Source organism: Nitrospira sp. (genome assembly GCA_016873435.1).
Classification (GTDB): domain Bacteria; phylum Nitrospirota; class Nitrospiria; order Nitrospirales; family Nitrospiraceae; genus VGXF01.
In genome coordinates, this window is the sequence record VGXF01000007.1 from 57,672 (window position 1) to 113,773 (window position 56,102).

Annotated in this window: 46 protein-coding genes (1 of these 46 only partly in view); 42 read left to right on the plus strand and 4 right to left on the minus strand. The window is 60.2% G+C overall.

The annotated features are described in order from the left end of the window. Positions 1-844, plus strand: the 3' portion of a protein-coding gene (locus tag FJ248_05855) for a glutamate synthase subunit beta (GenBank protein ID MBM4120408.1). It extends 593 nt beyond the left edge of the window; only the last 844 of its 1,437 coding nucleotides appear in the window; the start codon falls outside the window, past its left edge; the stop codon is at positions 842-844. 133 nt (positions 845-977) lie between these two features. On the opposite strand, the gene FJ248_05860 is transcribed toward FJ248_05855, so the two are convergent. After that, the gene (locus FJ248_05860) at positions 978-1,874 is read right to left on the minus strand and encodes a formylglycine-generating enzyme family protein (GenBank protein ID MBM4120409.1); all 897 of its coding nucleotides are present in this window, start codon (positions 1,872-1,874) and stop codon (positions 978-980) included. A 55-nt stretch (positions 1,875-1,929) separates the two neighbouring features. On the opposite strand from FJ248_05860, the gene FJ248_05865 reads away from it, so the two are divergent. Together FJ248_05865 and FJ248_05870 are read left to right on the plus strand one after the other, a co-directional pair. Further along, positions 1,930-2,586 (plus strand): hypothetical protein, encoded by a 657-nt coding sequence (locus FJ248_05865; protein ID MBM4120410.1) that lies wholly within the window; start codon positions 1,930-1,932, stop codon positions 2,584-2,586. Between the two features lie 88 nt (positions 2,587-2,674). Beyond that, the gene (locus tag FJ248_05870) at positions 2,675-4,126 is read left to right on the plus strand and encodes a hypothetical protein (GenBank protein ID MBM4120411.1); all 1,452 of its coding nucleotides are present in this window, start codon (positions 2,675-2,677) and stop codon (positions 4,124-4,126) included. Here FJ248_05870 and FJ248_05875 read toward each other — a convergent pair. After that, positions 4,099-5,136: a hypothetical protein gene (locus tag FJ248_05875; protein MBM4120412.1), complete on the minus strand. Its 1,038-nt coding sequence runs from the start codon at positions 5,134-5,136 to the stop codon at positions 4,099-4,101. The genes FJ248_05870 and FJ248_05875 overlap by 28 nt on opposite strands. A 23-nt stretch (positions 5,137-5,159) precedes the next feature. Next, complete coding sequence (locus FJ248_05880; GenBank protein MBM4120413.1) at positions 5,160-6,980, minus strand: APC family permease; 1,821 nt, start codon at positions 6,978-6,980, stop codon at positions 5,160-5,162. Between the two features lie 275 nt (positions 6,981-7,255). Between FJ248_05880 and FJ248_05885 the strand changes: the two genes are divergently transcribed. From FJ248_05885 to FJ248_06010, 26 genes are all read left to right on the plus strand, one after another. Continuing rightward, complete coding sequence (locus FJ248_05885) at positions 7,256-12,094, plus strand: hypothetical protein (GenBank protein MBM4120414.1); 4,839 nt, start codon at positions 7,256-7,258, stop codon at positions 12,092-12,094. 126 nt (positions 12,095-12,220) lie between these two features. Next, entirely contained in the window at positions 12,221-13,138 is a 918-nt protein-coding gene (locus tag FJ248_05890) for a carboxypeptidase regulatory-like domain-containing protein (GenBank protein ID MBM4120415.1), read from the plus strand. Positions 13,139-13,169: 31 nt separating this feature from the next. Continuing rightward, entirely contained in the window at positions 13,170-14,513 is a 1,344-nt protein-coding gene (locus FJ248_05895; protein ID MBM4120416.1) for a HEAT repeat domain-containing protein, read from the plus strand. Positions 14,514-14,699: 186 nt separating this feature from the next. Next, positions 14,700-15,494 carry a carboxypeptidase-like regulatory domain-containing protein gene (locus tag FJ248_05900; protein ID MBM4120417.1) on the plus strand — a complete coding sequence of 265 codons (795 nt, stop codon included), beginning with the start codon at positions 14,700-14,702 and terminating at the stop codon, positions 15,492-15,494. A 162-nt stretch (positions 15,495-15,656) separates the two neighbouring features. Next, the gene (locus tag FJ248_05905; protein ID MBM4120418.1) at positions 15,657-16,637 is read left to right on the plus strand and encodes a methyltransferase; all 981 of its coding nucleotides are present in this window, start codon (positions 15,657-15,659) and stop codon (positions 16,635-16,637) included. After that, entirely contained in the window at positions 16,562-17,392 is an 831-nt protein-coding gene (locus FJ248_05910) for a DUF420 domain-containing protein (GenBank protein MBM4120419.1), read from the plus strand. Before FJ248_05905 ends, FJ248_05910 begins: the two co-directional genes overlap by 76 nt. A gap of 141 nt (positions 17,393-17,533) precedes the next feature. Beyond that, the gene (locus tag FJ248_05915) at positions 17,534-18,010 is read left to right on the plus strand and encodes a hypothetical protein (protein ID MBM4120420.1); all 477 of its coding nucleotides are present in this window, start codon (positions 17,534-17,536) and stop codon (positions 18,008-18,010) included. A gap of 1 nt (position 18,011) precedes the next feature. Next, complete coding sequence (locus FJ248_05920; protein ID MBM4120421.1) at positions 18,012-19,109, plus strand: hypothetical protein; 1,098 nt, start codon at positions 18,012-18,014, stop codon at positions 19,107-19,109. Next, a complete protein-coding gene (locus FJ248_05925) occupies positions 19,106-20,989 on the plus strand; it encodes a hypothetical protein (GenBank protein MBM4120422.1) in 1,884 nt (627 codons plus the stop codon). The genes FJ248_05920 and FJ248_05925 overlap by 4 nt, the downstream gene beginning before the upstream one ends. Then, positions 20,986-21,624 carry a DUF3047 domain-containing protein gene (locus tag FJ248_05930; GenBank protein ID MBM4120423.1) on the plus strand — a complete coding sequence of 213 codons (639 nt, stop codon included), beginning with the start codon at positions 20,986-20,988 and terminating at the stop codon, positions 21,622-21,624. The genes FJ248_05925 and FJ248_05930 overlap by 4 nt, the downstream gene beginning before the upstream one ends. Before the next feature lie 5 nt (positions 21,625-21,629). After that, complete coding sequence (locus tag FJ248_05935) at positions 21,630-22,031, plus strand: hypothetical protein (protein ID MBM4120424.1); 402 nt, start codon at positions 21,630-21,632, stop codon at positions 22,029-22,031. Between the two features lie 6 nt (positions 22,032-22,037). Beyond that, on the plus strand, positions 22,038-22,961 hold the full coding sequence (locus FJ248_05940; protein ID MBM4120425.1) for a formylglycine-generating enzyme family protein: 924 nt from the start codon (positions 22,038-22,040) through the stop codon (positions 22,959-22,961). Then, positions 22,918-23,925: a formylglycine-generating enzyme family protein gene (locus FJ248_05945; GenBank protein MBM4120426.1), complete on the plus strand. Its 1,008-nt coding sequence runs from the start codon at positions 22,918-22,920 to the stop codon at positions 23,923-23,925. Before FJ248_05940 ends, FJ248_05945 begins: the two co-directional genes overlap by 44 nt. A 350-nt stretch (positions 23,926-24,275) precedes the next feature. Beyond that, positions 24,276-24,482, plus strand: coding sequence for a hypothetical protein (locus FJ248_05950; protein MBM4120427.1), 207 nt, complete (start codon positions 24,276-24,278; stop codon positions 24,480-24,482). A gap of 48 nt (positions 24,483-24,530) precedes the next feature. Further along, positions 24,531-26,465 carry a cytochrome ubiquinol oxidase subunit I gene (locus FJ248_05955; protein ID MBM4120428.1) on the plus strand — a complete coding sequence of 645 codons (1,935 nt, stop codon included), beginning with the start codon at positions 24,531-24,533 and terminating at the stop codon, positions 26,463-26,465. Between the two features lie 70 nt (positions 26,466-26,535). Continuing rightward, the gene (locus FJ248_05960) at positions 26,536-27,834 is read left to right on the plus strand and encodes a c-type cytochrome (GenBank protein MBM4120429.1); all 1,299 of its coding nucleotides are present in this window, start codon (positions 26,536-26,538) and stop codon (positions 27,832-27,834) included. Positions 27,835-27,870: 36 nt separating this feature from the next. Continuing rightward, the gene (locus FJ248_05965) at positions 27,871-28,923 is read left to right on the plus strand and encodes a cytochrome c (GenBank protein ID MBM4120430.1); all 1,053 of its coding nucleotides are present in this window, start codon (positions 27,871-27,873) and stop codon (positions 28,921-28,923) included. Positions 28,924-28,952: 29 nt separating this feature from the next. Next, the gene (locus FJ248_05970) at positions 28,953-30,737 is read left to right on the plus strand and encodes a c-type cytochrome (protein ID MBM4120431.1); all 1,785 of its coding nucleotides are present in this window, start codon (positions 28,953-28,955) and stop codon (positions 30,735-30,737) included. 79 nt (positions 30,738-30,816) lie between these two features. Then, positions 30,817-31,440, plus strand: a complete 624-nt coding sequence (locus FJ248_05975; protein MBM4120432.1) for a molybdenum cofactor guanylyltransferase — start codon at positions 30,817-30,819, stop codon at positions 31,438-31,440. Positions 31,441-31,549: 109 nt separating this feature from the next. Beyond that, positions 31,550-33,298 (plus strand): arginine--tRNA ligase, encoded by a 1,749-nt coding sequence (locus tag FJ248_05980; protein MBM4120433.1) that lies wholly within the window; start codon positions 31,550-31,552, stop codon positions 33,296-33,298. Positions 33,299-33,300: 2 nt separating this feature from the next. Further along, positions 33,301-34,488: a tRNA guanosine(34) transglycosylase Tgt gene (gene tgt, locus FJ248_05985; GenBank protein ID MBM4120434.1), complete on the plus strand. Its 1,188-nt coding sequence runs from the start codon at positions 33,301-33,303 to the stop codon at positions 34,486-34,488. Positions 34,489-34,490: 2 nt separating this feature from the next. Next, a complete protein-coding gene (gene yajC / locus FJ248_05990) occupies positions 34,491-34,826 on the plus strand; it encodes a preprotein translocase subunit YajC (GenBank protein MBM4120435.1) in 336 nt (111 codons plus the stop codon). Beyond that, positions 34,823-36,466, plus strand: coding sequence for a protein translocase subunit SecD (gene secD / locus FJ248_05995; GenBank protein ID MBM4120436.1), 1,644 nt, complete (start codon positions 34,823-34,825; stop codon positions 36,464-36,466). Before yajC ends, secD begins: the two co-directional genes overlap by 4 nt. Before the next feature lie 22 nt (positions 36,467-36,488). Then, the gene (secF, locus tag FJ248_06000) at positions 36,489-37,406 is read left to right on the plus strand and encodes a protein translocase subunit SecF (protein MBM4120437.1); all 918 of its coding nucleotides are present in this window, start codon (positions 36,489-36,491) and stop codon (positions 37,404-37,406) included. A 264-nt stretch (positions 37,407-37,670) separates the two neighbouring features. Beyond that, a complete protein-coding gene (locus FJ248_06005; protein ID MBM4120438.1) occupies positions 37,671-39,989 on the plus strand; it encodes a PAS domain S-box protein in 2,319 nt (772 codons plus the stop codon). Then, positions 39,986-41,452: a sigma-54-dependent Fis family transcriptional regulator gene (locus tag FJ248_06010; protein ID MBM4120439.1), complete on the plus strand. Its 1,467-nt coding sequence runs from the start codon at positions 39,986-39,988 to the stop codon at positions 41,450-41,452. Before FJ248_06005 ends, FJ248_06010 begins: the two co-directional genes overlap by 4 nt. Positions 41,453-41,562: 110 nt before the next feature. Here the strand turns inward: FJ248_06010 and FJ248_06015 are convergent, their stop codons facing one another. After that, a complete protein-coding gene (locus tag FJ248_06015) occupies positions 41,563-42,642 on the minus strand; it encodes a WD40 repeat domain-containing protein (protein ID MBM4120440.1) in 1,080 nt (359 codons plus the stop codon). A gap of 157 nt (positions 42,643-42,799) precedes the next feature. On the opposite strand from FJ248_06015, the gene FJ248_06020 reads away from it, so the two are divergent. The 13 genes from FJ248_06020 to FJ248_06080 form a co-directional block, all read left to right on the plus strand. Next, positions 42,800-43,798: a hypothetical protein gene (locus tag FJ248_06020; GenBank protein MBM4120441.1), complete on the plus strand. Its 999-nt coding sequence runs from the start codon at positions 42,800-42,802 to the stop codon at positions 43,796-43,798. A gap of 17 nt (positions 43,799-43,815) precedes the next feature. After that, positions 43,816-44,421, plus strand: coding sequence for a 4Fe-4S ferredoxin (locus tag FJ248_06025; GenBank protein MBM4120442.1), 606 nt, complete (start codon positions 43,816-43,818; stop codon positions 44,419-44,421). Between the two features lie 148 nt (positions 44,422-44,569). Further along, complete coding sequence (locus FJ248_06030; protein MBM4120443.1) at positions 44,570-45,535, plus strand: molecular chaperone TorD family protein; 966 nt, start codon at positions 44,570-44,572, stop codon at positions 45,533-45,535. A 54-nt stretch (positions 45,536-45,589) separates the two neighbouring features. Further along, positions 45,590-46,561, plus strand: a complete 972-nt coding sequence (locus tag FJ248_06035; GenBank protein MBM4120444.1) for a nitrite oxidoreductase, gamma subunit — start codon at positions 45,590-45,592, stop codon at positions 46,559-46,561. A gap of 259 nt (positions 46,562-46,820) precedes the next feature. Continuing rightward, positions 46,821-48,599 (plus strand): radical SAM protein, encoded by a 1,779-nt coding sequence (locus FJ248_06040; protein ID MBM4120445.1) that lies wholly within the window; start codon positions 46,821-46,823, stop codon positions 48,597-48,599. Positions 48,600-48,636: 37 nt separating this feature from the next. Continuing rightward, on the plus strand, positions 48,637-49,746 hold the full coding sequence (locus tag FJ248_06045; GenBank protein ID MBM4120446.1) for a hypothetical protein: 1,110 nt from the start codon (positions 48,637-48,639) through the stop codon (positions 49,744-49,746). A gap of 23 nt (positions 49,747-49,769) precedes the next feature. After that, positions 49,770-50,567: a tetratricopeptide repeat protein gene (locus FJ248_06050; protein MBM4120447.1), complete on the plus strand. Its 798-nt coding sequence runs from the start codon at positions 49,770-49,772 to the stop codon at positions 50,565-50,567. A gap of 26 nt (positions 50,568-50,593) precedes the next feature. Then, positions 50,594-50,860 carry a twin-arginine translocase TatA/TatE family subunit gene (gene tatA, locus FJ248_06055; GenBank protein MBM4120448.1) on the plus strand — a complete coding sequence of 89 codons (267 nt, stop codon included), beginning with the start codon at positions 50,594-50,596 and terminating at the stop codon, positions 50,858-50,860. Between the two features lie 10 nt (positions 50,861-50,870). Next, the gene (locus tag FJ248_06060; GenBank protein MBM4120449.1) at positions 50,871-52,124 is read left to right on the plus strand and encodes a hypothetical protein; all 1,254 of its coding nucleotides are present in this window, start codon (positions 50,871-50,873) and stop codon (positions 52,122-52,124) included. Positions 52,125-52,204: 80 nt separating this feature from the next. Then, positions 52,205-53,107, plus strand: a complete 903-nt coding sequence (locus tag FJ248_06065) for a hypothetical protein (GenBank protein MBM4120450.1) — start codon at positions 52,205-52,207, stop codon at positions 53,105-53,107. Between the two features lie 62 nt (positions 53,108-53,169). Continuing rightward, positions 53,170-53,607 carry a hypothetical protein gene (locus FJ248_06070; GenBank protein MBM4120451.1) on the plus strand — a complete coding sequence of 146 codons (438 nt, stop codon included), beginning with the start codon at positions 53,170-53,172 and terminating at the stop codon, positions 53,605-53,607. Between the two features lie 4 nt (positions 53,608-53,611). Then, positions 53,612-54,910, plus strand: a complete 1,299-nt coding sequence (locus FJ248_06075) for a hypothetical protein (GenBank protein ID MBM4120452.1) — start codon at positions 53,612-53,614, stop codon at positions 54,908-54,910. 59 nt (positions 54,911-54,969) lie between these two features. Next, on the plus strand, positions 54,970-56,102 hold a 1,133-nt coding region (locus FJ248_06080; GenBank protein MBM4120453.1), incomplete at its 3' end, for a hypothetical protein.

Genomic DNA, 56,102 nt, shown 5'->3' on the forward strand with positions numbered 1-56,102 from the left:
CGACCGCCGGCTGGAGCAGATGACCGCTGAAGGCGTCGTCTTCAAAACTGGCGCGACCATTGGGAAAGATATCAGTGGCGAGGAGCTCCGGAAGAAATTCGACGCCGTGTGTCTCGCCATGGGCGCCGAGCAGCCGCGCGACCTGCCGGTGCCGGGGCGGGAGCTCAAGGGCGTCCATTTCGCGATGGACTATCTCGTGCAACAGAACAGGCGCAACGCTGGCCGCACGGTCACCACCGAGGCGATCATGGCCACGGGCAAGAACGTTGTCATCATCGGCGGCGGCGACACGGGCTCGGACTGTCTCGGTACGGTACACCGACAGGGCTGTGCGGAAGCGCATCAGTTTGAATTGTTGCCGGAGCCGCCGCTACAGCGTGCCGCTTCCACGCCCTGGCCGCTGTGGCCCATGCAGTTGCGCAGCTCGCACGCGCATGAAGAGGGCTGCGACCGCCAGTGGAGCGTTTCGACAACGAAATTCTCCGGTCCCAACGGGCAGGTGACGACCCTCCACGCGCATCGCGTGAAGTTCGAAGCTGGAAAGTTTGTGCCGATCCCTGGCACCGAGTTTGAGTTGCGCGCCGATCTTGTGCTCCTGGCCATGGGTTTCACGGGGCCGGTGAAGAACGGCCTGCTCGATAACCTCGGCGTCAAATATGACGCGCGCGGCAATGTCATGGCCGACGACAACTTCATGACCAACCTCGACGGCGTCTTCGCTGGCGGCGACACGCGGCGTGGGCAATCCCTTATCGTCTGGGCCATCGCGGAGGGCCGCAAGATGGCTGCTGGAGTGGACAAGTATCTTCGCGCTGGTAAATCCGCCAAGACCATTGCCGCCTAGACTCGAGACTCTTCCCTTCCCTGTAGTCCAACGTAATCCTCTGGAGTGACCGCAAGAGTCGCAAGAAGGCCGCCGGAAGGGACCAATACCTCCGCACGGGTAAATCCGCCCTAGCCGACGGAGGCCGCGCGGCTCAGCGGGGGGAGGACAAAGGTGCGGACGCAGCGCAGCGGAAGCCGACGGTTGCGGCGCGCTGATCTGGCGGCGCGCCGCTGCGCGTGGCCGCGCGTAGCATCATCGGCTTGCTTTTCCAGGAGCCGCCACGTACGCCCCGGTAGCGGCCGTCGCGCGGGCCGGCCGGATTTCGATTCGGCGTGATGGCATAGTAGTCGAACAGGAACCAGTCCTGCACCCACTCGGCCACGTTACCGGCCATGTGGCGTGCCCCGTAGGGGCTGGCGCCCGTCTCGCCGCTGCCGACGGGCTGCACGAGCGGAATTTCATGCACATGATACTGGCCAAACACCGCCAGCCTGTCTGCCGGTGCCTGCGTGCCCCAGGGAAACAGGTTCGCGGACTCGCCGCGTGCGGCCTTTTCCCATTCGGCTTCGGTCGGCAGCCGTTTACCGATGGATCGGCAGAAGTTGTCTGCGTCGGCCCAGGTGACGTAGAGGGCGGGCCAGCGGGCCAGGCTCTCGTCCGTTGCTGCATGCACCGTGATCATGTGCCAGATGAGTTTCCGCAATTCGTCTGGTGTCGGCCGCTGTTGTTTGCTGAGATGCGCGAGATATTCGCCGAGGCTGACTTCGTCGCGATCGATGGCATAGGCGTCGAGCCAAACTTTATGCTGCGGTAATTCCGTGTCGTCGTATTGGGTGTGCAATCCATAGGGATCGTCGTCCACGCGAGTCGACCCCATCAGAAACCAGCCGGCGGCAATGGGAAGGGCGGGCGAAGGCATCCCAAGATTTGCAATGCCGGCCAAGCGGGCGGACAGGTCTTTCGCTGCCGGCGGAGACGATTCGGCCGCTGCGGGCAGTGCGCAGACCACAACAAGCGCACCGGTGAGCAGCATCCATGCAGCACGCATGGGCGGATTGTAGCAGGATGTTGGAAAAGGCCGCCAGCCGCGTTATTCTGCGGCTATGCAATGCGTCTCACGCACCGTGCTCGTGCTGTCCATATTGTTGTCGATGGTGACGTCGGGTGTTGCGGCGACGGAACCGTCCGCCCCAAAGCCCGGCCCGGTGCCCGAGGAAGACTACCCCCTCTACGACCTTGTCGTGCGGACCAAGTACCTCCGGTCTGACACGGCGCTCGTGCTTGTGGAGCGGATGACGATGACGCGGCGTGAAAAAGACGAGCGCGAATATCTGCGCCGGGAATTTTTCGACGAGCAGGGCATCTTCGATGGCCGGCTGCCGGCCGAGCTTCTAGCTAGTTTCTTTGCCGGACTGAAAACGCAGGCCCGCTTGGAGAGCCGGTTCACGTTCGGCACGCAGGTGAAATTTTTCCATGACGGCGTGCCGGAGGAGGCGGAAGTCTCGCTGGCGCCGATTCTGGTGTCGTTCAAGCGTCCGGCCCAGCGTGCGCCGCATGCGATCGGCGTGCTGCGCTTTTCCCGCATCGGCTACACCGCGAAGGAGGACCAGGCGCTGCTCCTCGTGGAAGAAGACCGGCCGGACGGCAGCGGCGGCGGTCTGCTTATCTGGCTGCGGCGGCAGGGGCTAGTCTGGAGGATCGCTGAGACCGAGGTGCTCTGGACAGCGCGGACGACTGAACCCGGATTGCAAGGCCCCTAGCATTGATCGGGGTCCCGCGCTAGCATGGAGGCGCAATGATCATTTTCAAGATGCCCAGTCTCGTTGGGCGCAGGGCTGAAAGAGCAGGGTGGCGCTGAAACGCTGTAGCCTCTTCGACGATACTGCGCTCGCGGCACTTCAGGGTGAGTTCCGCTCGTCCATGCGCCGGCTGCTGTCCGATCTGTGCAGGGAACTCTCCGGGCGGTATCGCCGCCAGTCGCGCGCCCTACGCCTGACACCGGGTCATTTTCGTGAAGTTAGCCGTGCGCTCAGGCCTGAAGACTTCTCGAACTGGAAAGTCGTCGGCTGGGTCGAAGAGCTGAACGACCTCATCTATTTTCTAGACGTCCAGTGGCAATTGAGTAAAGAGCGGTTTCCCGCAGATTTTGCCGTATCCTTCCTCGTTGCCTGCGATAAGCAGTTCTACGAGCACACCTACCTCGACGAACTATTTCCAAACAGAAAGCCAGAGCCTGCGAAATTATCTGCACGCCTTGGCGCACTCTGTGCGCGGCTGGCGCGCAGCGTGAAGCGGGAGGCCCTGTTTCTCATCCCAGGTCTGTTGCCAAACCAGGCGGAGAGGGTTCGGGTGACGGAGCCTAATTTCGAGCGGGCCGAGCCGGCCGGTTTCGTAGCGGTCGGGCTGGACGGCGCGGGCGTCGAACTACGGCACGGTCGTGTCGCGCCCCCGCACTGGATCAGGCAGGGGGGACCGGATGGGCCAGGCAGGCTGACCCTTGGCCCTACCATTATATATAAGCGGGACAAGACGCCTGCCCGTATCAGCCCAACACGGGGCGATATCGCGGCTCGGATTCAGCGAGCCCTGGGCACGATCGAGTTGGCCTGGCCTAAGGGGGCACAGGGGCTGGCCCATCTCACCAATCGAATCGTACCGTTAAAAGCAAAAGGCGTTGTCAGCTTTAGCTATCGTCACAGGCCAGGCCTATCTTTTATTAATGTGTTTGATCGAGACGATCTTGATCTGATTGATGATCTGATTCACGAAAACAGCCACCATCATTTGAATCTCTTGTTGCGCGAAGCTGTGCTCTATCGCATGGACTGGAATCAGGAGATTTTTTATTCCCCTTGGCGCCGCAGCTTCCGCCCGCTGCGCGGTATCCTCCATGCGACGTTCACCTTCACGATGGGCGCGATTCTCTTTGAGCGGCTGTCGTCGTTCGAGGCGAGAGGCGAGGGGCGATCGGTTCGCGGAACGATAAGGCTCACGCCCAAGCAGATTCTCCGCGCGCGCTTTCGCTGTCTCGAAGAAGTCGCCTCCGTCCGCTACTCGCTCAAGGATCTGGCCTATGCCCGGACGCTCGGCTGGCTCACTTCAGCCGGATGGGGCGTAGTCTGTTCGCTGAAACGGGAGATTGATAAGGTCGCACGCCGCATTGCACCGTTCGAGCGGGCCGTCCTGCGATCAAAATATGGGCGAGAACTCTCACGCCATCGGAAGGCGCTCGCAACCGCACGGGCAAGGAACTCGATCAAAGACTATTCGCGCTACGGCTCCACCGTGACATCGACATAGGCCGGCATCGAATCTGCCCCTTTCCCATCCGTCACCCTCAGCCGAAACCGATACAATCGTTTTTCGGATACCTGCGGTGCTTGGAACGTCGCTTCCGGGCCGTTCGCATCGAGCAGTGAGACCTTACTCCCACGCACCTGGCTCCACTGATAGAACAGCGCCTCGCCTTCCAAGTCGTGGCTTTTTAAGCCTGAGAGTTTGACCTTGGCCCCAGCTTTCACGGTCTTGTTCGGTCCCGCGTTGGCAACGGGCAGCTCATTCGGTTCGGTGTTCACTTCAACGAAGACATCCAACGTTGCCTGCTTACCGCGGTTTGTCACCGTGACAACAGTCTTGCCGTTGCCGACAATCTGAAGCAAGCCGTCGGCGAGAATCCTGATGACGGTCTCATCGGAAGATTGATAGGTCGTTCCAGACGCAGGCGCGCTGATCTTCCGTTCAATGCCGTCTGTGAAGGAGCCAATGACCGGCAGCTCGAACGTCTTGCCCAGTGAGTCGATCTGCCCATAGGCGGCGGCCTGTCCGGCGCGGCCGAGTTTGAGCGGCTTATCGGTTTCAAAATCGATCGCGGTCAATTCTGAACCCGGGTCCACGCTCACGAGGATCTCATCGAAGACGGTCCGCGTGCCGAGTCGCCCGCGGGAAATTTCCGCGACGGCCAGTAGGCGCATGGGGCCAATGGCGTCTTTCGGTACGGTCAGCGCGCCGCCAAAGGGAGGATTTTGATGCGAGTCGGCGACGAGCGCAGCAACTTTGACAATGGCGCCAGCGGAAGTGTTGCCCTTCTGCTCGACGAGCGTTTCGTCCAATTCGCCGTACCAATAATAGCTGACCTGGACGCCGCCAGTGTCCTGTCCCAAATCCACGTTCGCGGTCATGGACTTGCCGGCCGTGACCGTGGCACCGTCCCTCGGTTCGACAATCTTAAAGGCAAGGGCCGTGTGTGTGTAGGCGAGGCCGATGGCGAGGGCAAGCAATCCTGACATGAAGCTCCAGTCCAAACGCTTCATGCAATACCGTTCGCGCGTCACGGTCACCTCTCGAGGTGAAATGGCACGTCAGTGAGAATCACCCGTTCTTTGAACAGCAGGGCGCCCTTGAGCAAGAGAGCGCGCTGGTTGTGGAGAACGTTCTGCCACCACTTGGCCGGAAGGATTTCTGGAATGACGACCGTGACCCAGCCTTGCGGGTCCTGCTCCAACTGTTCCTCCACATAATTGAGTAGGGTGGCCATGACCGAGCGGTAAGGCGAGGGCAGGACGACGAGCTGCACGCCGCAGCCCCACTGCGCCCACTGGATTTCGATCTTGGCGGTTTGCTCAGGGTCGATGTCTACGAGCACGGCGCGCAGATCTACGGACCGGCTGCGCGCATAGTCTACGGCACGAATCACCGCGCGATTCACACCGCTGATCGGGATAATGACGGTGTTCTTACGTGGCTGCGGGGGGCGGTGGTCGCGCGCGAGCGTGACCTGTTCGTCGACCGCCAGATAATGCGCGTGGATGGATCGGAACCAAAGCATGATCAGCGGCAGCAGTGCGACGACGATCCAGGCGCCGTGCATGAACTTGGTGCTACCGATGATGAGCGTGGCGATGCCGGTGGCGACCGCACCCGTGGCGTTGATGGCCAGTTTTTTTCTCCAGTGCGGGCCTTTTTTCTCCAGCCAGCGCTTCACCATGCCAGCCTGCGAGAGGGTAAACGATAGGAACACGCCGACGGCGTAGAGCGGGATCAGCGCATGGGTGTCACCCTTGAAGAACCAGATCAGGAAGCAGGAGAAGGCACCGAGGAAGACGATGCCGTTGGAAAACACGAGCCGATCACCCATGAGTGCCATCTGGTGCGGCATGTAGCTGTCTTGCGCGAGCAACGAGGCCAGCCGAGGAAAGCCATTGTAGGCGCTGTTGGCTGCGAGGAACAAAATTAGCATCGTCGAAATCTGGATCAGGTAGTACATGAAGCCGGTGCCGAACGTGCCGCGGGCAATCTGCGAGACGACGGTCTCATCGGCGCAGGGCGTGATGTGCAGGCGATCTGCCATGAGGCTAATGCCGATGAACATCGTGCCGAGGATTGTGGCCATGCCGACCATGGTGATCGAGGCGTTGCGCGGCTCCGGCTTGTGGAAGGCCGACACGCCATTTGAAATGACTTCCACGCCGGTCAGCGCGGTACAGCCGGACGAAAAGGCGCGGAGCAGCAGCATCATCGTGAGCGCTTCCGTGGCCTCGGGAATAACCGCCTGGCAGGCTGCGGTAGCGGTGGCGGTACCGCTCATGAGCTGGTACGCGCCCACGCCCAGCATCGCGAAGAGCGAGAGGATGAAGGCGTAGGTGGGGGTGGCGAAGATCATCCCCGATTCACGCACACCACGCAGATTGATGACGAGCACGAGAATGATAGTAGCCAATCCAACAGATACGCGATAGGGCAATAGTTCCGGCACCGCCGAGGTGAGCGCGGCCACGCCGGCCGCGACGCTGACCGCGACCGTGAGCACGTAGTCAATCATGAGCGCGGCGGCGGCCGTGAGCCCCGGCCAAATGCCGAGGTTGGCCTTCGACACCGTGTAGGCGCCGCCGCCGGCCGGATATTCATAAATGATTTGTTGATACGAGAGCGTGAGGATTGTCAGTAGGAGAACAATCGCGATGCTAACAGGGATCGAATAGCTCAGCGCGGCGGCGCCAACCAGAATCAGGACGAGTAGAATTTCCTCAGTCGCATAAGCGACGGACGACAGAGCGTCCGACGAAAAGACGGCCAGCGCGAGGCGCTTGGACAACCGTTCGTGCTCGGCCTGTGCAGTTTTCAGGGGGGACCCGACCAGCAACCGTTTGAGCAGCATAACGTGACGACATTATGGCACAAGTTTGAAGTCGGTGCGACCGGTTCTTTAGGTCGGTCCTGTGCAACCGGTTTTTGCGCAAAAGCGGGGGTTGACAGGCCTAACCAACTTTCAGTATCGTAGAAATGTTGTTTTATTTGTCGATCAGTTGTTTATGAATACTATGGGTCAGAAGTAATAAGTCGGGATCACGTGACACGGTAGGCCCCCACCCCCCGCGAGCACGTCCACCCGAAGCCACAATGAAGTCTATTGAAATGCAAGGAGGCCGGTGCATGTTTCACCACACTCTTACAACGTTCGTTCGCTCGCTGAGCGTGATGGCCGCCGCAGCCCTGTTGTGGCTGCCGGGTGCCGCGTCGGCGGAGTCGCCTGCGCCCCATGTCCACAAGACGGGGATAGTGGCATCGCCGGAATGGTCGGAGAAGCTCAAGGCGCAGACCATTATTGAGGACACAAAGGAAGGCCGTCCGGAGCGCGCCATGCAGGTGGAGATGCAGCACCAGCGCATCATGCGCCAGCTGGAGCAGGACGCGCAGGCGCAGCACGTGAACGGCGCATACAATAATATGTCCATGATGCATCAGTATGGCGCCGGCGGGCAGGACATGCTGCTGGTCTCCGATCCGCGTCAGGAACCGGTGGTTATGCAGGGGGGCCGCTGCCCCGCGCACGCGCCGGTCAAGACCTACGACATCTCGGCGATCAACGTCGAGATCACGCTCAATCAGTGGCTGGATTTTTATCCAGGCTACATGTACGCGTTGACCGAGAACCTGGACAAAATTCGTGCGGAGGAAACCAAGAACAAGGAAGCCCGTGAGAAGGAGGGCTTCGATCCGGGCGCGGTGCTGCCCGGTGTGCAGTCCCAGTGGATTCAGCCCCTGGTCATCCGCGGCAACCAGGGCGATTGCGTGAAGTTTAAGCTACAGAACAAGCTGGAAGGCGGCGAAGACGTCAGCCTCCACATCCACGGCTCCAGCACGGTGGTAACTGCGACTGGCAAGGCCGCGAGCACGACCAATCCGGACACGATCGTGGCGCAGAACAAAGCGGTAGAACTGGAGTGGTACATCCACCCAAATACGCAGGAGGGCGCCCGTCAGTTCCACAGCTTCAGCAATGACCGCGAGCTCACCGTGCTCGGCATGTTCGGCGTGTTCGTCGTGGAGCCGAAGGGGTCCACGTATCTAGAGCCCCTGGGCACCGGCGATCCGACCCCGGCCCGCAGTGGCTGGCAGGTCATCATCAAGAATGGCAGCGGCCCGGACTTCCGGGAGTTTGCGCTGATCTATCACGAGAACGGCGACGAAGCGTTCCGTATCAACAATAAAAAGGGCGACTTCATCCCGCAGCGCGACCCGCTGACGGATGCCTATCGTCCGGCTGGCCGTTCGATCAATTATCGCAGCGAGCCGTTCGGCATCAACAACATGCACGTTCAGCACGAGTACTTTGGCTTCGAAGACGAATCCATGGGGTACAGCTCATATACGTTTGGCGATCCGTCCCCGACGATCCCCCGCTCGTATATGGGGGATCCGGCAAAGTTCCGCCTCGTGCACGGCGGCTCGGAAGTGTTCCACAGCCACCATCCGCACGGCGGCACCATCCGCTGGCCGCGCAGCCCGCGGGCGATCGACGACATGAACCTGTGGGCTACGGCCACCAACGGGCCGGTGAAGTATCCGGTAATCCGCGCCAAGACCGACCGCGTGGACGTCGAAGTCATTGGGCCGTCCGAAGCGCTCGATCTCGAGACGGAGTGTGGCTCGGGTCTCTGCCAGCAGCTGGCAGGCGACTTCCTGTTCCACTGTCACGTCGCCCACCATTATGTGGCGGGCATGTGGGGCTACTGGCGCGTGTACAACACGTTGCAAATCGGCGATGCGCGCAACGACACGATGCCAGATCTGCGCGAGTTGCCGGACCGGAAGGGCCGCATCAAGATGCCGATCACGTCCGACAAGCTGGTTGGTCAGACGGTCGATTGGTTCGGCAAGATGTTTAAGATCACGGACAAGGGCAAGAGCAACTGGAAGGGCAACCCGGCGGTGATCAACATCCATGACTGGGTGGAGATGCAGCTGCCGACGCAGGGCAAGCCCGGCCATAAGGACGACGAAAAGGGCCAGACGCTGGCCTACGACGCGACGGTGCTGGACTGGATGTGGGATGGCAATCGCGCGATGAGCGAACGCGAGAATACGATCGACAATCCCAAATACAAGTCGACCCATCCGGGCAAGCGGCATCCGATCACCTTCGAGCCGACGACCGGCAAGGTGGCGTGGCCGCATCTGACGCCGCACTTTGGGCGTCGGGTGATGTTCTCGCCCCGGCATGTGGGCGCGCCGTGGCTGGAAATGATTGCGCGGGACGAGGACGGCGAACCGAGCCTCGAGCAGGCGAAGCCGGGCGAGAGCGGGCGATGGAGCCTGTGCCCGCAAAACGCGGGTCACAAGAACTTCAACGTCCACTTCATCAAAACCCCGATCAAGCTGGCCAAGGCCCAGGGTAAGGAACCCCCCGTGGTGGACCCGAACGGCCTGATCTATGTGCTGCATGAAGAGGAAGCGGCGATCCGGGCCAACGACGACCTCAAGTTGCCGCTGGTCGTCCGCGGCAATATCTACGATTGCGTGGACTGGACGCTGACGAGCGAGTGGGACGACGACGACTACACAAACTTCCAGTCGTCGAAGATCAACACCCACTGGCACTTCCTGCAGTTCGACAACCAGTCGTCGGACGGCGTGATCACCGGCTTCTCCTACGAGCAGTCGGTCCGGCCGTTTACGATGCTGGAGAAAAAGAACAAGAAGGGCCTGCCACCGCCCATGAACACGGCGATGACGGGCGCCGCGAAGAAAGGGGCCACGAGCATTGCGGTGAAGAACGCGGCCCAATTCCATGTGAACACGGAAATCCTAGTCGGCGCGGACAACGTGAAGGGTAACGAGGTTGCCCGCGTCAAGGCGATCAACGGCAACACGATCACACTCACCAAGGCACTGCGGAACGACCACCCGGCGGGTGACATCGTCACGGTGGAATTCGTGCGTCAGCGTTTCTGGGTGGATGCGGACGTGGGCACAGTGTTCTGGCACGACCACGCCTTCGGCGCGACCACCTGGCCGCACGGCGGCTTCGGGACCTTCATCGCCGAGCCGTTCGGATCAACCTATCATGATCCGGCGACCGGCAAGGAAGTCCGGAGCGGCCCCGTGGCGGACATTCATACCGCCGAGCCGGTGGGCCATGGCGTCAACGGCAGTTTCCGCGAGTTGATGGTGCAGGTGCACGATACCGTGCCGCACACCGTCAACATCGTTACGGCTGGCAACCCGCCCGGGCAGCCAGTCGAAGTGGCGCTGGAAGCGGGCAAGACCGTGTCCTTCATGATGCCGGATAAGATCTATATGACGCCCATGCCGTTCCTGAACGGCGGGACGCATACGACCGGCAGCGGATTGAACTTCCGCGCGGGACCGATCGCCCAGCGGCTGGCGGTAAACCCGGATTCCTCCCGGATCTTCGACAGCCAGATTCACGGGGACCCGTACACCCCATTGCTGCGCGCCTACACGGGGGACACGATGGTGTTCCGCCTGCTGCATACGCTCATGAACGAGAGCATGGTCTGGACCCTGTCGGGCCATACGTTCCTGTCTGAGCGCTATGCGGGTGACGCAAACCGCAAGAACTCGATTCACATCGGGATTGCCGAACGGTACGACCTCGTCGTGCCCAAGGCGGGCGGGCCCCGCGGCCAAGCGGGCGATTACATCCACTTCAACGGCCGGTCCTCAAAGTTCTCTGAGGGCGGCTGGGGGCTGGTCCGGGTGCATGACAAGGAGCAGAAGGATCTGCAGAAGTTGCCGGCGGGTTTCTCGGCGCGGAACGAAATTCCGGCGCCGCTGCCGGTGTGCCCGGCGGATGCGCCTGTGAAGACGTTCAACGTCGTGGCCCAGGATTTCCCGACAATGAACTTCAACCCGAAGGCGCCTGAGACCATCGAGGTGGACTTCGAGCGGAAGATCCTGCTGCGTAACCCCGAGGCAAAGATTTACGCCCTCGAGGGGGATGTGGCGGCGGCGGCGAGCGGCGGACAGCCGATGCCGTTGACGATCCGCGCAAACGTTGGGGACTGTATCAAGGTGACTTTGAAGAACAAAATGAAAGCGGGCCGCGCCTCGTTCTCAGCCATCTCGTTGGCGTTCGATCCCAAGGATTCACTGGGTGCGAACGTGGGCAACAACGGCGGCGAGCAGACGATCGCGCCGGGCGAAAGCCGCACCTACACCTACTACGCCGATCCCTTCACGGGGGAAATCACGTCGCTGGTGTGGGACTGGGGCAACGTGATGACGAATCCGCGCAACGGTCTGTTCGGCGCGGTGATCATCGGGCCGAAGGGCTCGCAGTATCGCGACCCGAAGACCGGTGCGGACGTCTCTCTGAAGAACGCCTGGGCGGCGGACGTCATCATCGATCGGTCAATCTCGGGAAACGAGACCCGCTCGAACTATCGTGACGTGGCCCTGTTCTTCCAGGACGAAGACAACATCATCGGCACCAGTTTCATGCCCTATGTGCAGAACGTGGCGGGCCTGACTGGGGTCAACTACCGGGCGGAGCCGTACAAGTTCCGCGAGGAGAAAGGCTGCTCGCTGGGGAAAGTCTTCCAGCCGTGCAAGGCCGACAAGCCTGAAGACCCGGCAACGCCGATCATCGAGGCGCACGCGGGGGATCCAGTCCGGATCCACGTGCTGGGTGTCAACAACGAGCAGAACGGCATGTTCAGCGTCGAGAAGCACGAGTGGCCGATCGAGCCGTACATGCGGGGCGCCGACCAGATCAGCGTGGTCGAGTTCTCAGGCTCGGAAGTCATGGATGCGTTCATTCCGTCGGCAGGCGGTCCGTACAAGCTGTCCGGCGACTACGCCTACAGCAACCAGCGGCTGCCGTACTCCCAGTCGGGACAGTGGGGTTATCTCCGTGTGTTCCCGTCGGGCGATCAGCGGTTGCTGCCACTGTCGGGGGCTGCGGCGGGATCCAAGCGCGCGGAGTCGGAGCCGCCGGCTCACGTGACGCCGGTCGCGACGCGGTAAGACGCGCGTTCGAGTAATCAAACGGACGACACAGACGGGGGAGCCGGAGCACGGCTCCCCCGTTTTTTTGTGCCTAGGGCATGTGGCGGAGTTGAAAAAGCGGTCACGATCAGGCATTCTGCGCGCATGATTTTCTCAAAACACATCGCATGGCTTGCGGTGTGCGCGGCACTCGTCGCGGCCCCAGCTTTCGCGTATGAAGTCGTCGAGGTCCAGTATGGCGGGACGATCACCGGCACGGTGACGCTCCAGGGCCAGCCAACGCCGACCTCGCAGGGCTTCAACCTCATCACCTTTCCCGACCCGGAATATTGCGGGCGGATTTCCAACGGCACCGGCTGGCGGCTGCTGTACGATTTCGCTATCGATCAGCGGGGCGGATTGAAAGATGTTGTGGTGACGGTGGAGGGGATCGAGAAGGGCCGGCCCTTCGACATGTCGGTGCCGCGCATCGAGGCGCAGGACTGCCAGTTTCAGCCCTTTGTCACGGTGGTCCGCAGCGGGCACGCGGTGGAGGTCGTGAACATGGACCCGGTCATGCACGACGTTCAGGCCTACGAGACGTCGCAACAGCTAGGTCCGCGTGTGCTGTTCAACTCGCCGCTGCCGATGAACGCCCATCACCAGCGAGGCAATCTGCACGCCACCCATAGGCACATGCCCGGTCCGTCGATGCTGGAGTCGGTCAGCCTCACGAAAAACCGCAATCTGTTCGTGATGCAGTGTGGTTTCCATGCCTACATGCTAAGTTGGGGGCTGGCGGTGTCCAACCCCTATTATGCGATTACAGACGGGGCGGGCTCCTACAAGATTGAGAATGTGCCGCCTGGCAGCTACCGGATCATGGCCTGGCATCCCTACGTCGGGACGATGTCGGAGGAGATCGTCGTTGTGAAACCGACGGGGGCGGCCACCGTCGATTTTTCCATGAAGGCGCCGGCCGGCCGCCGCACGGCGCATCAGGTGATGGATAACCCGCGCTTTGGATTTGAAGCACTTGGAAAATCCGTTCACATCGATCCGCTCGTTGAACTCCAGCACTAAACGTCTGCACCCAGTAAAGCGCTTTTGCCCAGTGGCAATTCGCATCGGGATCTGGCTGCTGTGCGCATTGTTGCCGTCCGGCATCCTCTCTGCTGGCGGGGACCCGTTGAAGGAAGCCCAAACGGCCTTCAAGGCCCAGCAGTACGAGAAAGCGCTCGCGGTAATCGAGACCATCAAGGCCGATGCTCCCGACGTCCGCCGGTGGAAGGCGCGCACGCTAGCCAAGCTCTTTCGCGGGACGGATGCGTTAGCCGAATATGATGCGCTGACGCGGTTGAGCAAGAAAGATGAACCGGCGCTGCTGCGCGAGGTAGCCCTCAGCTATATTGTCCCGATGCTCAAGGACATGCGGGTGCAGATGCGGGGTGCCGGGTATACGGCGCTTAAGGAAATCGAATCGGAGGAGACGGTACCCTATTTTGAAGGCGCCTTTACCGACGAATCGGGGCAGGTACGGGCGCTGGCGGTGGAGGGACTGGGCCAACTCGAAGCCGGGCGACGCTCACCGCGGCTCGAGGCCGCGCTGCACGATCAGGCGGCCTACGTGCGCAAATACGCGCTCAAGGCCTACGGCAAAACGGGCGATCGATCGAAGGCCGGCGTGGTCGAGCCGTTCCTCGAGGACAGCGAGCCAGTCGTGCGGGTGGCCGCTGCGGCTGCGCTGGCCACATTGAATCAGCCAACGGGATGGGAACGGTTGGCGGCTTCGGCCAAATCCGGTAATCCCGACGAGCGCAGCGCGGCGTTGCTTGCGTTGGCCTCGTTGAAACGCACCGCCTCCTTTCCGGAGTTTGAAGCCGCCGCTGGCGACAAGCAACCCTCGGTGCGCGCCGCGGTCATGACCGGATTGGGGGAGTTGGGGGAGAAGAAGGGGGTACCAATTCTGGTCAAGGCGCTGCATGATCCGATCCCCGCCGTCCGCGGTTCGGCGGTGCTCAGTTTGGGTAAACTGCATGCCACCGGCTTGACAAACGAGATCACCCGTTTGTTGTCCGACAAGAATCCTGGCGTACAGGCCGATGCCGTGGCGGTGCTGATGGAGTTCGGGGCGCCCTACGAGGCCGTGGCCGATACTGTCCGCGACGTGCTGCGCAACAAGGAGCCGAGCGTCCGGTCCCGGATCGCCAGGACTCTGTCCAAAGGGCAAGGGGCTTCGTTGAATCGCGCGGTCGAGGGTTTGCAGGAACTGCTACAGGATCCACTGCCGCTACCGCGCATGTCTGCATCCCGTGTACTGGGGCATATGAGCCTTCCCGATGGCATGGGGATGCTCAAAGAGGTGTTGCATGACCAGGATGAGGCGGTCCGGGCCACGGCCGCCGCGGCCCTGATTCGCGTGTTGGATGGGAAGGCGGGGCATGGAGAGGCCCCCTGAGTCTGTTCACGGCTTTCCGCTTGACACTTCCCCCCTAAATTTTTATATACTTCACCGTCTTCAAAACCGCGAAGGACCCACCAGCAGTACGGGCGAGTCCCCTCACACGGTTGCGAAACAGACTCGGAGGCCGAAACCGTTTTGCACGTTTGTCGGTTTGTTTGTTCATCACAAGGAGGCAGCGTTATGAAGAAGGGTCTGATGGTTATTGTGGCTGTGGCGGCCCTGGCGGTTCTCGCCATGCCCCTCACGTCGTTTGCCGGCGGCTCAGTCGCGGGCAAAGTGACGTTCGGCGGGAAGACTGAGTCGAAGGAGTTCTCCTTCGCGAAGTTCCCGAACCCGAAATTCTGCCCGAAGATTCCGAAAAAGGAACTTTCGCAGGGCGACAAGCGGTTGCTCGAGACGATCTCCGTGAACGGCGGCGGTCTGGCGGGCGCCGTGGTGGCGGTGGCCGACATTGACGACCAGGCGTTCATCGACGGCTTCAAGGGCACGGACGTTATCGCGGCGTTCTGTGAATTCCAGCCGTACACGGGCGTTGTGGTTCCGATGAAGAGCTTCCGTGTAGAGAACACGGACGCGGATCCGGATGACCCCAAGTCGGTCAAGGGCGTGCTGCACAATCCGCACTCCTTTGAAGTGATGGGGGCCAGCTCGTCAACGATCTTCAACATCGGTCTGGCCGAGAAGGGGTCCAAGCTGGACAAGCCGGCCGTGATGCGCAAGGCGAAGAACGGCTCGTTCTTCCGCCTGCAGTGCGACCAGCATGAGTTCATGCAGGCGTTCTTCCTGCCGGTGAGCAACCCGCACTTCGCGGTCACGGGCAAGGACGGGTCGTTTGAGATCAAGGATGTGCCGGCTGGTAAGCACAAGCTCGTGATCTGGCACCCCGGCGACGGCAAGGGGATGCGGACCGAGATCGAAGTGGATGTGACCGACGGCGGCAAGGCTTCGGTCAACCAGGAGCTGAAGAAGAAGTAAGACGGTCTTCGCGAACGCGAGGCGTTTGCAGCGGGCAGCGGCCGATGAGGCCGCTGCCCGCTGTGTTTTTGGGCCCGGTCCGCCTTTCTTGCCTTTGCGTTCGGCCTCTGGGTAAGATAAAGCAGTTGCTAGTCAAAATGCCCCGCGCCATCGAGGATCGACGTGCCACGGGAACTCTCACTGGCCGAAATTTTCCAGCTCGGCTACTACTGGGAAACGAAGATTCTGCTGACCGCGGTCAGGCTGGATCTGTTTTCCGCGATTGACGCCAAACCAAAAACCGCGGTCGAGGTCGCGCAACGGATCGGTGCGGACGCGCGGACGCTGGAGTTGCTGCTGAACGCGCTGGTGGCAATCGGTGTGCTGACGAAGAACGGCGATCGGTTTGCCAATACCGCCGTGGCGCAGACCCATCTTGTGAAGACCGCGGGGTCCTACATCGGCCACCTCTTGCTGCTGCACGACGCGGAATGGAACAACTGGGGAAGGCTGGAGGACGCGATCCGGACTGGACGGTCACCGGTCAAGAAACATGTGTTCGAAACTGACCCTGAACTGGGCGCCAGCGTACTCTCCGTCCTGCATCGGATCGGGGAGCAGAGCGGGCCGTCGCTGGCCAAACGATTGCAACTGGAGGAGGCGAAGACGCTGCTCGATCTGGGCGGCGGGGCCGGCACCAACGCCATCGCCTTTTGTACGGTCTATCCCAATTTGACAGCGACGGTCTTCGATCTGCCACAGACGCTTAGGGTGGCGGAGCGGACGGTCAAGCAGGCGGGCTTGGAAGGGCGAATTGCGTTAAAGGCAGGGAATTTCAATCAGGATGCGCTCGGCGGCCCGTATGACATCGTGCTGATGTCGGATATTCTGCACTATCAGGACGATGCAGCGAACGAGGCGATCGTCAAGAAAGTCCACGGCCATCTCATGTCCGGCGGTCGGCTAATCATCAAGGATCGGTTTCTCAATGTAACCGGTACCAGCCCGGCCTGGACGACGGCCTTCGCCGTCCACATTCTCGTGAACACGGAAGCAGGACGCTGCTATAAAACAGCGGACGCGATCCGATGGATGAGCCACGCGGGTTTCGGTGGCGTGACCGAATTGGAACCAACGGCGGTGGTGCAGGGCGTAAAAGCGTAAAACGTGATGCGTCTGCAAGATACGAGGAACGCATGGGCATGGCGGAATTTCTGAAGCAATCGGGCTTTTTCGGCACGCACGCCACGATGGGGGCGGACCTAAGCCAGCTCATGGCCACGCTCTTCACGGCGCTTTTTGTGGTCGGTTGGGTGAAGGCCAAGCACCGGCAAGGCAACGCACACCACTGGCTGATGCTGAGTGGCATGATCGCCATGCTGGCCTTCTTCACCAGTTATTACTTGTTTCGCTCGTTGGGCGTGCTGGCTTTTGAGGGCAAGGAGGGGTTCGGCGGCTCGCAGGCGTTGTACGATTATGTGTTTATTCCCGTCTTGACGCTACACATCTGCCTAGTGATCATCGGCATCGTCATGGCCGTCTACATGATCGTGCTGGGTTTTCGGGCTCAGACAATTGTCAACGGTCAGCGAACCCTTCGTAATGACACGTTGCAGACGTCATGGGGGAAGGTCGGGAAAATTTTCGGGGCCATCGCAGCGGTGCTGATCGGCCTGTTTCTCTCGCGGGTAATGACGGCTGGGTTCTCGCTCCGCAAGCTCCACGTCTATCTCGGCTTTCTCATCCTGATCGGGATTGTGTTCAGCATCGAGATGGCCATACAGCGCGTCTGGCCAAACGCTGAGCGGCGGCACCGGGCGCTGGGTACCTTCACAATGATCGTCTACTGCGTACTGTTCGTAACCGGCACCACCACGTACACGATGCTTTACATCCTGTTTCCGGGTAAAATTGGCTGACCGAATGTTGAAAATGGTTTCCAGCGTTGCTGGCGTGTCGCTCAAAGGCACACCGTACGGCAAAACGGTACGCCTCGCCTTCTCGCCCACTGCGGCCTCGCTGAGAGTCGAGCTTGAACATTCTGAGGGGGACGGGGACTAATGCTTACTTGCGGTTGCGGGCGCTGGATGCACACGCAAGGCGTCGAGGAACGTTCGAGCGGGTGGTTTGTGCGGTTCGAATGTTGTGGCTGTCATTGGATGGTCGGTACGGACGCGCCCGCTGTTGAGGCGGAGCAACTCGTGGACCGGCTCCTGTGGACCGACGAGGCCCGGCACGTGCTCGACCGCATGCCGCCCTATGTCGCGCCGGTCGTCCGACAAGAGGCCGAAGACTACGCGCGCTCGAAGCAGCAGCGTGTCATCACCTTCACGGTGCTAGCGCAGGCACGCAACGGCGGCACTGTGGACTGGGAGCCGGAAGCGGAGCAGCGGCTGGAACGTGTGCCGGGGCCGGTGCGGGCCATGGCGAAACAGGAGTTGGAGCGGACGGCGCTGGAGCGGGGCCAATCAAAAGTGGCGGTGGCGTTGATGGAAGAAGTAAAGGCCAAGTATTTCGGGATGGCGGCGAAGGGCTGAAATGCTGCACCGGATGGCGCTCAGAGTGTTGCCCTCCCTGTCGCTGGTCGTGACGGCAGATGCCGTGCGTGCGCGCAAGCGCTGGGTGATGTTCGTGCCCGGTATGGTGGCGTTTGCGATCTACCGCGCCGCGAAATATTTTTTACCGCTGGCCGATCCGCTCGTCCTGCTAGCCGTAAGCGGCGCTGTATCGGCGGCCACAGCGATCGGCTCCTATCTCGTCGGACGGCGTGCGGCAGTGGCGCAGGTGTGGCGTGAGGATGGCTTGCGGCGCTTGGTCTGGCTCACCGGCTGGATCGGGTTCGCTTATGGCGTGCAACTGTCCTTGATGGTACTGGCTCTCTTGAGGCTGCTGGCCAACTATGATTACCTCCAGCATCCGGACGGGCCCGCGATGATGGCGATCATCATTGCCTGTACGTCGGTCGCACGCGATGCCTTCGAGATCGGCCACGTGCGCCTGTTGCAGCGGCAGGGCGAGCCGGTCGTGACCTTCCCCGACGGCGCCAGTTTTCGTGACGCGATCGTGGCCCGTCCCAACATGCTGGCGACCTGGACGCTGCTGCCGGCTCTCGCCGGGGCCATGACGGCCGTCGGGCTCGGTGCGGTGCATGATCTGGCGGCAACAGGGCTCGCCCAGTTCGCTGTGGTCACGCTCTGTGCCGGCAGTCTGGCCGCGTGGGCCCATTTGATGGGGGAGCAACGGCCGGGCGGCTGGCGGGGCATGATGCACGCGGCCGGATGGACGGAGTTGTTTCGCTATTGGTGGTGGCCCGGACTGGCCTTTGCTGCGACCTATTATCTCTCATGGGCGGGCGTAGTCTGGTTTGTGGTGAAGGCCGACGTCACCGGTGGCCTGATTCGCGGATTGATTGCAGGTGCCGTAGCCGCCCAGATGGCGGGCTACTGCTATTCCCTCGGCCACCGACGGCAGGTTGAAAATCAACTACGCCAGATCGTGCCGCCATCCCTGTTGCGCTGTCCGTTTGTGATGAGTATTGTGTCGAAGCAGCCGACACTGGGACAGGGGGGGCCGCCTCCGGAAGCGATGGCCGCTGTTGCCGCACACTCGGCTGCGGCAGGAAAGCACAGTTCATGATACAGGATCGTGTGTCGCAATCGATTGTGTGGGTGGCGCTGGCGGTTGTGCTGGTGCTGCTCGCCGTTCCGTTCGGCGTCACGCGTGCGACCGATACGGGGGCCTCTTTCGAGACAGCAACTGACGTCTACTACAAGACGGCGGGTATTCCCGCCGGACCAGTGGCGCCGGCGGGTGATCCCTCGACCTATCCGCGTTACGGCTCGCTGGACAATCGCACGCTCACCTGGTTTGTCACCCAGCAGCACACTTACTTTGGCGGATTCGTGCTCGCGCTGCCAATCTTCTGCGTCATCCTAGAATTCGCCGGCCTCGTCACGCGCAACCGTGCAGCCGCGGTGCGCTATGATCAGACGGCGCGCGATTTTCTCCGCGTGGCCCTGCTGGCTCTGTCGCTGACGGCAGTGGTCGGCAGCCTGATGCTGGGACTCTTTATCTGGTTCTATCCGAGTTTCATGAAGTACATGGGTGGGACGTTCAGGACGATGATGCCGGTCTACGCGTTCATCTTCAACGCGGAGGCGCTCTGCCTGATTGCCTACTACTATACGTGGAACCGCATGACCAGCCCAGCCCTCAAGTGGTGCCATGCAGCGCTCGGCATTCTCTGTAACGTCTTTGGCGCGGTCTTGCTGTTTCTGGCCAACAGCTGGATCGCCTTTATGATGTCACCGGCAGGCGTGGATGCACAGGGGCGCTTTCTCGGCAACGTCTGGCACCTCATGCACACGGCGCTCTGGAATCCGCTGAACGTGCACCGGTTCTTGGCTGACATCATGTCGGGCGGAGCCGTGGTGCTGGCCTACGCGTCCTATCGGTTCCTGACGAGCAAGTCGGAGGACGAGCGTGCCTACTACGATTGGGTCGGGGCGGTGTTTTTGATCGTGACGGTGATTGCGCTACTGCCGATGCCCTTCGCGGGTTACTGGCTGATGAAGTCAGTGTATGCGTTCCGCCAGAGCATGGGCGTGACGATGATGGGCGGCCTGCTGACCTGGCTCTTTGTCGTGCAAGCGCTGCTGATCGGCGTGCTGTTCCTTGGCATCAATTATTATCTGTGGCAGAGCATGGGGCGGCTGCAAGGCGGCCATCGCTACGAACAGGCCTACAAATATCTCGTGCTGGGGCTCACCGGTTGCCTTTTCGTCTGGCTGACGCCGCACACGGTGATGATGACGGCCGGCGAGGTGAAGGCTATGGGGGGTGCGCAGCATCCGGTGGTCGGCAACTACGGCGTGATGTCGGCTAAGAACGGTGCGGTCAACGTGATGATCTGCCTGACCGCCCTGAGCTACATCTTCTATCGGCGTGCTAATCGGACGATCGTTGTGCCGTGGGCGCGCAAGGGGAATGTGGCGCTTTTTGTACTGTTCGGCGTGGGTATGGCGCATATCATCTGGCTGGCCGTGTACGGATTCTACGTACCGGCTAGCGTGCGTGTAGCGCTCTCGTCGCCGCAGGCGGTCACAACGCTGACGGTTGTGGTGGTCGGCCTGCTGATCAATCGCGCCATGCTTTGCGGGGCCGTCGTGCACGGCGGTGTCATATGGGGTAAGATGTCGGTACGCGGGATGGTCACGTTGTTTGGTCTTGCGGCCTCGTTTACCTGGGTCATGGGTTTGATGGGGTATATCCGGTCATCCGGCCGGCTCGCCTGGCACGTCAGTGAACTCATGCCGGACGCCTCGCCCTGGGCCTACACGCCGACGTTGGCATTTGCGGCCAAGATGGTGACGGTCAATATGATCGTGTTCTGGCTGGCGGCGCTGTTGCTGTTCTGGCTCAGCAGCCGCGATCAGCGGTCGCTGCCGGAAATGGATGTCGCGCCCGAGAAGCAGCCGCTCTTTACGTCGTCTTCGCAGGAGGCACAACCGTCATGACGCGCGCAACGGTTTCGGTGTTCACCCGTGCAGTATTTGCGCTCTGCCTGTGTGCCGCGCCGGCCTGGGTCCAGTCAGCGGGCAGTTCGCTGGTGCTGGACGATTACAGTGCCAAGGACGACAGTGGATTTCCGGTCAATTGGAAGGCTCAACGCCAGGAGGCGAAAGCCAAAACGCAGTATACGATTCACACCGAAAAAGGCTTGACGTTCTTGGCGGCCAAGAGCGCCGATCAGCGGGTGTACAAGCGGATCGCCTGGGATCCCAAGGCTATGCCGATCGTGACGTGGCGTTGGCGCGTGCGGCAGGCGCCGGCTGGAGCCGATCCGGTCGCCTCGGTGTTCGTGTCGCTGGATACGGATTTGATGGTGATCCCCGTCGCCACCAAATACGTGTGGAGCATGACCAAGGAGGTCGGCACGACGACGGAGGGCGGCCTCTTTGATGCTTCCGAGATCGTGTTGCAGAGGGGGACAAAAGAATTGGGTGAGTGGGTGGAGCAGCGCGTGAACGCCTACGAGGACTTTAAGCGGATCCATCGGCACGAACCGGCCACCCAAGCTTGGGGCATTTCGGTGCAGGGCGGGCCCGGCGTCGAAGTGGACTTCGGTCCCATCATCGTGTCAGCGCCCTGAGTCTGATGGAATTGACGCACGCAGAATCCCCGTCATCCGGGTTCCGCCAAACCATGGACATGGTCTTTGGGGCGGTGGTGATGGGGACGGTCGGGGTGTTGATCGGCTGGTTCATGGGCGACAGTGCCATTCCCGTAACCGGTTTGTTGGGCATTGTACTCGGCCTGGTGGTGGGATGGCTGGGCGGGCGGCGGTTTTTGGTCAGTATTCTGATCGGGACAATCCTGGGAGGGCTGCTGGCCTGGCTCCTGGCCGGGATCGAAAAAATTTCCTGGGGCGCCGGCGCGGGCGCGGCGATGGGCGGTTTTCTCGGTGTGCAGGTCTCCATGTTGCTGGACATGAGGGCGGAGCGGAAGCTGGCGGCCCCGCCGGCTGATCCCCAGCCGGAAGCAGGAAAGGAACTGTAGGCGCGTATGGAGAACAAAGGCGTCCTTATCGGGTCGATCATCTTTGTCTTCGCTTCGTTCGCCTTGATGATCGGGCTGTTGGTCCACGAGTCGTACAAGGTGAAGGAGCAGCGCAAGGTACTTGCGTCGATCAAGACGGAGCACAAGGCGGTGGCACCTGCCGCCGCGCGGGATTTCTCCATGTACAAGACCCTGGTGGGCGACGAGGGCCGCGAGATGGTCCAAATTCCTGAGGGACCCTTTACGATGGGCAGCTCAGAAGGCGATCCCGATGAGACGCCTGAACGGCAGGTCTATTTGAAAGGCTATTACATCGATAAAAAGGAAGTCACCCAGGCCGATTATGAACAGTTTTTGAAGATGGCCAAACGGGGCAAGCCGGGATTTCCGGTGTTCGAGGACGACCAGTCAAAAATTCTCAAGCCGGAACTGCCGGCCATCGGCGTGTCCTGGCAGGATGCGGAGGCCTATTGCAAATGGGCGGGCAAGCGCCTGCCGACGGAGGCGGAATGGGAAAAGGCCGGACGCGGCGAAGGCCGGCGGCGCTACGCCTGGGGCGATGAGTTTGCGCCGGGCTATGCCAACGTGGATGGCAAGGAGGACGGCTACCAATATCTGGCGCCCCCCGGTGCGCTGGAGGCAGGCCGTAGTCCCTATGGGGTTTACGACATGACGGGCAACGTGTCCGAGTGGGTGGCGGATTCGTATGACGAAGCCTACTATAAAAAGGCACCGTTTCGTGACCCACCGGGACCGGAGGATAAGGATCTGAAAGTCATCCGAGGCGGTTCGTGGCGGGAGACGGCGCACAACGCCAGGCTGTCGAAGCGGTTCCAGGCCAAAATGTGGCGGACGGACAGTACAATCGGCATCCGGTGCGCGCGCGATGCTGAGGAAGTCAAGCGCGGTCCGTCCCGGAAAACCTCCTGAGTCTCAACGGCCCCGTGGCCTTGCTGTTCCGACGGCCATGATTGAAACCCGATTCAAAATCGCGATGCTCGTGGCGGTGGCAATCTTCGCCAGTTTTCCGATCCTAGGAATTCTGCGTGGGACGCAGCTGCCTCCGATCGAGCCGGACCTTCCGGAAGCGCCGCTGGCGGATGTCCGCGTGTCCGGTGCCGATGACCTGCCGGTTGAGGAGACGATGGTGCCCATTCCCGCCGGTCCGTTCATGCGAGGGACGCTGGCCGGTGGCTTTGACGAACAGCCGATCAAAACGATTCACCTCGAGCCCTATACCATTGATAAATACGAAGTGACAAATCGTCAGTACGAGATGTTTGTCGCTGCGACCGGACATCGCAAGGCCGGCCCCCCGTCCCGCTATGCGAAGAATATGGCTCGCATGCGGGGTGTGAATCAGCCCGTGGTTTATGTCTCGTGGGACGATGCCGAGGCCTACTGCAAGTGGAAGGGCAAGCGTCTGCCGACCGAAGCGGAGTGGGAAAAGGCCATGCGCGGCACCGATAAGCGTCTCTGGCCATGGGGCAACGAGATCAATCCACTGGCCTCCAACTGGGCGGTGGCGAAGGATGGGTATGACGTGACGGCGCCGGTGGGATCGTTCACACGCGACATAAGTCCGTTCGGGGTGGCCGATGGCGCGGGCAATGTCATCGAATGGGTAGCAGATTGGTATGGGGAAAACGCCTACGATGATCCGGTTGATCGCGATCCCAAGGGGCCCGAGTTTGGTACCTATAAGGTTCTGCGAGGCGGTGGCTATACCACGTCCGGAACGGATGTGCGTGTCACCAGCCGAAACAAGATGGTGCCGGATTTTCGCGATGAAACGATCGGCTTCCGGTGTGCAGTTTCAGGCGGGCCTACAGAGGGGAAAATACGGCCGGCAAAGGGCCGGCAGCTCACAGAAAATCGAAATAGTACAGAATAAGAAAGACGGCCAAAATTATATTGACAACCATTCCAGCCAAAACTATAATATCGAAAGATTTTGATTTTTTTTGCATGAAAACACCCAAATTTTTGCGCGCGAACGGTGAAAGCTTTAACACAGGGCTGGAAAGTCTGTCAACTGACTGAGCAAAACGGTGTCACGGCTTAATCGGGCAGCTTTATAGGAGAACATAATGGAAGCGGCACAGAACGATGCGGCGGTCAAAGTCGGGAAGATGATTTTTTATATCACCTGCGCGGTGAGCCTGTGGTTCTTCTACTGGTTCTCCGGTATTCAGTGCCCGTGCTGATCGGATTTAATCTCTTTTCTGCCAAGGGAGTCACGCGATGATCGTCACTAATCCGCTGTTCTGGTTCGGGTTGCTCGGCCTCGGCGTGGTGCTGTTGTTCGTCGGCAAGAAATCGGACCTGCTGAACAACACGGCCTATGCCGTGGTGGTGTCTGTCTTGATTGTGCTATCGTACTTCCATATCGTGGACCATTTTCTAATGGACATGCAGGGACTGGATTACTGGTATCTCTTCAGAAAGTAATGTTGAAAATTTGCTCGAACATTGTCGGGTTGTGTAGGGAGGTACATCATGGGTCGTCATAATAGAAAGAAGATGCTGTCGATCGTGGCGCTCTGCGCGATGATTGGCTTCCTTCTTCTGCCGGTCGTCACATCGCTGAATGCCCTGGCGAGTGGAGGGGGCGAGGCGCCACCGGCTCCTGCCGCCAAGGCTGAGAGCGAGAAGAAGGACCAGGCCAAGGTCGAAAAGGGTCGCGACGTCTATTATAAGACGGAGGGGGTTGTGTCTGGCCCCCCGGCTCCGAAAACAACCGATGGCCCCAAGGACTACCCGCGCTATAATTTCGAGAGCCGGGTTCTTCTGTGGTTCGCCAACCAGCAGCACCTGTACTATGGTAGCTTTGTCCTCGCGGTGCCCATCTTCTGTATGATCATCGAATTCATGGGCGTCGTAACAAAGGATAAGGCGATGGCCAAGAAGTACGATCAGCTGGCCTACGACTTTGTTAAGATCAGCTTAACGGCGTATTCGTTGACGGCCATCCTGGGCGGTATCCTGATCTTCACCTTTCTGACACTGTATCCCGCGTTCTTCGGTTACCTGTCTAGCATCTTTCGTCCGGTCATGCACATCTATGCATTGATGTTCGTGGCGGAGAGCGGCACCCTCTACATCTATTATTACGGTTGGGACAAGATGAAGGAGGGGTTCCTGAAGTGGATTCACCTGAGCATGTCGGTCGTTCTCAATGTGATCGGCACCGTGCTCATGTTCCTGGCGAATTCGTGGATCGGCTTCATGATGTCGCCGGCCGGTGTGGATGAGCAGGGCCGGTTCCTGGGGAATATCTGGCATGTGATCCATACAGCCCTGTGGAACCCGCTGAACGTGCACCGCATCCTGGGCAATATGGCATTCGGCGGCGGCGTGGTGGCAGCCTATGCAGCCTACCGGTTCCTTTCCTCTAAGACTGATGAGGACCGCGCGCACTACGATTGGATGGGCTACATCGCGATGGCCATCGCGGTGGCGTTTCTGATTCCGCTGCCCTTCGCCGGGTACTGGCTGATGCGGGAGGTCTATGCCTACCGTCAGCAGATGGGCATCACGCTGATGGGCGGTCTGCTGGCGTGGCTCTTCATCATCCAGGCGACCATGATCGGCATCCTGTTCCTAAGCACCAACTACTACCTCTGGCAGGCGCTCGGGCGGATGCGCGGTGCGGAAAAGTATCAACGCTACATCAAGTATCTTGTGTTTGTTTTGGTCTGCGGCTTCCTGGTGTTCATCACCCCGCATACCATGGTCATGACGCCCGCCGAATTGAAGGCGATGGGTGGGCAGCAGCACCCGGTGCTGGGTAACTATGGGGTCATGTCGGCCAAGAACGGCGGCATCAACACGATCATCACGACGACCGTGTTGAGCTTCGTCTGGTACATGCGCGGCAACAAGGAACCGATGGTGTCCTGGAAGAAGTTCGGGAACATCTTCATGGGGGTGTTCTTCGGGTTCGCCTACGTAAACATCATCTGGCTGGCCGTCTATGGCTACTACATCCCGGCCAACGTTCGGGTGGGTCTGTCGGTGCCTCAAGTGGCAACGACCCTGTCCTGCCTCTTCTTCATGACCGCATTGAATGGTGTAATGCTGAAGGGCGCCAAGCAGATGGGGCCGATCGAGTGGGGCAAGATTTCGGCGCGTTCGCAATATGCGATCATCATGCTGGCGACGGCGTTTACATGGATGATGGGCCTGATGGGTTACATCCGGTCCTCGGTCCGCCTGTTCTGGCACGTCAATGAAATCATGCGCGATAACTCGCCATGGGCGTATACGCACACGGTCGGGTTTGCGGCCAACATGATTTCGTTCAACGTGATGTTCTTCTGGATCAGCATTCTCTTTGTGTTCTGGCTGGGCACGCTGGGTGCCAAGAAGGCGACGGTCGAAGCCAAGGTCCCGGCGGGTCGCGGGGTTGCCGCGCCTGCGGTCGGGCACTGAGTATTATTTGAGCGGACTCATTATCTGACGATCTTGCCCCGGCAGGGACAGGATTAAGGAGGGCTCGAAAGTGAAAGAGTTGTTTGTCGCAGCATTAGGTATGGGATGGCAGGTCCTAGCAATCCTGGCGGGGCTGTTGGTGTACCAGTTTGCCAAGGGAAACAAAAACGGGGCTTTCAAGCTCTTTATTGGCATACTGGCCTCCGTTATGCTCTTCATCGCCATTGCCAACTACAAAATCAATTTCTTCGCCGAATCCCGCCTCCTGCCGGTGTCGCTGGTCATGATTACCGCGATGTCCTTCATGATGGCGCTGTACTATTCCAAGGTTAGCGCGTTGCTGAAGATCGGGGGGTTCATGTTTTTGGTGGCCGCGGCTCTGTCCGGATACGGGAACTGGCTGCCGCAGGTCGAGGGTGGGTTTCCCCCAAAGGAAGAAAAACTCGAGTTTAGCTCGATGACATCGCAGCAGTTGGCGGACGAGGGGGAGAAAATCATCTTTGGCGGGATCGGCCAGAGTTCTGTCCAGGGCGCGATTGGGAAGGGGCAGTGTCCCCTGTGCCACGGTTTCCAAAAGGGTTTTCTGAGCGAGCGGGCGCCAAACCTGTTCGGGCTGCCCGAGCGCGCGGAAAAGGAGCGGCTAACGGATCCAAACTACCATAAGGGGGAGCCGCAAAAGCGCGCATATGCCGACAAAGAAGCGTGCCCCGGATGCGGAACCGGGACCACGGTTCAGGAATATATTGCAGAATCGCATTCCTGCCCGAACTGCTATGTCGCGGCCGGTTTCGGCGTCAAGGGCACGAACGACAAAGAAAGCCCGATGCCTAAGATTCACAAGCCACCAATCTCTCTCTCGCTCCCTGAGCTGGCCGCGGTCGATACCTGGCTCTATGTTCGGGAGGGTAAAGAGGCGCCAAGTTACGAGGAGATCATCAAATCGTACGAAAAGTTCATTCCGGAAGCCGACCGGCCAAAGCAGCAGGATGACAAGGCGGCCGCCGGCCCCACGTCGCTGCTGGCGGATGGGACAGAGCCCGTGGACCAGATCTTCGCCAAGGCGCAGTGCGTGTCCTGCCACACCATTCCGGGTATTGCAGGGGCAACGGGCACCATTGGGCCGAAGCTCGAAGAAGGTACCAACGCTCCGAACCGGATCCATGATCCTGCTTACAAGGGCATGGCCAAGACAACCCCGGACTACATCATGGAGTCGATCGTGGCTCCTAGCGCCTATGTGGTTAAGGGATTTCCGGATAACACGATGCCGAAGGTGTTTGGGCAGAAGCTGAGCGCGGGTGCCCTGAAGAAGATCGTGGATTATCTCTCTCAGGTAAAAGCAGGCGCTCCGCCACCGAAGGTTTCCTAATCGTCGTGTCCATCGGTCTATTTAAGGAGTGAAGATATGAAAGCACTAATGGGAGTGGGCGCCGTCATCGGAATCATCGCCCTGCTCATCCTGACCGGGATGATCTTCGGCGTCTTGAAGTCCGACATGGTGCATCTGGTCGAGGGCTATATGCCCATGCAGATGATCTTTGAGTTGGCCATCTTTGTGGCCGGCTTCACGGGTCTCAGCTACACGCTGAACTCAATGGGCATGGGGATGCAGCGGTTCTGGCAGGGCATCCTGTTCTGGGCCTTTATTCTCCTGTACCTGAAATTCCGGGTCTATCCACCGATCCCATTCAGCGTGCGCGCCATGTACGGGACGGTGTCGCTGATTGCCGTCTTTATGTGGATGTCCAGCAACGAGGAAGACTGGAAGAAATTTCGCCAGCCGATCCTGAACGTCATGGACGCCATTACCCCCATGCACAAGGGGCTGCGGACGTTTTTCCTGATTGCCATTCCGATCGCGCTCTGGGGCTTCTCCTATCAGTCGTTCATCCCGCAGGGTGCGGGTTCGGACGTGGACGAGCCAATTGAGCTCCGCACGGTGCATCCAGCGCCGCCGGCCAGCACCAAGCTCCACGGCAAGACCTACGTGCTCCAGACGTCGCAGAATCCCTACCGGGTCAACATGGAAGGCAAGTATGATCAGGAATACAGCAACAAGCTAATTGTCGAACAGTCGATGGGCCGTCTGATGCAGCCCAATGCCAACCCATGGGATGAGAAGGCCGAGGGCTATCTCAAGAACGTCCGCGAGGGCGGCGAGATCTTCTACCAGAACTGCCACTTCTGCCATGGCGACAATCTAAACGGTCGCGGGCTGCATGCCTTTGCGTTCAACCCGATTCCGGCAAACTTCACGGACCCAGGCACAATTGCCCAGCTCCAGGAGACCTTCATCTTCTGGCGCGTCGCAAAGGGTGGGATCGGACTGCCGCGCGAAGGATTCCCCTGGGCGTCAGTCATGCCCCCGTGGGAGCAACATCTGACCACGGATGAGATCTGGAAGGTTGTGCTGTTCGAATACTGGCACACAGGCTATTATCCGCGGACATGGGATTAATCCCGCAGCTATCAGTGAAAGGGAATGCCATGAACCAAGTACGTTTTTCAAAAAAAGCACTCCTGGTCCTGACCGCTGTTGCGGGGATCACGATGATGTCGGGAAGCGCCGACCTCACGACCTTTGCCCAGGAGAATGGTGGACTGCCCCAGGGCTTCAAGAAAGGTGAACTGGCGCCACTACCTTCGGCAGAAATGATCGAAGCCGGCAAGCGCGTCTATTTCACCAAGTGCGTGTGGTGTCACGGTGTCGATGGGGCAGGCAATGGGCCTGCCGCCGACCGTCTCTGGCCGCGGCCACGCAACTTCAACCAGGGCACGTTCAAGATTCGCCACACGGCTAGTGGTGAGTTGCCGTTGTTCGACGCGAAGAAGCCCGTCAAGGGCCAAAACGACCTGTTCGAGACGCTGACGCACGGCCTGCCCGGCTCGGCAATGCCCTCCTGGGAGGGCATCCTAACGCAGGAGCAGCGCCAGCAAGTGCTGTCCTTCGTGACAACCCAATTAGTGAAGGATCGGCATTTCGACGACAAGGCAACGGAAACCCAGACGGTACTGAACTGGGATGAGGTGCTGAAGGCGCAGGTCAAGTACAGCCCGGAGAGCATCGAAAAGGGCAAGCAGCTGGTTACCGATAAAAAGTGCGTCGAGTGCCATGGTTTAGATGGGCGCGGCGACGGCAACGCCTTCAACCTAAAAGACGATTGGGGCTTTGCAATCCAGCCGGCCGACTGGCACAAGTGCTGGAACTTCCGCGGTAGCCGGCAGGAACCGTACAACGTTAAGAACATCTTCCGTACGTTCTCGACGGGTGTGAACGGTACGCCGATGCCGTCGTTTGCAGATAACACCACGGTGGAGGAGCGCTGGCACATCGCCAACTACGTCAACTCGCTCTGTGAGCGTGACGCGAAGGGTGAGCCGATGCCGATCGATCCACTGACGGACAAGCCCAAAGTGAAATTCGTGATTTTGTCTGGCGCAGTGGATGGGGAAATCCCGGACGATCCAGACCACGAACTCTGGCAGAAGCGCGAGCGCCGGATCGTGTTGTTTGGTGGGCAGATCACTCACAAGCCCCGGAATTTCGTCAATCGTCTCGACGATGTCTGGGTGAAGTCGATGTACAGTGAGAAGGAAAAGCAGATTGCGTTCCTGTTCCAGTGGGATGACCGGACCAACAGCAAGGCCGAGGGCAAGCTTCCTTGGGCCCCGAACGAGGTCAACGTCGAGGCGCATGGCGTGAAGGAGCAGGCGCCGAAGACGGGTGAGGCTGGGTCCATGGCGGATAACCAGAATAAGTACAAGGTGTATAACGACGCGTTCGCGTTTCAGTTCCCGGTGAAGTGGCAGGAGCTGCCGCCTCCGGAGAAGCCGCGTTATCTGTGGGGGGACGAGAAATACCCCGTGGATCTCGTGAAATGGGAAGCGGACGGCTCGATCCGCGCCTTTACCGGTACCGGCTGGGACAAGGACTTTGAGGATCGAGAGGACTACACCGAGAAGCTGAAAGCCAAGGCGGAGTGGAAGGATGGCCGGTGGACCCTGCTCGTCCGTCGCCCGCTGAAGGCTGACTACGACGAGGATGTGAAGTTCGAAGTGGGACGCTACATCCCGACCGTGTTCTTCGCGTGGGATGGCCACAATGGTGACGCGGGCCGCAAGATGGCCGTGTCGGCGTTCTACTATCTCGTGCTGCAGCCACCGATCCCGAAGGAGACGTACATCTACCCGACCCTGATCGCGGTGGGTATCGTGACTCTGGAAGGGTGGATTCTGACTCGGCGGGCAAACCGCAAAAAGGGGAAGGTTTAAGCCCTTCCCGCCACAAGCGGGTGAACGCAAGAGGGGGTGGGGTTAAACCCACCCCCTCTTTATTTTTCACGAGGGTGCGATGGGACAGAGACTGCAGGGCATCACCGGTATTCTCATTGCCGGAGGCAGGAGCAAGCGAATGGGGCAGGACAAGCGCCGAGTCGAACTCGGCGGGCAGACCCTATTTGAGAGAGCCCTGAATGTCCTGCAGGACCTGTTTGAAGAAGTCCTGGTCGTCCTGGCCGAACCCGATCCAGGGCTGCCTCTGCAGGGGGCCCGTGTTGTCACGGACCTCATCCCCAACTGCGCCACCCTAGGGGGGCTCTATACCGGGCTCCATCATGCCAAGGCGTCCCGTATTTTTGCAGTTGGTTGTGACATGCCGTTCCTGAACCGAGACGCAATTACGCGCATGGCCACGTTGGATGCGCAGGCCGATGTTGCCATGGCCAGGCTGGCAATCGGTCTTCAGCCAATGCACGCGGTGTACTCCAAGGCCTGCCTGCCGCATCTTGAGCGTATGGCCCAGGCGCAGCAGCTGAAAGTGCAGGAGTTGACGCGCGTGGAGGGTCTGCGCGTCCGGCTGGTTGAGGAATCAGCTCTGAAGACGGTCGATCCGCAATTACTCTCATTCTTCAATATCAACACAGCGCCTGATTTGGAATTCGCTCGCAAGCTGCTCGCCAGTGGAGGGGCCTGGTAACGCAGTCGGTCACATCATTCGTCAGCCGTTACCTTGTTCTGTCGGATAAGTTATGTTAGATTCGCTCCCGTCGTTTTCTTCTTGAAACAAGCCAAGTTAGGAGTACAGGGTGCCTCAGGATATCGTCCGTGAACAGGTCACGGAGGCACTGCGGCAGGCGATTGAGCAAGCCAGGCAGAAGGGGCAGTTGGCCACAACTGACGGGCCTCCCATCGTACTGGACCTTCCCAAGCGCCCGGAATGGGGTGATCTCGCAACCACCATGGCCATGAGTCTCGCGTCTATCGAGCACCGTCCGCCCAAGGACGTCGCGCAGGCGATTCTCGACAATCTGGATCAGGCTCACCAGATCTTCGATCGGGTCGAGATCGCGCCACCTGGCTTTCTCAACATGACCGTGCGGCGCGAGCTCTGGTTCAAGGTGCTCGCACAGATCGCATCAGAAGGCAACGCCTATGGCCATAGCACTATTGGTCAGGGGCATCGCGTCAACGTCGAATACGTCAGCGCCAATCCGACCGGGCCGATGCATATCGGCCACGGGCGCGGTGCAGCGGTTGGACATGCCATCGCAAACCTGCTCGCCGCGTCCGGCTACAGCGTGTCGCGCGAGTATTACATCAATGACGCTGGCCGTCAGATGAAGCTCCTGGGCCAGTCCGTCCATGCGCGCTATCAGCAAAAGCACGGCTGCACGGTTGCGCTTCCTCAGGACGGCTATCAGGGAGCCTACGTCGAGCAAATCGCAGACAAGGTGCCGGCCGGCACGCTCGATTTACTTCCCGACCAGGCCGTACAGATCTGTCAGGACATCGCCTACAAGGAGATGATGGAGGTCATCCGTGGCGACCTGCGCATCTTCCGCATCGGATTCGATACCTGGTTCAGTGAAGCTTCGCTGCTCAAGGCGGGTTCCGTCCAGACCAGCCTCGACGAGCTGCGCCAGCGCGGACTCGTGTTCGATCAGGACGGCGCCGTCTGGTTCAAGTCCTCCGCTTATGGTGATGAGAAGGATCGCGTCGTTAAGAAGCAGGACGGCGAGTACACCTATCTTGCCTCCGACATGGCGTATCACAGAGATAAATTACGCCGTGGCTACGATCGGATCATCGACATTTGGGGCGCCGACCATCACGGCTACATTCCCCGCATGGAAGCGGTTGTGCAGGCCTTCGGCTATCCCAAGGAGAAATTGAAAGTCGTGCTCGTGCAGATGGTCAATCTTTTGCGTGGCGGCAAGAAGGTCGAGATGTCCAAGCGGGCGGGCGAATTCGTCACGCTCAGGGAAGTGATGGATGAGGTCGGTCCGGATGTCTGTCGGTTCTTTTTCCTGATGCGGTCATCCGACCGCCATCTGGATTTCGATTTGGAGCTAGCCAAGCAGCAGTCGGCGGACAATCCCGTCTACTACGTGCAGTATGCACACGCGCGCGTGGCCAGTCTGTTCCGGGTGGCGGCGGAGCGCGACATCCCCGTGCCGTCCGTTGCCGAGGCAGACCTCACGGCGCTCGTTGATCCGGACGAATTCATGCTGATCCGCAAACTGTCCGCCTATCCGTCGGTCGTGCAGGGGGCTGCGGCGGCACTGGAGCCGCACCGGGTTGTGTTCTATCTTCAGGAGCTGGCCCAGCTGCTCCACACGTTTTACTTCAAGCACCGGATTCTTCCTCCCGCGGCTGATAAGGAAGAGAGCGACTCGCAACAGTTCGTCAAGGACGTCACCGTGTCCTCTGTCAAGCATCGCGAGCCGCTCACGCCCGCGCTCACCGGCGCGCGGCTGGCCTTGATGGGGCAGGTGGCACAGGTGGTGCGCAATGGACTCGGTCTGCTAGGCGTGTCGGCTCCGGAGCGGATGTGAAGATGGGATTCGGGTTTTCCGTCCAGAAAACCGATTTGAACGGCACCGCCCGTCTGGGCCGGCTCACGACTGCGCATGGCACGATCGCCACGCCTGCCTTCATGCCGGTGGGCTCGCTTGGCCCGGTCAAGGGCATTGAGCCGCACGAGCTGCAGGCCATGGGCTACGGCCTCATGCTGAACAACGCCTATCACCTGTTCCTCCGCCCCGGTCACGAGACGGTGGCGGGGCTGGGCGGCCTCCATGCCTTCACTGGATGGAACGGCGCGATCCTCACTGACAGCGGTGGCTTTCAGGTGTTCAGCTTGTCGAAGTTGAGGAAGGTAACGGATGCAGGCGTGACGTTCCAATCGCATCTCGACGGCTCCTTGCACCACATCACGCCCGAGCGGGCCATCGAAATTCAGGAAGCACTCGGAGCCGACATCATCATGGCTTTCGACGAATGCGTGGCGCTGCCCACGTCGAGTGAGCAGGTGGCTGATGCGGTGCGTCGGACCAGCCATTGGGCTCGGCGGTGTTTGGACGTAAAGCGGCGAACCGACCAGGCGCTTTTCGGCATCGTTCAGGGCGGGCTGGATATGGATCTGCGGAAACAGTCAGCGAACGATCTCGTGGCGATGGGATTCGACGGCTATGCCGTCGGGGGCCTCTCAGTCGGCGAAGAGGCCGAGGCGCGCAATGTGACGCTAGCGGCCACGGTGCCCCACCTGCCGGCCGATAAACCCAGGTATTTGATGGGCGTCGGTCTACCCGACGATCTGGTGGAGGGCGTGGCGCGCGGGATTGATATGTTCGATTGCGTGGTCCCCTCGCGTCACGGGCGCACGGGGTGGCTGTTTACCTCCTTCGGACGCGTCATGATCAAGAACGCCAAATATGCTAAGGACAAGGGGCCGGTGGATTCTGCCTGCGCCTGCCCGGTCTGCGCGAAGTACTCCCGCGCCTATCTGCATCATCTATTCCGCACCAACGAAATGCTGGGTGTGCGCCTGAATACGATGCACAATCTTTATTTCTACGCGGACCTGCTGGCACAGATCCGGCAGGCGATCGCTTCCGGGACCTTAGCGGAGTTCCGGACTCGCTACTATCGGCAACAGGAGGTGGCACACATGCAGACAGATAGCATGGATGAACAGGCCCATCGGATACTGGCGTCTAATCTGGCCGAGGAGGGGCGGCCATGAGTCTGTTCGAATCGGTGGCCTGGGCGCAGGGGGTTGGCGGCGGCGGGGGCGGTACGCCCAGCGCACTGATCTCATTCGTCCCCTTTGTGCTGATTTTTGCGCTGTTTTATTTTTTGCTCATTCTGCCGCAGCAGAAAAAGCAGAAACAGCAGAAGATCATGATGGACGCGCTGAAAAAGGGCGACAAGATCGTGACCTCGTCGGGCATCTGGGGTACCGTGACCAATCTGGGCAAGGACACGGTGACGCTCCAGATCGCCGACAATACCAAGATTAAGATTCAGCGGGAGTATATTACCCGGTTGAGAAGCGACGAAGAGGAGCAACAGCAGTCATGAAAAAAGTTGGCGGACGTTTCACATTGCTGGCCTTGCTGGTCGTCACGTCGGCAGTCTTGTTCCTGCCGTCCTATCCGGCTGTGTTTCAGAGCCTTCCGCCTTGGCTCAAGAAGCTGTTCCCCAATAAGGGCATCTCGCTTGGTCTGGATCTGCAGGGCGGCATCCACCTCGTGCTGGAGGTCGAGGAGGACCGGGCCGTCGAAATCGCGGTGGACCGGTCTGTCAACGCCATCCAGGATTTGCTGGTCGACAAGAAAATCCCCGTCGAGTCCGTGAAGCGCACGGCGGCTGCCCAGGTGACGCTGGGATTTCAGAAGGACGACCTGAAGGATCAGATCAAGAAGGCGATGGACGATTTCCCGGCCTTCGGGGAGAACGTGGGGGCGGGGGCGGCCAACACGCTGGTCTACGAACTGTCCGAGAGCGAGATCAAGCGTATCAAGGATTCCGCTATCAACCAGGCGCTCGAGACGATCCGCAACCGCATCGACCAGTTCGGCGTGGCTGAGCCGCTGATTCAGCGCCAGGGCCTCCGGCAGATCGTCGTCCAGTTGCCCGGCATCAAGGAGCCCAAGCGGGCCAAGGACTTGATTAAAGAAACGGCGCTGCTGGAATTCAAGATGCTGGACGAGGCCAGCCCGCTGGCCTCTGAGCTGCCGCAGCGGGTGCCGAAGGGCCAAGAGGAGGAGATCCTCAAGCAGTTCAGGGCCAAATTGCCGGAAGGGGACGAGATCCTGTTCGAAAAGGGGATCGAGAAGGACAGCCGCCGAGAGTTTAGAATTCCCTATGTTGTAAAAAAGCGCGTCATGCTGACGGGCGACGTGCTCAGTGATGCCCGCGTGGCCATCGGCCAGTTCAACGAACCCTATGTGGCCGTGAGCTTCGATGCTAAGGGTGCCCGCGAGTTCGAGCGCATCACAGAGGATCATGTCAAAAAGCGCATGGCGATCGTGCTCGACAGCACGATTTACTCGGCGCCGGTGATTCAGGAGCGCATCGCTGGCGGGCGGGCGCAGATCACCGGCACGTTCAACACGCAGGAGGCGAACGATTTGGCCATCGTCTTGCGCGCGGGTGCGCTGCCGGCGCCGCTCAAGATCATCCAGGATCTCACGGTCGGTCCGTCGTTGGGCCGGGACTCCATTGAAAAGGGCATCCAGTCCACACTTTTCGCGGGGGCACTCGTCGTTCTCTTTATGGCGGTCTACTACCGACTGGCCGGCGCGATCGCAGACTTCGCGCTGCTGCTGAACTTGACCTGTTTGATCGGCGCACTGGCGGCGCTCAATGCCACGCTCACCCTGCCGGGCATTGCGGGCATCATTCTTACGATCGGCATGGGCGTGGACTCCAACGTGTTGATCTTCGAGCGCATCCGTGAGGAATTGCGATCCGGCAAGCCAGTCCGGCTGGCCGTCGACGGAGGCTATGACAAGGCGCTGCTCACGATCATCGACTCGCACGTGACGACGTTGATCACTGGCCTGGCGCTGTTTCTGTTCGGAACCGGCCCGATCAAGGGCTTCGCCGTGACCCTGTGTCTGGGCATTGCCATCAACCTGTTTACGGCGCTGGTGGGCACCAAAGTGATCTTCGATGTGATGAGCCGGCGTCGCCAGGCCGAACACTTGAGCATTTAACGGGTCTGCAGTGGGGGTAGGCATGTTTGAAATTCTCGGAAAAACGAACATTGACTTCATGGGGAAGCGCACTCTTGCGTTCGCCTTTTCGGGCGTGCTGATTTTGCTGGGGAGCATCGCCCTCGTGCAGATCGCTCGGGGGGTGGCCAATCTCGGCATCGACTTCGCCGGCGGCACGGCGGTGCAGCTGAAGTTCGAGCAGCCCGTCCGGATCGACGCCGCGCGGGCGGCCTTGGACCGGAACAATCTGGCCGGTGCGGAAATTCAGGAATTTGTCTCGGAGAGCAAGCTGCTGGTGCGCGTGAAAACAACGACGACCATCGAGGAAAAGGTGGCCGACCGGGTTGTGGTGGCCTTCTCGAAAGAATTCCCAGACAATAAGTTCAAGATCGAGGCTTCTACCGAAATCGGACCGACGATCGGGCGTAAACTGCAGGAGGACGCGCTCATCGCCATCCTCATCTCCTTCGCCGGCATCATCCTCTACATCGCTGCCCGGTTCGAGTTTCGCTTTGGTGTGGCGGCGGCCATCTCGACCTTCCACGACGTGCTGGCCGTGCTGGGCATTTTCTACGTCCTGGACAAGGAAGTTACGCTGCTGGTCGTGACTGCGCTCCTGACGCTGGCCGGCTATTCGCTGACGGATACCGTCGTCGTCTTCGACCGCATCCGCGAAAACCTGCGCGTCCGCCGCCGGGACCATCTGGAGACGGTCATCAACAACGGCATCAATCAGGTGTTGAGCCGCACGATCGTCACCAGCCTCACCGTCGTGCTTGTGCTGATCCCGCTGACGCTCGCGGGCGGCGAAGTGCTCCACGATTTCTCGCTGGCGTTGTTGTTGGGCGTGATCGTGGGGACCTATTCCTCAATTTTTGTCGCGAGCCCGATCCTCGTGATCTGGCCGGGCGGGGCTGGGAAGCTCCTCAAGCGGGGCTGAACGGCCTTCGGGTTGACCTCACAGCGCTTCCCGCCTACGATTCGCATGAGCACCTTGGTGGAGGATCGCCTACGGCGTATCCCGTCCAGCGGTGGTCGAACTGCCTTCAGATCCAGCAGAAAGTCCTGGTGATACTGATAGTTCCGTTGGCAGAAGCGGAAAACGTTAAGTCATTGATCTTATGCAGCAATGTTACCTTTGCTTGACATTAAGAGAAAGGCAAGCAAAAATGCGTACTTAGAAAATTAATTGCCCGTTACCTGAATGAAACTCTGGGGCCAGTCCCATAGCCTCCATCGTAAGATCATCGCGGCCATCGTGCTGGTCGGTCTGCTTCCCCTCACGTTTTCGCTCATCTTGACGTACCTGACCGACCGCCGGGCGCTGCACGAAACAATCGGTACCAGTTTCCGCGAACGGGCGGTTGAGGCGGCCAGCCGTGTCGAAATGCAGGTCACCCGCAGCATCAACGAGGCCGAGCAGCTTGCGACGACACCGTTCCTCCGCACGGCCGTGAGGGAGGCCAACAAGAGCTACGTTGGCAAGGACGCGAGCCGTATTGAATCCATCATCCAGGATTTTCAAAAGCAATGGCGGCAGCGCAGGACGAGCAGCGAATTCCCACTCTTCATCAACCGGATCGTCACCAACTATCTCATCCGCTGGCATGACATCCGGAAGGCCGACTACGTCGGCATTCTTGTGACCGATGCTCAAGGGGCGCTGGTCATTAGCTCGATTCCTCAGGCCGAATATTTTCACGGCAAGAGCCTCTGGTGGCAGGCAGCGTTCACCGGAGGTAAGGGCATGGTGTTTGTCAGCGAGCCGGCCTTCGAACCGTCCTACGGCACGCACGTGCTCACGGTCTCCGTACCCATTCTGGACGACGACCAACGCAGCGCGATCGGCGTGATCGGCGTGCTGCTAAAGCGGGAGGCGCTGTTTCGGATCATCTCGGAGGTGACCATCGGCGAAACCGGCCATGCCATGCTGATGAACTCGGACGGCGTGCCGCTACTCTGTCCCATCCTGGCGCTGGAAGAACATTCCATCACGCCGGCTCTGGCCAGCCTATTGCAGCCGATGCAGGCTGGATGGGCCATCGCCGGAAACGACTCGCACGGCGGGCGCGATTCCCTCGTCGGCTATGCGCCGGTGCGGCTGGGCAACCGGCTGGCGCCGGACAGTCTGGGCGGGAAGCACTGGATGACCTTCGTGCGCCAGAATCCCGAAGAAACCTATACGGTGCTCAACCAATTGCTCGTGAAAGTGCTGGCCTACGGCGCGCTGGTCTTCGCCGTGTTAGTGACGACGGGCGCCTGGGTGGCGCGCCGCATCGCCAGACCAATCGCTGTACTGCACGAAGGCGTGGCGCGTATCGGCAGCGGCAACCTCGCTCATCAGCTATCTCTCAAAACCGGCGACGAGTTGGAGCAACTGGCCGCGGCCTTCAACGGCATGGCTGGCAATTTAAAACAGTCGTTCGATCAGATCGAGCAGCGGTCGAAGGAGATCGACGCGACCAAGCGCTATCTCGAAAACCTCCTTGAAAACGCTAACGACGTCATCTACACGCTCGACACGGAACAGTGCTTCACCTACGTCAACAACAGGGTGTCGGGCTGGGGTTATCGCAAAGAGGATCTGATCGGACGACCCTATCTCTCGCTGCTGACCAAGCGGCACCGCGGCAAGCGGCTCAAGAGCACGCTGGACATCGGCGCCAAGCAGGTCTACGAGGTGGAGGTGCTTGCTAAGAACGGCACCACGCGCACGGTTACGGTCAGCGTGTCGCCCCTGTATGACGCGCAGGGGGGCATCGACGGCGTGCTAGGCATTGCGCGTGACATCACCGAGACGAAAAAGCTTGAACAGCAAATCCGCAGCTCCGAGAAGCTGGCCTCGGTCGGCAAGCTGGCGGCCGGCGTCGCGCACGAGATTAACAACCCGCTCGGCGGCATTCTCAACTGCCTCTACAATTTCCAGAAGGGCACCCTCTCAGAGGCGCGGCGGCAGCAATATCTGGTCTCCATCGAGGACGGGCTCCGCCGCGTGCAGAAGATTGTCCGGCAGTTGCTAGATTTTTCGCAGCAGCACGCTCCGGAGTTTTCGCTCACCCACCTCAACGAAGTCGTAGACCGGGTGCTGGTCCTGACCGAGCACGCGCTGACGGAAAAGAAGATCCACCTCGACAAGCAGTTCCAGCGGGATCTGCCGCCGCTCATGGTGGACCGCCACATGATCGAGCAGGTGCTGATGAATCTGCTCCTCAATGCGGTGCATGCACTCAAGGCCGGCGGGACGATCATGATTCGTACGCGCGCGCAGGGCGACACATGCGAAGTGGTCGTCGAGGATACCGGCTGCGGTATCCCCGCCCACGTGCTGCCCCACATTTTTGACCCGTTCTTTACGACGAAGGGCACGGGCGAGGGAACGGGGCTGGGTCTCTCGGTCAGCCTCGGCATTGTTGAGCGGCATGGTGGGCGGATTCTGGTGGACAGTGAGGCGGGAAAGGGCTCGGTGTTCACGGTCTGTCTGCCGATGTCCCATGAGCGGGCCACAGTCGGGGGGGCCTCATGAAAGCGCCGGTGATTTTGATCGTGGATGATGAACCGCTGATGCGCCTCTCTATGGAGGACGCGCTGCACGCCATAGGTTGCGAGGTGAAGTCGGCGGCCACTGGCTCGGAAGGGCTGAAACTACTTGAACTGGGCAAGTTCGATATTGTCGTGACTGACCTGCGCCTGCCCGGTATCGACGGTCTTTCGGTGCTGCAGGCAGCCAAACAGCGCTCGCCGAGGACGGAAGTCATCATGATCACTGCGCATGGCTCGGTCGAGACGGCCGTGGGCGCGATGAAAGCCGGTGCCTACGATTACATCACTAAGCCCTTTTCGATGGATGAGCTGCTCCTGCTCATCGAGCGCATTGGCAAGGTGTTGGCGTTGAGTGAGGAAAATGTTCAGTTGCGAGAGCAACTGGAAGGCAAGTTCAATTTCGAAGGCATTCTCGGTAAGAACGACCGTATGAAGGTGGTCCTGGACAAGGTCAAGCTCGTGGCCCTCACGGATTCTACGGTGCTCATTGCCGGGGAAAGCGGCACCGGCAAGGAGCTGGTCGCCAACGCCCTTCACCGCAGCAGCCCGCGCCGCGATCAGGCGCTCATCAAGGTCAGTTGCGCCGCGCTACCCGAGACCCTGCTCGAGGCCGAGCTGTTCGGGCACGAGAAGGGGGCCTTCACCGGTGCGCTCAAGCAGCGGCGCGGGCGGTTCGAGCTGGCGCACAAGGGCACGTTATTTCTGGACGAAATCGGCGAAATCTCACCGGCTGTGCAAGTCAAGCTCCTGCGGGTGCTGCAAGAAAAGCAGTTTGAGCGTGTCGGCGGTAACGAGACGATCGAGTCGGACGTCCGGCTGGTCTGCGCCACGCAAAAAGATCTCAAAAAGGAAGTCCAGGCGGGGCGGTTCCGTGAGGATCTGTTTTACCGGCTCAACGTGGTGCACATCCAGTTGCCGCCACTACGGGCGCGGCGCGAGGACGTGCTCATGATCGCCGAGCATGTGCTGGACAGCCGAGCCGCCCGCATCAACAAGGAGACTAAGGGATTTTCGCAGGGCAGTCGGGAGCTCCTGTGGCGCTATTCCTTCCCTGGCAACGTGCGCGAGCTGGAAAACATGGTCGAACGGGCCGTGGCCCTGAGTAAGCCCCACGACCACGTGCAGGCTTGGGATCTCTGCGGCTTTCCGTCCTGCCCCTACACGGGCGGCCAGCCGCAGGATGGCTGCGGGTTCTGCAGCGAAGGCCTCACGGGCAAGCGGCGCGTGACCCCGGCTGCTGGCAACGCGCCCATGGACTCGCTCGCCGCTGCGCGCGAGCAATTCGAAAAGGACTACATCCTCTCCGTGCTCGAGCGCACCGAAGGCAGTCGGACGATTGCCGCGAAGATTTTGGGGTTATCCCGAAAAGCTGTCTGGGAAAAGTGCAAGCGCTACGGCATCCCGTCGAATCGGGGCGGGGGCGAGACCGAAGAGGGGGAAGAATAGGAAGGCCGGTGGGGTGGCAGGCCCTGTCACTCCACCGCGCCTCCCGAAACGGTTTTGTCGTCCAGCGTTGACTACTTTTCCTAGGCTATCGGGCGAGGAAGGCAGGAGCGCTAGTCCTGGGGTGGCGTTCCGCCTTCCCAAAGCTTGACGGTTCGGTCCCACGAGGCGCTGGCGAGGCGCTTGCCATCTGGTGAGAAAGCTAGTCCGCGCACGGCGTCGGTGTGGCCCTTGATGGTGCGGAAGTTTTTCCCCGTGGCGACGTCCCAGAACTTGATCGTTTTATCATCGCTGGCACTGACGAGCACGGTCCCGTCCGGCGACATGGCGAAGGCGCGCACCCAGCCGGTGTGGCCGCGGAGCGTGCGGGTTTCGGTGAGCTGCGGCACGGCGAAGCACTTGATGGTGGTGTCGCGGCTGCCGGTGAAGAGCATGCTGCCGTCCGGCGTGTAGGCCATGGCGCCGATCCAGTAGTCCATCGGCTTTTGGAAACCGCCGTCGTCCTCAACGAAGTAGCCGCGCGTGTCGGTGGTGTCTTCGTCCGCGTCCTGCCAGTGGCCGTTGTGGATGATTTTTTCCTCGCCGCTGGGCAGCACTTCCCAGAGTCGAATCTTGCCGATGTCGTTGCCGCTGGCAAGGTGGATGCCGTCCGGTGAGAAGGCCACGCAGGCAGACCAGTGGTGGTCGTAGGTGTCTTTGCCGAGTAGGGTCATGAGCTCTGTGCCGGTGGTGACTTCCCAGATTTTAATGTCTTTATTATGGCTGCCGCGCGCGAGCATGAGGCCGTCGGGTGAGAGTGACAGGCTGCAGACGTTGTGGTCGTAGCGGGTGAAGAGGAGCTTGAGCGGCTCACCGGTGTTGGGATTCCAGAGACGGATGGTCCGGTCCTCGCTGCCGGTGGCGAGCATCTGGCCGTCCGGCGTGTAGAGGGCGGCGCGAATGTCGTGCGTGTGTCCGCGCAGGGAGCGGAGGAGCCGGCCAGTTTCGATGTCCCAGATGCGCAGGAGTCTATCGACTCCACCACTGGCCAGGGTTTTGCCGTCGGGCGCGTAGGCGACCGTCCAGATGCCGTGCGAGTGGCCGCGGAAGGTCTTGCTCTCCCGCGCGTCGGTTCTCCAATGTTCTAATAGGTTCACCGACTGGGCCGGCGCGGCTGCGCCGGGATGTGGCGATGCGGGCGGTGGCGTGTTCATGGTTTGGTACAGGTACTTCTACGGGTCTGCGTGTCGGCGGTGCGCGCGATTTGCAAATGACCGCAACCGAGGTTTATAATTTTTTCATCGGGATCTTAAAAGAAGCTGCGAAACTAAGTCAACTCTATAGGCCACACGCAGAACGGGCATCAGACACATGGAAATTCGATTTCAGCCAGCGCTGCTCCAGGAAGTAATCGACTCCTTTGTCGAGAAGACCGAGCGCGAGGGCGATCCGACCTATTACAAGGAGTTCCACGAGGTCGCCGACCCCATTTACGAGAAGTTCTCGCTAGATGACCGGGAAGCCGAGTTCAAGAAGCTCTACCAGTACCTCTTCGGGACATGGGGGTTCTCAGACATCATCCGCGATGCCTTCAACGAATACCCCGAATTGAAGAAGCGCGTGGGTATCGTGCTGGTCAAGGGCGTGCTGAAGGAAGACCAGGAAGGTGTGGACGTGCTGCGGAAGTGGGGGTCTGTGGAGCAGGATTTGGCAAAGCAGTTCGAGGAGAAGGGCCTGAAGGGCGTGGGCATCAAGCTGATCCCGCGGCGCTTCTACGACCCGGCGCTGACCCGCTACTGCCGGCATGAGCTGATGCATGTGTCGGACCTGCTGAGTTCGCATTTTGGCTACGACCCGGATACGAAGGTGGGCCAGAACCCCGGCGAAGAGACGCTGGTTCTCCAGCGCTACCGCGTGCTCTGGTCCCTGCACATCGACAGCCGTCTGCAGCGAATGCAAAAGGAATCCATGCTGAGCAAGGAGGACCGGTTCAAGGAGTTCCGCTCCTGGTATCGGAAGATTCCACCAGCCCAGTTGAAATCCGTGTTCGAAGGTTTGTGGCAGACGGAGTCGCTGACGCATTCGGAGCTGGTCGAGATGGCCACGGATACGTTGCGCGTGATGGACCGCGCGGTGGATGTGGAAGGCGGGGAGGTGCCGGAGACGCAGAACAAGGTCATGCTCATGCCCGGCTTTCCGTGCCCCCTCTGCCGCTTCCCTACCTATACTTGGGTGGAAGATATGGAAAATAATATTGAAAAGCACGTGTTGGATTTCATCCGTGAGAACCATCCTGGGTGGGATGTGGAATACGGCGCGTGCGATCGGTGTGTCGAGGTCTATAAACTCCGAGCAGACGGGGTGATGTAGCAGCCGTCGGGGATATTATGGCGGCAGCCCCCAAATATAATCGGCGAAATTTCCTCAAGGACTCCGCGCTGTCGTTCGTGAAGACAGCGCAGGAGTTCGTCAAGCATCGCGACGCTCCCTCCGAACAGAAACCCACTGCAAAAACCCGGCACGACTGGCTGCGGCCGCCCGGCGCGGTCGAGGAAGCATTGTTTCTGGAGCGCTGTACTCGCTGTGACGACTGCGCCAAGGCCTGCCCGCACGACAGTATCACGTTCGATCGCCACGACGGCTCGCCCGTGATCTTTGCCGATGAGCAGCCCTGCCGGTTGTGCGACGACTTCCCCTGCATCGAGGCCTGCGCGACGGAAGCCCTGCTGCCCGTGGACCGTGTGGCTGATGTGCGGATGGGGCTGGCGATGGTGTCGCACCGGCTCTGTACGGCCGGGCAGGGGTGCCATGCCTGCGTGTCGCAATGTCCAACCCAAGCTCTGTCCACGAGCTTCGACTCCATGCAGCTCAAGGTGGCTGAAACCCGCTGCGTGGGGTGTGGAATCTGCGAGCAGGTCTGCAGGACGGTCAACGACAAGATCGCCATTCGGGTGACACCGGCCCGGTTGCGTACGCCCGCACCTGATTTTTAGAAACAGACAGCAGGGACAGCATAGCGCGATGCATATTAAATCCTTTTAATTTCAATTGTTTATAAGTCAACAATCGACTTGACTTGACTTAGTCGGTCGCCTATTATAATTTCGAACTTTGCGTGTGCACACTCTTGTGGTGTGAGGCATGAGTACAAAAGAGAGCGAACGCGGAATGTCTGACCCTGTTGTCACGGCACCCCTCCCGAGGGCCCTTAAAGATTCCCCGGCTGTTGAACGCGCTCTGGGCCGCAGCAAACTCTATCTCCTCATTTCCTGGAGCCTCCTCTATCCTGAAGACGATGAATTTCTGGACTATTTGCAGAGCGGCGAGTTTGTAGAAGACGGTGAGGCGGCGCTCGAGGGGCTGAGCGCCGCGCTGGCCGGGCAGGGCGGCGAAAAGGCCAAGCAGAAGCTGGCGGCGCTGCGCAAGCATCTGGAGTCCGTCGAAAAGTGGGTGGCGGCGGAATGTACGCACTGGAAGCTCACCGATCTGCAAGCCGAACACCGCCGGGTTTTTAGCAACGTCATCACCCTCGATTGCCCCCCCTACGAAACACTCTTCGGTAACGATCACGTCTTCGGTCAGGCCCATACCATGGGCGACATTGCCGGTTTCTACAAGGCCTTTGGCTTGGAACTCTCGCGCGACATTCACGAGCGGCTGGATCACCTGAGCGTCGAGCTCGAGTTCATGCACTTTCTCGCCTACAAGGAATCCTACGCCCGCTGCCACGACGGCGCGGAGAAGACGCAGATCGTCGTGGACGCGCAGAAGAAGTTTGTGAAGGATCACATCGGTCGGTGGGTGCCGCTTTTCGCGCGCATGCTGGTGAAGAAGGCCGATGGGGGCTTCTTCCGGCATCTCGCGGAGTTTATAGCCGACTACATCGAATTCGATGCCGCCTATCAGAGCGTGACCCCACAGCCCTATTCAGAAACGGACTACCGGCCGGCCACCTTCCAGGCACCGGAAGGCCAGACCTACGAATGCGGGGCGCAGGACCAGGGTAACGAGCTCAGCATCCTGCTCAACGAAGTGGGGGCCCAGTCGTTCATGGACCAGAAAGAGAAGGGGGATAAGGACGAGGATGGGCCGACGGGAACGGCCTGAAAATAGTTGTTGTGCTGCTTTGGCGATATTGGTATAGTTCGACGTCTTTTAATTATGAGGAGGGACTTTTTTATGGGAGTGGTGCAGACACGCAATAAAAGCTTGGTGTTTGGCATTCTTCTCTCTGCTCTTGTCGTTGGCATTATGCTGACGATCGGGCAGGTTCCCCTGGCGGTCAGCCAGCCGGTGACCATTCCGGCAAAGGCGATCAAGGGGCCAATCCCGATGGACGGTGCAAACCCCATCTGGGAAAGTGTGCCGGGCGTGGTCATTCCGCTCAGCGGGCAGACGATCACGACGCCGATGCACCCGAACATCTCCGTAAAATCGGTGTTCGTGAAGGCAGTCAGCAACGGGAAGGAAGTCGGTTTCCGTCTCGACTGGTCTGACCAGACCCTGAACAACACCACCATCGGTCCGCAGGACTTCCGCGATCAGGCGGCGATCCAGTTCCCGGTCAATACGTCAGGCGCGCCGCCGTTCCAGTGCATGGGCCAGTCGGGCGGCACTGTCAATATCTGGCGGTGGAATGCCGAGTGGCAGAAGGACATTGGGAAGGACAGTGCGGGTCTGTGGGACGTGGACGATCAGTATCCGTCCATCGCTTGGGACTACTATTTTGAAGAGCCGGCGGGCGGCGTGACCTACCCCGACCGGATCGGCCGAAGCCTCGGGCCCTTCAACACGGCCATGTGGTCCGGAAACATCATGGCGGACCCGACAATGCGTCGGAGCTCCGTGGAAGACCTGAATGCAAACGGGTTCAGCACACTGACCACCCAGTCGCATCAGGACGTCATCGGCAACGGCCTGTGGGAGCCCTATGGTTCAGTTAAGGGCGGCTGCTGCGTCGGTCCGACCTGGCGTATCGTGGTCAAGCGCGAGCTGACCACCAACGATACAAACGACGTGCAGTTCAAGGCGGGGTCCTCTGTTCCCATCGCGTTTGCGGTGTGGGATGGCAGCAACGTCGAGCGGAACGGGATGAAGGGCATTTCTACCTGGTTCACGCTGAAACTGCCGTGAGTCGTGTCCCCTAAAGGGGAAGCGTAGGATTCTACGCAGGTTTCACAAGGGCCCCGGGTCAGCTAGCTGATCCGGGGCCCTGTATTTTCCGGCTCGGTGATCCCTCCGTGTCCCTTGAATTTCCCTTGCAGACCGGTTGCTTCAGACTCTCGTGCGTTGGTTGATTTTGCAACCATCCACAAGGTATAACTATACAGTTTGTTTGCGGGAATCAGCCGGTCCAAGCTGTTCGAGTTATCCTCTTGTTGAAGGTGTTTGCGTGAATGTCTCGCTGATCTTTCCACCCAGCTGGCATCCCTCGCAGCCCTATCTCAGTCTGCCGTCACTGACCGGCTTTCTGAACCAGGGCGGCGTCAAGAACGTCAAACAGCGGGACCTGAATATCGAAGTTCTCGATACAATCCTGACCGATTCCTACGGCCGCGAAATTCACGCCAAATTGCAGGATAAGGTGCGGCAGCTCGAGCGGAGCCGCCATGGCGAGACCGGGCCGTCCAGCCAGGAGCACTATGCCCGGGCCGTCGAGTCGTTGGAACGGTTTACCTATCTGTTCGACCGGGTGGAAGTGGCTAAGGAGATCCTGCGCGGGGAGGAGTTCTACGATATTGAGCGCTACCGGGATGCGCTGTTCCTGATCGATAAGTGGCTAGAGATGGTCTCCACGCTCTATTTTCCAACCCGCCTCACGGTGGTGGACAATCAGGTCAGCGGCTATTCCATCTACTCTACCAAAGATTTGATGAAAGTCATCCGCGACGAGGAACAAAACCCCTATTTGTCTCTGTTCCGCGAGCGGTTTCTGTCGTCCATCGTGGACAGCTCGCCGGATTTGATTGGCGTTTCCATCACAGCCACGTCCCAAATCATTCCGGGCCTGACGCTCTGCCGTCTCATCAAGGAGGCGCGGCCGGACATCCATCTGACGATCGGCGGGAGCATCTTCACGCGGCTGGTGGACAATCTGCGTCGCTGCCACAGTCTCTTTGATCTGACCGATGATTTCATCGTGTTTGAAGGCGAAACGGCCTTGCTCGAGCTAGTCAATCAATTGGCTGGCAAGAAAGACTACAGCAAAGTGCCGAACCTGATCTATCGGCAGAACGGGAAGATCATCGTCAATCAGCCCTTCTATTCGGAAAACATCAACGAGCTGCCGGCGCCTAACTACGACGGTTTTCCGCTCGACAAATATCTGGCGCCCGAAACGGTCCTTCCTGTGCAGTTCTCGCGCGGGTGCTATTACAAGGACTGCTCCTTCTGTGCCCTGACCCTCGACCATCAGAACTTCCGCCAGAAGGACCCGGACCGGACGGTGGACGAGCTGCAGATGCTCTCGGAAAAATACAACACGCCATTCTTCTTTTTCACCGACGAGTGTCTGGCCCTCTCGCCCACTAAGCGGCTGTGCCAGAAGATCCAGGACCGGAAGCTCGATCTGCAGTGGACCGCCGAGATGCGGTTCGAGAAAAACCTCTCCCGCGAGCTGCTCACGCAGATGCGCGACGCCGGTTGCCTGAAAATCGTTTTCGGGCTGGAGACGTTCAATCAGCGAGTCATGGATTTTATGAAAAAGGGGATCACGCAGGCCAGCGTTCGCCGCATCACGGAGGACTGCCTCGATCTAGGCATCGCGATCCACGCCTACATTATTGTCGGCTTCCCCACGGAGACCGAGGAGGAGGCGATGGAGACAGTGAACTTCATCGTCGGGAACCAGCGGCTGCACTCGTCCTACGGGTTTTCCTGCCAGCCCTGCCTCTTCGATCTGGAGAAGGAAGCGCCGATCATGAATGATCCGGGCGGACACGGCATCCAGCGCATCATGCGGCCCTCGGCGGAGGATTTAAGCCTCGGATTTTTTTACGAAGTGTCCTCTGGCATGACGCCGGAGCAGGCCGAGCGGGTCTACCAGCACGTGTATGGCAAGATCAGCGAGGTTGTCTGCGAGTTGCCGTTCAACTATTCCATGGCCGACGGGTTGCTCTACATTGCCCACCCAAAGCGGAGCAGCGCCCTGCCGGCTCCTGCCGGCTCCTGACCGCCTCATTTCTGAACCGCGACTCACGAAAACCGCGATGACCGACACGACTGCCGGAACGGTTGCAAGAGCGGATGAGCAGGGACTCCTATTCGACACGGCGGCCAAGGTGTTGCTCTGGGCGGCGTTCTTCGAACTGGTACTCTACCGGCTCGTCTCGCGGCTGGGCATGCACCTGAGCAAGCTGGCCGCTAAGTACGACTTTGTGCGCGTGCTATTCAAGGTGCTCTCGTCGATGGGCTTCACGCTGCTCAACGTCGTCTCCATGCTGGTCTTTCTGGTGCTGACGGTTGCGCTTCTGAACAAGGTGCGTGCCATCGGCAAGAGCCGGTTTGACATGATCGTGGTGCCGGCCGCCTCGCTGCTTCTATTGCTGACCGTGGGCTATCTGTTCTTCCCGCCCGCCATGCTGGGGGCGGTGGTGTATAACGTCCTCTTTCTCAGCATTCTGATCGTGCTGGTGGTCGAATATCTGTCCGTGCCGCGCCCGTGGAGCCAGCGGATCATGATCGTGACCTACCTGCTGGGCATCTCTGGCTGGCTCTATTACCAGATTGTCTCCACGTCCTATGGCCTCGCCGGGTCGCCGGAGGAGCCGCCGCTGGTGCATGAATTCAATCGGGCGGGCGAGGCCCTGATGGTGCTGGCCAGCCTGCTGGTCTTCTGGGCCTACGGGGAGTTCTCGTTCCGCACGACGAACCCGCGGCAGCGGCGCCGCCTGATCGCCTTTGCCGTGACGGCTACCGCGTCGTTCCTCTTGCTCCTGTTCGTAGACACGATCGCGAGCTGGTACGATCCGGCCGTGGCCGAGAATGTCCGGAAGGCGGGCGAAGGGATCGGTTGGATTTTCCAGATGGGGATGGGCTACACCTTCTATCTGCCGTTTGCCCTGTACATGGCCGGGCTGCTGGCCTGGTCCTACACGGTCGTCCGGCTCTACACGCAGGGCCGTTACGAGGGCATCGGAATTGGCTTGATGTTTCTAGCGGGCTATGCATTGCAGTTGTCACATTTGACGTTGATGGTCCTGCTGGGCGTGTTGCTGCTGACGCTGGAGCGCCGGCGCCATGCGGTCCAGGCAGGCGCGCAGAGAGAACCGGCTGCATTGGCAGGCGGGCAACCGTCGCTGGCCGGTCGGCAGGCGTAACGACAGAAGGAGAGGCGGGAATTATGAGCGAGCAGGTTTCAACGCAACAGGCGGACGCTGGCCAGGCGGAGCCGCAACTGACGCCGGACGAGGAAATTGCCGAGCTGGAAAAGCTGCTGGCGACAGACGGTGAGGATTTTCAAGCCCGCTGTCGGCTGGGCGAGCTCTATTTCAGCAAGGGCCGCCTTGATGACGCGCTGACCGAGGTCAAGAAGTCCATCGAAATGGCCGAGGGGCTTCGAACGGAGATGAACCGCTCGCTCGCCATGTACTACTCGAACTTTGGTACCATCTACGCGACCAAGGGGATGGCGGAGGAGGCGGAGCAGCAGTTCAAGCGCGCACTGGAGCTACATTCAGACGACGTGCTGGCGCTTTTCAATCTGGGTCGCGTGCAGTCCGACAAGCGGAATTATCGCGAGGCGCAGAAGTATTATGAACGGCTGGTCGAAGTCACCCCCGAGGACCCTATCGCGTGGTACAATCTGGCAGGTGTATACGTCGAGCTGGACAACCCGCAGGTCTCGGACCTGAACACGATGGAAATGGCGATGCAGTGCTATCTCCGGACGCTCGAGCTCGATCCCAAGCATCTGGAGGCCAGCTTCAAGCTCATGGAGATCGCCTTTAACCACAAGAAGTCCGATCTTGCGATCAAGGTGCTGGAGGACGCGGTGGACCATAACCAAGACGAGCCGCTGGCCTACTACAACCTCATCAGCGCCTACGACAAGTGTAAGATGTTCGAGCAGGCCGAGCAGACTCGGCAGCGACTGAAAGACCGCTTCGCGAAGCGGTCGAAGGATTCCAGCACAGCATAACCGTCAACACGAGGAGAACACGGGCCATGTTTGGAAGCATCGGCATCACAGAGCTGGTATTAATCCTGGTGATCGTGCTGATCATCTTCGGCGCGGGGAAGCTCCCGCAGTTGGGTGAGGGGCTGGGCAAGGCGATCAAGGGCTTCAAGAAATCCGTCCATGAGGCGGAGGCGATCGAGGCCGATGCGCAGGCTCAGGCGCAGTTGACGGCGACACCGCAGGCGCAACCAGCTCCACCGCAGACGCCTGCGCCGGTCGAGCAGCAGGTTTCGCCGCAGCAGCCAAAGGCCTGACAGGCATCTGATGGGCACGCCGGTCGAGCTCGGAACAGGCTTCATCGAGACCTTTGCCGGCAACGGCAAGGCGCGCAGCACCGGGGATGGTAAGCTGGCCGTGAAGGCCGGCATTCCGCTCCCGCACCATGCCGCGCTGGACCGTAACGGGACGTTTCTCTACTTCGCTGAATCGGGCTCCGATCGCGTACGGCGCGTGGATTTGAACGCCGGCACGCTGCACAACTTCGCCGGCATCGGCGAAACCTGCTACAGCGGCGACAGTGGTCCCTGCGGCGAAGCGGGGCTGTATCTCCCGCTCGACGTCGCCTTCGATTCGAAAAATAACCTCTACATCTGCGATTCCGGCAGCAACCGCATCCGTTGGGTGGATCGCGAGACGGGCGTCATCACGACCGTCGTCGGCACCGGGCAGCATGGCTTCAACGGGGACGGTCCGGCGCTCGAGGTGAATCTCACCTGGCCGGCCGCCATCGCCTTCGACGCCCATGATGTCATGTACATTGCCGACACGCAGGCGCACCGGGTCCGCCGCTACGATCCCAAGACTAAGCAGGTGACGACGATCGCCGGAACCTGGACGGCGGAGGATGACGCCCGGGAGCAGCCACTGGTTGCACGCAACCTCGTCGTCCTGTCGGGTGACGCCATCGGCATCGATTTCAGCGATGACCAGGGCTGGCTCATGCCCGTCTGCTCGGACGGCCTCGATCTTTCGCTTTATCTGGATGACGGTAAGCCGGCCACGGACGCCCGTCTCTACGACATCGTCGGCATCGCCGTGGACAGCAAGGGCCATGTCTACGTGGTGGACAAGGGCAGTAACCGTGTTCGAAAAATCGATACGGCCACGGGCACCATCTCCACCGTCGCCGGTATCTGCCGCTACGGCTATGATGGCGATAACAAGCCCGCCGTCAAGGCCATGCTCCATGCGCCAGAAGCCGTCGTGCTGGACGCCGAGGATAATCTCTATATCTCCGACACGATGAATCACCGCGTGCGAAAGGTGGACGCCAGAACGGGCACCATCACCACGGTGGTCGGCAACGGCGAGAGCGGCTACGAGGACAAAAACATGGGCGGCTGTGGCGCCGCACGGTTCGTCGCGAAGGAATCCGCCGGTCAGCTCAAGCACGGCGACGGTCTGCTGGCCGTGGAAGCCGTCGTGAATTCCCCGGTCGGGCTTGCGCTGGATTCGCAGGGACTGTTGTATATGTGCGAGCGGGGCGAGAATAAAATCCGGCGCGCCAGAATCTGGTAGACGCGCCGGCATTGAATCAGAACGCAGGCTGTTCATGCAGGCCATCCGGCCCGGCCGCAGCCAGCGAGGGACCAACGCATATGCTTCGGTCCGTTGAGGGTTTGAGTGATGCGAGAACGCAGCCGGCGGATTCTTTCAGCAGCCAGCTAGGAGGGGAGTGGATGCCCCGGGGACTACATCGGTCACATCTCCCGCTGTTTGCCGGTCTGTTTGTCGGAGCCTTCGTTCTGGGATGGTTTGGTGTCCCGATGGTCAGTTCTGAGGGCATGATCGTCCGCTCGTCCTTCGTGGCCGGCGAGATTCCCTCCGCGCCCGAAGACACCGCCTGGGACAAGATTCCTCTCATGACCGTACCGCTCAGCGGGCAGGTCATCACGCGACCGGTCTGGCCCGAGCCCAGCGCGCGAGCGCTCACGCTCAAATCCGTCCACAACGGCAGCGACATCGCCTTCCTGCTCGAATGGCAGGACAATACGAAAAACGACCGTCTGACGCCAGGCACCTTCCGCGACGGTGTCGCGATCGGTCTCCCGCTGGGCGACGCCCCGGCCTTTTTCTGCATGGGGCAGCTCGATCACTATATCAATATCTGGCACTGGAAGGCGGACTGGCAGAGCGACATTGATCGGCGCGCCGCGCGCACCTCGGACAGTCGGGCGAGTGGAGAGGTACGGCGGTTTGAGGTGATTCCGCGCCGGAAATCGTCGGTCGAGGATCTCATCGGCGGCGGGTTCAGCACGCTGACGACGAAGGAAGACCAGGGCCGTGTACAGGGCAAGGCGACGTGGAAGGACGGTGTTTGGCGTGTGGTCATCCGCCGCCCGATGGCGAGCGCCGGACAGGAAAATGAGGCCCGGTTGGAGCCGGGCCGTCTGCAGGCGGTGGCTTTCGCGATCTGGAACGGGGAAAACAAGGAACGCAACGGGCAAAAGGCCGTGGCGCCGTGGTTTCAACTGGCCATTGATCCGGGCACGAATCTGTGAGCGTTGGCGTGCGGCCAGGCAGGCTGGTCCTCGGGAACGTCCTTCCATGGGGGACGGTGTGCTTGGTTCTGCTCGCAGGGCTGGCCGGAGGAGAGAGCGTCGCAGCGGCGGAGCAAAAACCACCGCCCCAAGGGGACGGCAAAACCGAGCAGGCCGTGATGACCAAGGAGAAGGCCATCCGCCTTGGCGAGCAGTTTGGCATCGTGGTGGATGAAGTGGATGCGGAGATTCAAAAGGAACTGGGGCTTCAGCGCGCGGAGGGCGTGGCGGTGCTGGAAGTCATCGGTGGCACGATGGCGGAGGGCGCCGGCATCAAAGTGCGATCGGTGATCAAGGAAATTGATAAGGTCGAAATAAAAACACTGGCGGATTTCGGCTGGGCACTCGCGCGCGCTACGAAACAGTGCAACTTCACGGTCGGGACCTATGAGCCTGCGGATCCCGGTGATCCGGTTGGCTGGGGCGTGAATTTTCATTTTGTCGGCTGTAAGCGGGATTGATCGTATGAGGCAATGGTCTGTGATGCGGCGTCTTCAGATCGGTGTGCTGGCCGCGATTGCGCTCAGCGCTGCGTTGCTCGCCGGCCATGCCTCGGCGCAGAAGGCCGACGGCCAAGTTCCTGATTGGGTCGACCAGATCGAGAAGGTCTTCATTCGCTCGGAAGATTGTAAGCAGTGTCATGATCGGCACTACGAAGAATGGAAGGGCGTGCGCGAGCAGACACCGGATTTGAAAACGTTCGGTCGCGTGGACGCGGCCTTGCCGCACGGCACGTCCTTGGAGTCGCCGGTCTTCCGTACGGTGCTGGGCGTGTGGTTGCAGACTAATCCCACGCCGGAGCAAAAAACCCAGTGCCTCTCCTGCCACGTGCCTGCGACCACGATCTTCCCGCAGCATGTGGACAAGATTGCGACTCAGGCCCTGTCGGGCAAAATCCAGATCGAGGGTATCGGTTGCGCCTCCTGTCATTTGATCAGCGAGACGGCCAAGGATCCGGCCGCGCCGCCGCCAACCTTCAAATTGCATCCGGGTCGGACGTTCTACGGGCCCTATGCCAATCCCGAAGAAAATCTCGTCCATCAGGCCGTGCAGTCGGATCTCTACCGGGGTGCCAACTACTGCGCGTCCTGTCACTTCGACAAGGTGAAGGATGTCACCCAGCACGACCTGCCGGGGGAAATTCTCCAGGGGACCGTCTGTCAGGACTGCCACATGGAGCCCTCGACCGGTAGCTCGACCTCCAAACGTGGGGCGATGACGCGCGCAATCGGGCGACACTGGTTCCGCGGCGTGGTGATTCCCGGCACCATGCTCAAGAACCGGAATCTTCAGGCCGAGTGGATGCCGCGCGTGGACATTGAGTCCGAAAAGTTCGGTGCGTCATTGAAGGGGACCGTACTGGTCCGCGTCGGCAGTTTGCCGCACAGTTACCCTGACGGTGATCCGGTGCTGAAGCAGTTCTTTGTCACAATCACGGCCAAGGATGCCAAGGGGCATGTGGTGGCATCGGAGGTGAAGCACTTCGGCCTGCCGTTTGAACAGATCGCCCGGGGACCGTTCCCTGACCCCTTCATCAAGGGTGGGACGACACGGCGGGTGCCATTCGAATTGGCGACCAAGGGGGGCACTCCGGCTGTTATCGAAGCGGCGCTGACCTATGCGCTGATTCCCGAGCCCTCGCCTGCGCTCAAGGACAAGTATCTGGCCACGCTGCCGGATGAGAAGACGCGGACCGAGGCTGTGAAACTGCTCCAGGAATATGCTCAGCCGCGAGTGCTGACCTTCCGTACAAAAGCCTTGTAACGGACCGGTCGCTTCCGGAAGAACGGCTCTCAGTGTTTCGTGAGAGGAGCGCGGTGCACGTGATTTTGTCGTGGAAAGCGGTGCGATGGACGCTGGCGACCGGCCTGGCCGTTTGTGCCGTGGCGCTGTGGTTCAGGGATGAACCTCAGGGGTTCGCACAGACCAAAAGCCCACTCGAAAAAGTTTTTCCAGCTGCGGCCAAGTGCAAGCGCTGCCATGAGCGCAGCTTCGAAGAGTGGGAAGCCTCGCCACTGTCCCGTTCGATCCATTCGCCAGCGTTTCGTGCGATGTTGGATCAATACGTCTCGTCCGCCGGCACGAAAGACAAGCTGCTTTGCCTGCGCTGCCACGCGCCGCACGTCAACGAATATCCAGAGCAGGGCGATGCCTTTATCGCGCAGGTGCAATCTGGTGATCCGGCTATTGACGGCGTGGGGTGTACGCAGTGCCATCTCATCAAGCAAGTGGACCGCAGCAATGTGCAGCCGAGCCCCAAATACGAAACAGGCGGCAAGACGATGTTCGGTCCTTATAAAGATTATGTTCCAAACCTCGCGCATCAATCTATGGAGTTGCCGCTGTTCCGGAAGTCCGATCTCTGTCTCAACTGCCATCTTGCCGTGCCGACGGCCGCCAGTCTCGGGAAGGCCAACGATCTGCTGGGGGGCTGGGAAACGAGCCAGGCGGTCAAGTCTGGCAAGGAATGCCAGACCTGTCACATGCCCGAACAGGTGGGCGAGTCGGCCAACGGCGAGCGCAAGCGCAAGGTTGCCAACCATTCATTCCCGGGACGGATCGGCAAGCTGCGGCAGGAAGCGGCAAAGCTGGACGTGCTCACGACGATCAAGGGCGATCAGACCACCGTCAAGGTGACGGTCCAGAGCCTGGTGCCCCACAATCTTCCAACGACGCATCCGGGCTGGGCCCGCGTGGTTCTGGATCTTTCGATCCAGGGCAAAAACCTGAAAACGGTCTACGCGGAACAACGCGTCTATGGCCGAACCTATGCGGATGCGAAAGGCCAGAAGACGGTGTTCGATTTCGAGGCCGCGCAGGTGCTCGGTAACACGGTGCTCAAGCCGGAGGAGACGCGCGTCGAGACGTTCACCTTCCCAACACCGAAAGATACAAAGACCTTCGATGTGGACGTGGAGCTGAGCTACGCGCCCCTGACCGGCCCGCCGGCGTTTTT

Coding starts and splice junctions, on each gene's coding strand:
- FJ248_05880 (MBM4120413.1), bottom strand. CDS start 6,980: ATGCTGCTCAAACGGTTGCTGGTCGGGTCCCCCCTGAAAACTGCACAG.
- FJ248_06065 (MBM4120450.1), top strand. CDS start 52,205: ATGCTTCGGTCCGTTGAGGGTTTGAGTGATGCGAGAACGCAGCCGGCG.
- FJ248_05940 (MBM4120425.1), top strand. CDS start 22,038: ATGGAGAACAAAGGCGTCCTTATCGGGTCGATCATCTTTGTCTTCGCT.
- FJ248_05970 (MBM4120431.1), top strand. CDS start 28,953: ATGAACCAAGTACGTTTTTCAAAAAAAGCACTCCTGGTCCTGACCGCT.
- FJ248_05935 (MBM4120424.1), top strand. CDS start 21,630: ATGGAATTGACGCACGCAGAATCCCCGTCATCCGGGTTCCGCCAAACC.
- FJ248_05860 (MBM4120409.1), bottom strand. CDS start 1,874: ATGCGTGCTGCATGGATGCTGCTCACCGGTGCGCTTGTTGTGGTCTGC.
- FJ248_06045 (MBM4120446.1), top strand. CDS start 48,637: ATGACCGACACGACTGCCGGAACGGTTGCAAGAGCGGATGAGCAGGGA.
- FJ248_05965 (MBM4120430.1), top strand. CDS start 27,871: ATGAAAGCACTAATGGGAGTGGGCGCCGTCATCGGAATCATCGCCCTG.
- FJ248_06010 (MBM4120439.1), top strand. CDS start 39,986: ATGAAAGCGCCGGTGATTTTGATCGTGGATGATGAACCGCTGATGCGC.
- FJ248_06020 (MBM4120441.1), top strand. CDS start 42,800: ATGGAAATTCGATTTCAGCCAGCGCTGCTCCAGGAAGTAATCGACTCC.
- FJ248_05875 (MBM4120412.1), bottom strand. CDS start 5,136: ATGAAGCGTTTGGACTGGAGCTTCATGTCAGGATTGCTTGCCCTCGCC.
- FJ248_05925 (MBM4120422.1), top strand. CDS start 19,106: ATGATACAGGATCGTGTGTCGCAATCGATTGTGTGGGTGGCGCTGGCG.
- FJ248_06005 (MBM4120438.1), top strand. CDS start 37,671: ATGAAACTCTGGGGCCAGTCCCATAGCCTCCATCGTAAGATCATCGCG.
- FJ248_05910 (MBM4120419.1), top strand. CDS start 16,562: ATGGATGAGCCACGCGGGTTTCGGTGGCGTGACCGAATTGGAACCAAC.
- FJ248_05885 (MBM4120414.1), top strand. CDS start 7,256: ATGTTTCACCACACTCTTACAACGTTCGTTCGCTCGCTGAGCGTGATG.
- tgt (MBM4120434.1), top strand. CDS start 33,301: ATGGGATTCGGGTTTTCCGTCCAGAAAACCGATTTGAACGGCACCGCC.
- FJ248_06060 (MBM4120449.1), top strand. CDS start 50,871: ATGGGCACGCCGGTCGAGCTCGGAACAGGCTTCATCGAGACCTTTGCC.
- FJ248_05955 (MBM4120428.1), top strand. CDS start 24,531: ATGGGTCGTCATAATAGAAAGAAGATGCTGTCGATCGTGGCGCTCTGC.
- FJ248_05950 (MBM4120427.1), top strand. CDS start 24,276: ATGATCGTCACTAATCCGCTGTTCTGGTTCGGGTTGCTCGGCCTCGGC.
- FJ248_05890 (MBM4120415.1), top strand. CDS start 12,221: ATGATTTTCTCAAAACACATCGCATGGCTTGCGGTGTGCGCGGCACTC.
- FJ248_05920 (MBM4120421.1), top strand. CDS start 18,012: ATGCTGCACCGGATGGCGCTCAGAGTGTTGCCCTCCCTGTCGCTGGTC.
- FJ248_06030 (MBM4120443.1), top strand. CDS start 44,570: ATGAGTACAAAAGAGAGCGAACGCGGAATGTCTGACCCTGTTGTCACG.
- tatA (MBM4120448.1), top strand. CDS start 50,594: ATGTTTGGAAGCATCGGCATCACAGAGCTGGTATTAATCCTGGTGATC.
- FJ248_05975 (MBM4120432.1), top strand. CDS start 30,817: ATGGGACAGAGACTGCAGGGCATCACCGGTATTCTCATTGCCGGAGGC.
- FJ248_05930 (MBM4120423.1), top strand. CDS start 20,986: ATGACGCGCGCAACGGTTTCGGTGTTCACCCGTGCAGTATTTGCGCTC.
- FJ248_06015 (MBM4120440.1), bottom strand. CDS start 42,642: ATGAACACGCCACCGCCCGCATCGCCACATCCCGGCGCAGCCGCGCCG.
- secD (MBM4120436.1), top strand. CDS start 34,823: ATGAAAAAAGTTGGCGGACGTTTCACATTGCTGGCCTTGCTGGTCGTC.
- FJ248_06025 (MBM4120442.1), top strand. CDS start 43,816: ATGGCGGCAGCCCCCAAATATAATCGGCGAAATTTCCTCAAGGACTCC.
- secF (MBM4120437.1), top strand. CDS start 36,489: ATGTTTGAAATTCTCGGAAAAACGAACATTGACTTCATGGGGAAGCGC.
- FJ248_05900 (MBM4120417.1), top strand. CDS start 14,700: ATGAAGAAGGGTCTGATGGTTATTGTGGCTGTGGCGGCCCTGGCGGTT.
- FJ248_05945 (MBM4120426.1), top strand. CDS start 22,918: ATGCTGAGGAAGTCAAGCGCGGTCCGTCCCGGAAAACCTCCTGAGTCT.
- FJ248_06075 (MBM4120452.1), top strand. CDS start 53,612: ATGAGGCAATGGTCTGTGATGCGGCGTCTTCAGATCGGTGTGCTGGCC.
- FJ248_05865 (MBM4120410.1), top strand. CDS start 1,930: ATGCAATGCGTCTCACGCACCGTGCTCGTGCTGTCCATATTGTTGTCG.
- FJ248_05915 (MBM4120420.1), top strand. CDS start 17,534: ATGCTTACTTGCGGTTGCGGGCGCTGGATGCACACGCAAGGCGTCGAG.
- FJ248_06050 (MBM4120447.1), top strand. CDS start 49,770: ATGAGCGAGCAGGTTTCAACGCAACAGGCGGACGCTGGCCAGGCGGAG.
- FJ248_06035 (MBM4120444.1), top strand. CDS start 45,590: ATGAGGAGGGACTTTTTTATGGGAGTGGTGCAGACACGCAATAAAAGC.